General features: G+C 72.2%; 55 protein-coding genes (2 of these 55 running past the window's edge). 35 read left to right on the top strand and 20 right to left on the bottom strand.

The window, feature by feature from the left end; genetic code table 11:
• Together V6V47_RS13465 and V6V47_RS13460 are read left to right on the top strand one after the other, a co-directional pair.
• A protein-coding gene (locus V6V47_RS13465) for an HAD family hydrolase (protein ID WP_334628516.1) crosses the window boundary here: on the top strand, nt 1-277 show its final stretch. Its footprint begins 347 nt before the window's first position; 277 of the gene's 624 nt are visible here — the last part of the coding sequence; its start codon lies off the left edge, out of view; its stop codon occupies nt 275-277.
• 28 nt (nt 278-305) lie between these two features.
• A complete protein-coding gene (locus V6V47_RS13460) occupies nt 306-692 on the top strand; it encodes a cold-shock protein (RefSeq protein ID WP_334628515.1) in 387 nt (128 codons plus the stop codon).
• On the opposite strand, the gene V6V47_RS13455 is transcribed toward V6V47_RS13460, so the two are convergent.
• From V6V47_RS13455 to V6V47_RS13440, 4 genes are all read right to left on the bottom strand, one after another.
• Entirely contained in the window at nt 653-1,483 is an 831-nt protein-coding gene (locus tag V6V47_RS13455) for a 1,4-dihydroxy-6-naphthoate synthase (protein WP_334628514.1), read from the bottom strand. The two genes, V6V47_RS13460 and V6V47_RS13455, sit on opposite strands and share 40 nt — an antisense overlap.
• A gap of 81 nt (nt 1,484-1,564) precedes the next feature.
• Nucleotides 1,565-2,176, bottom strand: coding sequence for a hypothetical protein (locus V6V47_RS13450; RefSeq protein WP_334628513.1), 612 nt, complete (start codon nt 2,174-2,176; stop codon nt 1,565-1,567).
• Between the two features lie 221 nt (nt 2,177-2,397).
• A complete protein-coding gene (locus tag V6V47_RS13445; RefSeq protein ID WP_334628512.1) occupies nt 2,398-3,063 on the bottom strand; it encodes a futalosine hydrolase in 666 nt (221 codons plus the stop codon).
• Complete coding sequence (locus V6V47_RS13440; RefSeq protein ID WP_334628511.1) at nt 3,060-4,682, bottom strand: MFS transporter; 1,623 nt, start codon at nt 4,680-4,682, stop codon at nt 3,060-3,062. Before V6V47_RS13440 ends, V6V47_RS13445 begins: the two co-directional genes overlap by 4 nt.
• Nucleotides 4,683-4,770: 88 nt before the next feature.
• Here V6V47_RS13440 and V6V47_RS13435 point away from each other — a divergent pair, with 88 nt between their 5' ends.
• On the top strand, nt 4,771-5,610 hold the full coding sequence (locus tag V6V47_RS13435) for a DUF3027 domain-containing protein (RefSeq protein ID WP_334628510.1): 840 nt from the start codon (nt 4,771-4,773) through the stop codon (nt 5,608-5,610).
• A gap of 36 nt (nt 5,611-5,646) precedes the next feature.
• On the opposite strand, the gene V6V47_RS13430 is transcribed toward V6V47_RS13435, so the two are convergent.
• Nucleotides 5,647-5,892, bottom strand: a complete 246-nt coding sequence (locus V6V47_RS13430) for a DUF2530 domain-containing protein (RefSeq protein WP_334628509.1) — start codon at nt 5,890-5,892, stop codon at nt 5,647-5,649.
• A gap of 92 nt (nt 5,893-5,984) precedes the next feature.
• Between V6V47_RS13430 and V6V47_RS13425 the strand changes: the two genes are divergently transcribed.
• The 5 genes from V6V47_RS13425 (at nt 5,985) to thpR (ending at nt 10,568) form a co-directional block, all read left to right on the top strand.
• A complete protein-coding gene (locus V6V47_RS13425; RefSeq protein ID WP_334628508.1) occupies nt 5,985-7,463 on the top strand; it encodes an NCS2 family permease in 1,479 nt (492 codons plus the stop codon).
• Nucleotides 7,464-7,526: 63 nt separating this feature from the next.
• Complete coding sequence (locus V6V47_RS13420) at nt 7,527-7,976, top strand: MarR family winged helix-turn-helix transcriptional regulator (RefSeq protein WP_334628507.1); 450 nt, start codon at nt 7,527-7,529, stop codon at nt 7,974-7,976.
• A gap of 72 nt (nt 7,977-8,048) precedes the next feature.
• A complete protein-coding gene (locus tag V6V47_RS13415; protein WP_334628506.1) occupies nt 8,049-9,332 on the top strand; it encodes an MFS transporter in 1,284 nt (427 codons plus the stop codon).
• A 135-nt stretch (nt 9,333-9,467) separates the two neighbouring features.
• Nucleotides 9,468-9,977: a hypothetical protein gene (locus V6V47_RS13410; protein WP_334628505.1), complete on the top strand. Its 510-nt coding sequence runs from the start codon at nt 9,468-9,470 to the stop codon at nt 9,975-9,977.
• 12 nt (nt 9,978-9,989) lie between these two features.
• The gene (thpR, locus tag V6V47_RS13405; protein WP_334628504.1) at nt 9,990-10,568 is read left to right on the top strand and encodes an RNA 2',3'-cyclic phosphodiesterase; all 579 of its coding nucleotides are present in this window, start codon (nt 9,990-9,992) and stop codon (nt 10,566-10,568) included.
• Between the two features lie 138 nt (nt 10,569-10,706).
• Here the strand turns inward: thpR and sepH are convergent, their stop codons facing one another.
• The 3 genes from sepH to V6V47_RS13390 all read right to left on the bottom strand — a co-directional run bounded on the left by sepH (nt 10,707) and on the right by V6V47_RS13390 (nt 14,442).
• Entirely contained in the window at nt 10,707-11,789 is a 1,083-nt protein-coding gene (gene sepH, locus V6V47_RS13400; RefSeq protein WP_334628503.1) for a septation protein SepH, read from the bottom strand.
• A 185-nt stretch (nt 11,790-11,974) separates the two neighbouring features.
• The gene (serC, locus tag V6V47_RS13395; RefSeq protein ID WP_334628502.1) at nt 11,975-13,102 is read right to left on the bottom strand and encodes a phosphoserine transaminase; all 1,128 of its coding nucleotides are present in this window, start codon (nt 13,100-13,102) and stop codon (nt 11,975-11,977) included.
• A 233-nt stretch (nt 13,103-13,335) separates the two neighbouring features.
• A complete protein-coding gene (locus V6V47_RS13390) occupies nt 13,336-14,442 on the bottom strand; it encodes a citrate synthase 2 (protein ID WP_334628501.1) in 1,107 nt (368 codons plus the stop codon).
• Between the two features lie 281 nt (nt 14,443-14,723).
• Here V6V47_RS13390 and pdxH point away from each other — a divergent pair, with 281 nt between their 5' ends.
• From pdxH to V6V47_RS13355, 7 genes are all read left to right on the top strand, one after another.
• On the top strand, nt 14,724-15,389 hold the full coding sequence (gene pdxH / locus V6V47_RS13385) for a pyridoxamine 5'-phosphate oxidase (RefSeq protein ID WP_334628539.1): 666 nt from the start codon (nt 14,724-14,726) through the stop codon (nt 15,387-15,389).
• Complete coding sequence (locus V6V47_RS13380) at nt 15,386-16,684, top strand: MFS transporter (RefSeq protein WP_334628500.1); 1,299 nt, start codon at nt 15,386-15,388, stop codon at nt 16,682-16,684. Before pdxH ends, V6V47_RS13380 begins: the two co-directional genes overlap by 4 nt.
• Nucleotides 16,685-16,702: 18 nt before the next feature.
• The gene (locus V6V47_RS13375; RefSeq protein ID WP_334628499.1) at nt 16,703-17,632 is read left to right on the top strand and encodes an aldose 1-epimerase family protein; all 930 of its coding nucleotides are present in this window, start codon (nt 16,703-16,705) and stop codon (nt 17,630-17,632) included.
• Nucleotides 17,632-18,234, top strand: coding sequence for a nitroreductase family protein (locus V6V47_RS13370; protein WP_334628498.1), 603 nt, complete (start codon nt 17,632-17,634; stop codon nt 18,232-18,234). Before V6V47_RS13375 ends, V6V47_RS13370 begins: the two co-directional genes overlap by 1 nt.
• Nucleotides 18,235-18,422: 188 nt before the next feature.
• Nucleotides 18,423-18,728 carry a type II toxin-antitoxin system VapB family antitoxin gene (locus tag V6V47_RS13365; protein ID WP_334628497.1) on the top strand — a complete coding sequence of 102 codons (306 nt, stop codon included), beginning with the start codon at nt 18,423-18,425 and terminating at the stop codon, nt 18,726-18,728.
• Between the two features lie 44 nt (nt 18,729-18,772).
• Complete coding sequence (locus V6V47_RS13360) at nt 18,773-19,936, top strand: acyl-CoA dehydrogenase family protein (protein ID WP_334628496.1); 1,164 nt, start codon at nt 18,773-18,775, stop codon at nt 19,934-19,936.
• Between the two features lie 100 nt (nt 19,937-20,036).
• Nucleotides 20,037-20,825 carry a DUF4230 domain-containing protein gene (locus V6V47_RS13355; protein ID WP_334628495.1) on the top strand — a complete coding sequence of 263 codons (789 nt, stop codon included), beginning with the start codon at nt 20,037-20,039 and terminating at the stop codon, nt 20,823-20,825.
• Between the two features lie 372 nt (nt 20,826-21,197).
• Here V6V47_RS13355 and V6V47_RS13350 read toward each other — a convergent pair whose 3' ends face one another.
• Nucleotides 21,198-21,407: a PspC domain-containing protein gene (locus V6V47_RS13350; protein ID WP_334628494.1), complete on the bottom strand. Its 210-nt coding sequence runs from the start codon at nt 21,405-21,407 to the stop codon at nt 21,198-21,200.
• A gap of 543 nt (nt 21,408-21,950) precedes the next feature.
• On the opposite strand from V6V47_RS13350, the gene V6V47_RS13345 reads away from it, so the two are divergent.
• The 10 genes from V6V47_RS13345 to V6V47_RS13300 all read left to right on the top strand — a co-directional run bounded on the left by V6V47_RS13345 (nt 21,951) and on the right by V6V47_RS13300 (nt 35,540).
• Nucleotides 21,951-23,321, top strand: a complete 1,371-nt coding sequence (locus tag V6V47_RS13345) for an L-serine ammonia-lyase (protein WP_334628493.1) — start codon at nt 21,951-21,953, stop codon at nt 23,319-23,321.
• 71 nt (nt 23,322-23,392) lie between these two features.
• Nucleotides 23,393-24,220 (top strand): ABC transporter permease, encoded by an 828-nt coding sequence (locus V6V47_RS13340; protein ID WP_334628492.1) that lies wholly within the window; start codon nt 23,393-23,395, stop codon nt 24,218-24,220.
• A gap of 1 nt (nt 24,221) precedes the next feature.
• Nucleotides 24,222-24,968, top strand: a complete 747-nt coding sequence (locus V6V47_RS13335; protein WP_334628491.1) for an ABC transporter ATP-binding protein — start codon at nt 24,222-24,224, stop codon at nt 24,966-24,968.
• Nucleotides 24,965-27,025 carry a DUF5941 domain-containing protein gene (locus V6V47_RS13330; RefSeq protein WP_442934227.1) on the top strand — a complete coding sequence of 687 codons (2,061 nt, stop codon included), beginning with the start codon at nt 24,965-24,967 and terminating at the stop codon, nt 27,023-27,025. The genes V6V47_RS13335 and V6V47_RS13330 overlap by 4 nt, the downstream gene beginning before the upstream one ends.
• Before the next feature lie 15 nt (nt 27,026-27,040).
• A complete protein-coding gene (locus tag V6V47_RS13325; protein WP_334628490.1) occupies nt 27,041-29,251 on the top strand; it encodes a bifunctional glycosyltransferase/CDP-glycerol:glycerophosphate glycerophosphotransferase in 2,211 nt (736 codons plus the stop codon).
• 138 nt (nt 29,252-29,389) lie between these two features.
• A complete protein-coding gene (locus V6V47_RS13320) occupies nt 29,390-30,688 on the top strand; it encodes an ABC transporter ATP-binding protein (protein WP_334628489.1) in 1,299 nt (432 codons plus the stop codon).
• Nucleotides 30,689-30,785: 97 nt separating this feature from the next.
• Nucleotides 30,786-31,787, top strand: coding sequence for a hypothetical protein (locus V6V47_RS13315; RefSeq protein WP_334628488.1), 1,002 nt, complete (start codon nt 30,786-30,788; stop codon nt 31,785-31,787).
• Between the two features lie 64 nt (nt 31,788-31,851).
• Complete coding sequence (locus tag V6V47_RS13310) at nt 31,852-32,316, top strand: DUF4442 domain-containing protein (protein ID WP_334628487.1); 465 nt, start codon at nt 31,852-31,854, stop codon at nt 32,314-32,316.
• A 60-nt stretch (nt 32,317-32,376) separates the two neighbouring features.
• Complete coding sequence (locus V6V47_RS13305) at nt 32,377-33,171, top strand: HAD family hydrolase (RefSeq protein ID WP_334628486.1); 795 nt, start codon at nt 32,377-32,379, stop codon at nt 33,169-33,171.
• Nucleotides 33,168-35,540, top strand: a complete 2,373-nt coding sequence (locus V6V47_RS13300; protein ID WP_334628485.1) for a glycoside hydrolase family 65 protein — start codon at nt 33,168-33,170, stop codon at nt 35,538-35,540. Before V6V47_RS13305 ends, V6V47_RS13300 begins: the two co-directional genes overlap by 4 nt.
• A 44-nt stretch (nt 35,541-35,584) precedes the next feature.
• Here V6V47_RS13300 and V6V47_RS13295 read toward each other — a convergent pair whose 3' ends face one another.
• Nucleotides 35,585-35,764 (bottom strand): hypothetical protein, encoded by a 180-nt coding sequence (locus V6V47_RS13295; RefSeq protein ID WP_334628484.1) that lies wholly within the window; start codon nt 35,762-35,764, stop codon nt 35,585-35,587.
• A gap of 197 nt (nt 35,765-35,961) precedes the next feature.
• On the opposite strand from V6V47_RS13295, the gene V6V47_RS13290 reads away from it, so the two are divergent.
• A complete protein-coding gene (locus tag V6V47_RS13290; protein WP_334628537.1) occupies nt 35,962-36,615 on the top strand; it encodes a dienelactone hydrolase family protein in 654 nt (217 codons plus the stop codon).
• Here the strand turns inward: V6V47_RS13290 and V6V47_RS13285 are convergent.
• Nucleotides 36,605-37,717, bottom strand: coding sequence for an AI-2E family transporter (locus V6V47_RS13285; RefSeq protein ID WP_334628483.1), 1,113 nt, complete (start codon nt 37,715-37,717; stop codon nt 36,605-36,607). The genes V6V47_RS13290 and V6V47_RS13285 overlap by 11 nt on opposite strands.
• Nucleotides 37,718-37,882: 165 nt before the next feature.
• On the opposite strand from V6V47_RS13285, the gene V6V47_RS13280 reads away from it, so the two are divergent.
• Nucleotides 37,883-38,065: an antitoxin gene (locus V6V47_RS13280; RefSeq protein WP_334628482.1), complete on the top strand. Its 183-nt coding sequence runs from the start codon at nt 37,883-37,885 to the stop codon at nt 38,063-38,065.
• A gap of 136 nt (nt 38,066-38,201) precedes the next feature.
• A complete protein-coding gene (locus V6V47_RS13275; RefSeq protein WP_334628481.1) occupies nt 38,202-39,527 on the top strand; it encodes an FUSC family protein in 1,326 nt (441 codons plus the stop codon).
• A 10-nt stretch (nt 39,528-39,537) separates the two neighbouring features.
• Here the strand turns inward: V6V47_RS13275 and V6V47_RS13270 are convergent, their stop codons facing one another.
• From V6V47_RS13270 to eccB, 8 genes are all read right to left on the bottom strand, one after another.
• A complete protein-coding gene (locus tag V6V47_RS13270) occupies nt 39,538-40,182 on the bottom strand; it encodes a C39 family peptidase (RefSeq protein ID WP_334628480.1) in 645 nt (214 codons plus the stop codon).
• 282 nt (nt 40,183-40,464) lie between these two features.
• Nucleotides 40,465-40,872: a pyridoxamine 5'-phosphate oxidase family protein gene (locus V6V47_RS13265; RefSeq protein ID WP_334628479.1), complete on the bottom strand. Its 408-nt coding sequence runs from the start codon at nt 40,870-40,872 to the stop codon at nt 40,465-40,467.
• Between the two features lie 31 nt (nt 40,873-40,903).
• Nucleotides 40,904-41,245 (bottom strand): YkvA family protein, encoded by a 342-nt coding sequence (locus V6V47_RS13260; RefSeq protein WP_334628478.1) that lies wholly within the window; start codon nt 41,243-41,245, stop codon nt 40,904-40,906.
• Nucleotides 41,246-41,347: 102 nt separating this feature from the next.
• Entirely contained in the window at nt 41,348-42,145 is a 798-nt protein-coding gene (locus tag V6V47_RS13255; protein WP_334628477.1) for a hypothetical protein, read from the bottom strand.
• A gap of 265 nt (nt 42,146-42,410) precedes the next feature.
• A complete protein-coding gene (locus V6V47_RS13250; RefSeq protein WP_334628476.1) occupies nt 42,411-42,767 on the bottom strand; it encodes a hypothetical protein in 357 nt (118 codons plus the stop codon).
• Between the two features lie 191 nt (nt 42,768-42,958).
• Nucleotides 42,959-44,254 (bottom strand): WXG100 family type VII secretion target, encoded by a 1,296-nt coding sequence (locus V6V47_RS13245; protein ID WP_334628475.1) that lies wholly within the window; start codon nt 44,252-44,254, stop codon nt 42,959-42,961.
• Nucleotides 44,247-44,615 (bottom strand): hypothetical protein, encoded by a 369-nt coding sequence (locus V6V47_RS13240; RefSeq protein ID WP_334628474.1) that lies wholly within the window; start codon nt 44,613-44,615, stop codon nt 44,247-44,249. The genes V6V47_RS13245 and V6V47_RS13240 overlap by 8 nt, the downstream gene beginning before the upstream one ends.
• An 87-nt stretch (nt 44,616-44,702) precedes the next feature.
• Nucleotides 44,703-46,220 (bottom strand): type VII secretion protein EccB, encoded by a 1,518-nt coding sequence (eccB, locus tag V6V47_RS13235; protein ID WP_334628473.1) that lies wholly within the window; start codon nt 46,218-46,220, stop codon nt 44,703-44,705.
• Nucleotides 46,221-46,381: 161 nt separating this feature from the next.
• Here eccB and V6V47_RS13230 point away from each other — a divergent pair, with 161 nt between their 5' ends.
• Nucleotides 46,382-47,569 carry a type VII secretion protein EccE gene (locus tag V6V47_RS13230; RefSeq protein WP_334628472.1) on the top strand — a complete coding sequence of 396 codons (1,188 nt, stop codon included), beginning with the start codon at nt 46,382-46,384 and terminating at the stop codon, nt 47,567-47,569.
• A gap of 33 nt (nt 47,570-47,602) precedes the next feature.
• Here V6V47_RS13230 and eccD read toward each other — a convergent pair whose 3' ends face one another.
• Entirely contained in the window at nt 47,603-48,997 is a 1,395-nt protein-coding gene (gene eccD / locus V6V47_RS13225) for a type VII secretion integral membrane protein EccD (RefSeq protein ID WP_334628471.1), read from the bottom strand.
• Nucleotides 48,998-49,165: 168 nt separating this feature from the next.
• Here eccD and eccCa point away from each other — a divergent pair, with 168 nt between their 5' ends.
• The 6 genes from eccCa to V6V47_RS13195 form a co-directional block, all read left to right on the top strand.
• The gene (eccCa, locus tag V6V47_RS13220) at nt 49,166-53,128 is read left to right on the top strand and encodes a type VII secretion protein EccCa (protein ID WP_334628470.1); all 3,963 of its coding nucleotides are present in this window, start codon (nt 49,166-49,168) and stop codon (nt 53,126-53,128) included.
• A gap of 178 nt (nt 53,129-53,306) precedes the next feature.
• Nucleotides 53,307-53,615, top strand: a complete 309-nt coding sequence (locus tag V6V47_RS13215) for a WXG100 family type VII secretion target (protein ID WP_074316322.1) — start codon at nt 53,307-53,309, stop codon at nt 53,613-53,615.
• A 25-nt stretch (nt 53,616-53,640) separates the two neighbouring features.
• Nucleotides 53,641-53,919: a WXG100 family type VII secretion target gene (locus tag V6V47_RS13210; protein ID WP_334628469.1), complete on the top strand. Its 279-nt coding sequence runs from the start codon at nt 53,641-53,643 to the stop codon at nt 53,917-53,919.
• A gap of 83 nt (nt 53,920-54,002) precedes the next feature.
• On the top strand, nt 54,003-55,577 hold the full coding sequence (locus V6V47_RS13205) for a S8 family serine peptidase (RefSeq protein WP_334628468.1): 1,575 nt from the start codon (nt 54,003-54,005) through the stop codon (nt 55,575-55,577).
• Nucleotides 55,578-55,614: 37 nt separating this feature from the next.
• Nucleotides 55,615-56,178 carry a hypothetical protein gene (locus V6V47_RS13200; RefSeq protein WP_334628467.1) on the top strand — a complete coding sequence of 188 codons (564 nt, stop codon included), beginning with the start codon at nt 55,615-55,617 and terminating at the stop codon, nt 56,176-56,178.
• Nucleotides 56,179-56,195: 17 nt separating this feature from the next.
• On the top strand, nt 56,196-57,185 hold the 5' portion of the coding sequence (locus V6V47_RS13195) for a WXG100 family type VII secretion target (protein WP_334628466.1). Its footprint extends 354 nt past the window's final position; only the first 990 of its 1,344 coding nucleotides appear in the window; it begins with the start codon at nt 56,196-56,198; its stop codon lies beyond the right edge, outside the window.

Genomic DNA, 57,185 nt, shown 5'->3' with positions numbered 1-57,185 from the left:
GGAGCACCTCGGCCTCGCGGTCGACGAGCTGGCCGGTGACCTGTTCGCCGAGGGCAAGGCCGTCGCCCTGCGACAGTACGACGCCACGCACTACGTCGGGGATCACGTCGCCGACATGCTGGCGGCCGGGGCGGCCGGGGTCCCCGGAATCGCCGTCGCCACCGGGCCGTGCTCCCCGGAGGAGCTGCGCGCGGCGGGGGCGGAGGTGGTGTTGAACGATCTCACCGAATTCCCAGCGGCGCTCGACGGCATGATCCAGCTAGCCTTGGAGCAGTAGACGGTTCAAGTGAAGCAGGGGTTCTCAGGTGCCTACGGGTCGAGTGAAGTGGTACGACACGGCCAAGGGTTATGGCTTCGTCACCAGTGACGAGGGTGGCGACGTGTTTCTGCCCAAGGGCGCGCTACCGGCCGGGGTCACCGAGCTCAAGGGTGGTCAGCGGGTCGATTTCAGCGTGGTGGACAGCCGCCGGGGCGCGCAGGCCATGGGGGTCAAGCTGCTGGACGCGCCGCCGTCGGTGGCGGAGCTGCGCCGCCGGCCAGCCGAGGAGTTGCACGGCCTCGTCGAGGACATGATCAAGGTGCTGGAGGCGAAGGTCCAGCCCGACCTGCGTCGGGGCCGGTACCCGGACCGGAAGGCCGCCCAGAAGATCGCTCAGCTGGTCCACGCGGTCGCGCGCGAGCTGGAGGTCTGAGGCGTCAGCCCGGCGTCGGCGGCCCGGTCGAGCAGCGCCGCCACGGCGGCGAAGCCGGCCTCGCCCAGGTCTGCGGTGAACTCGTTGACGTAGAGGTCGATGTGCCGGTCCACCACGTCGAGTTCCATCTCCTGGGCGTGCGCCAGCACGTACTCCCGGCTGGCCGTCGGGTCGGCCCAGGCCTGGCGGACCGACTCGCGGACCCAGCCGGCGGCGGCCTCCGGGTCCACCGCGCCACGCCGGGCCAGGATCGCGCCGAGGGGGATGGGCAGGCCGGTGTCGGCCTCCCACCACTCGCCGAGGTCGACCAGCGAGGTCAGGCCGTGCCGGTGGTAGGTGAACCGAGCCTCGTGGATGACCAGCCCAGCGTCGTAGCGGCCGGCCGCGACGCCGGGCATGATCTCGTTGAACGGGACGACCTCGATCCGGGCCGGCGGACGCCCCGCCGACCAGAGCCGGAACAGCAGGTACGCGGTGGTCCGGTCACCCGGCACGGCGACCGTGGCGCCGGTCAGGTCGGTGCGGTCACCCTTGGTGAGCACCAGTGGCCCGCATCCGCGACCGAGCGCGCCACCGCAGGGCAGCAGGTGGTAGTCGTCGAGCAGCCAGGGCAGCGCCGCGAAGCTCACCTTCACCAGGTCGAACGCCCCCCGCTCGGCGGCCGTGTTGGTGACGTCCACGTCGGCGTACGTCACCTCGACCGGCGGAGCGCCATCCACCCGCCCGTGCACCAGGGCGTGGAAGACGAAGGTGTCGTTGGGGCAGGGAGAGATCGCCAGGGAGAGCGCCACGCCCCCACGGTAGCCCCGCCCGCGCGGCGCCCTCCGCGCCCACCCCGCCCACTGTGACGCGCAACCGGCGGGGCAATTACCTCACTGCACCATCTTCAGCAGGGCGTGCGCCGCGGTCAGCGTGTACGGCTTGCGTTTTCCGCTGGTCGCCGGCAGCTCCACCACCACGGTCAGATCGCTGACGTGGGCCATCGGCACCGTCTGCGACTCGACGAAGCGGGCCGTCCCCCCGACCGGGATCGGGGTGTCCCCGTCCACGCTCAAGGCCTTCTGTGTCCGCTCCGCCGGGTCCGCGTACTTCGGACCGGTCACGGCGGCGGCCTCGATCATCTTCTCCCCGTAGCGGAGGATCAGTTGTCGTGACGACGGGGGCACCGGCAGCGCCACTGTGCCGCCGTTGTGGACCTCCAGCGTCATCCGCACGATCGCCCGCGTCTTGGGCACGTCGACACCCCACGAGCTCGGGACCCGTTCGAGGGCCACCAACTTCGCGGTCAGCCCGTCGGGCCAGACGGCGATGTCGGTGGCCGGCCCCGCCGTCGCTCCCGGCGATGCGCTCGGCTCTCCGGCGACACCGGACGCGGTCGACGTCACGACCGGCGTCGGCGCGGCCGCCGGCTTGTCGTCGCCGGAGCAGCCCGCTCCGAACACGGCCAAAACAGCAACAACCGCGACACTTCTCAGAACACGCATCAACCCAGGATCAACCACACGGTGTGCGCTGGTAGTCACCGACACACCTCATCGGGCCCCTTACCTGCGGAAACGGTCTGCTGCCCGCTTCAGCGAAGCCGCAGAGGCGTCCGTCCACCGACCCGAGGGGTTGTCCACAGGGTTATCCACAGCTCCCGCCTGAGTGTTGATAACTCGAGGATGGCCCGGAAGCATCGGTCCATACAGCTGAGCGGCCTGGGTCAGCGCAGGGCCGGGGCAGCCGTGGTCAGGGCGGCGAGCGCCTCGCGTAGCCGCCAGGCGTCCCGGTCCCGAGGGCCGATCGGGTTGGAGATGGTCCGCAGTTCGGCGAAGGGCACCCCGGCCTGCGCCGCGGCGACCGCCACTCCATAGCCCTCCATGGCCTCGGCGACCGCCTCCGGGTGCCGCCGGCGCAGCTCCTCGGTGCTGGCGGCGGTGCCGGTGACCGTGCTGACCGTGAGCACCGGGCCGGCCGTGGCGGCCGGCAGGGCGGCCCGCAGCGCCGCGAGCAGTCGCGGGTCGGCCGGCACCACGCTGCCGCCGCCGAGCAACGCGGGTGGCATTCCCAGCTCGTCGACGGGGATGAACCCATCCGGGGACTCGGCGCCCAGGTCGGCGGCGATGCTGGCGGTGCCGAGGACGGTGTCGCCGACCGCGACGCGCCCGGCGAAGCCGCCGGCGACGCCGGCGCTGACCACCGCGCGGTACGGGCTGCCGGCCGCTTCGGCCAGCGCCAGCAGTCGGGCGGTGGCGGCACCGGCCACGGCCGGGCCAACCCCGACCGGGGCCACGGTCACGGCGGTGTCGCTCCCGGTGGCGGCTGTCAAACCGGCCCGGATCGCGTCCGCCTCGGCCGGCACCGCGGTCACCACCAGCAGGCCGGTCACGAGAGGGGCCCGGGGGATTCCCGGCGGGTCTCGTCGTCCACGCCACCGCCCTTGCCACCGACGGCCGAGGACGAGGGGCGGTAGATGTGGAAGCCCGGCGGGGCGAGCCCCGGGTCGTCGTAGCTCCTCGAGCTGGTGGGGCTCGGCGCCGGTGAGGTCGGCGTCGGATCTTCGGCCCGGTCGCCCGTCGGCCCGTCGTCCGCCGGCTCGTCGACGGTCAGCTCGTCGTCACCCAGCGGCCGGCCGGCCAGCTTCTCCGCGCGCAGCCGGCCCGCCACCAGCACGCCACGGGCGGCGGCCAGGACGCCCACCCCGGCGGCGACCGCGATGCCGGTCCGGCCGTCGAACGGGACCAGCCCGAGCCCTCCGCCGGCGACGAAGGCGAGCATCAGCGCCGTCTCCGAGTGAGCGAAGGAACTGGCCCGCAGCCGCTCCGGGATGCGCTCCTGGATCGAGGCGTCCACCGCCAGCTTGGCCACCCCGCTGGCCAGCGCGGCGACCAGGCAGAGCAGGGCGACCAGGGGCAGGGAGAACTGGATGACGGCGAGGACGGCCACCCCGGCCACGATGACCATGCTGCTGGACTGGATGGCGGTCGGCCGGTGGATGCGCAGCCGGGTGCCGACCGCGGTGGCCAGGAAGGTGCCGACCGCGAGCGCGCCACCGACCAGGCCCAGCGCCCACTCGGCACCCAGATCGCGCCCGAACACGACGGTGGTCAGGTCGCCCTTTTTGATCGCGAAGGCGAGGAACAGCAGCAGGAAGCCGTAGACCGCGCGCAGGGTCGCGGCGCCGATCAGGGTGGCGATCACCAGCCGACCCGACGGTCGACCCCGACCCAGCGGCCGCTCGCCCCGGTTGCGGCCGAGCGCGCGCAGTGGCCGGGGGACCCGCTCCGGTGGCTCGGAGTCCGCCTTCGGCGGCAGCCGCAGGGAGATCACCATGCTGACCAGGAAGATCACCGATGCGACCCGGAGCGGCCACTGCGGGCCGAACCAGAACGCGGCCAGCCCGATCGGCGCCACCAGCGCGCCCGCCACCGTGCCGTAGACGCTGGCCCGGGCACCCACCTGGGACAGGCCGAGCCCTTCGGGCAACAGCCGGGGCACCGCCGCCGACCGGGCCACGCCGTACGCCCGGGACAGGGCGAGCACCCCGAAGGCGGCCGGATAGAGCCCGAACCCGTGGATGTAGTCGCTGATCAACCAGGCCAGAAACGCTCGGCCGAGCATGGTGGCGGCCAGGGCGTACCGCCGGCCGTGCCGGAAGTGGTCCAGCAGCGGGCCCACCACGGGAGCGAGCATCGCGAACGGCACCATGGTGACGAGCAGGTAGAGCGCGACCTTGCTGCGCGCCTCGCCCAGCGGCACGTTGAAGAAGATCGTCCCGGCCAGGCCGATGGCGATCAGCGTGTCACCAGCGCAGGAGAGGGCGTGCAGGTCGAAGAGGCGGACCATGCCGACCTCGCCGCCGGCGCCCCGCGCTCGGGCCCGGCCGGCCCGGCGGGTCACCCAGCGGCCGCTGCCCACCGAACCACGCAGGAGCAGGCGGATGGCGCGGATGCCGGTGCCGACGGTCCGCCCGAGGACGGATCGCCCAGAGCGGGAGTACGACGGCATGTTCACCATCCTCGCCCATCTGATCCAGGTACGCCGCACCAGTGCGGGGAAAGGTTCCCCGGGAGTCCCTGTCACGCCTACCGGGCGCATGGGGAACAATGGTGAAGTGACCAGGCCCGCATCCACCCGCGCCGCCCGCCTCGACCAGGTCTGCGCAGCCGCCATCGACGTGGCTCGCGCCGGCATCACCGAGGTGGACGCCGATGACGTCGGCGACCACCTGCAGGTCGTGGCCGAGGGCGAACGGCTGGTCACCCACTACTTCGAGTGCCTGCTCGCCGGCTACCGCGGCTGGCGTTGGGCGGTCACCGTCACCCGGGTGGCGCGCAGCCGTACGGTGACCATCTGCGAGACGGTGCTGCTCCCCAGCCCGGACGCGCTGCTCGCACCGGGGTGGCTGCCCTGGCAGGAGCGGCTCAAGCCCGGTGACCTCGGCCCAGGTGACCTGCTGCCGACCTCCCCGGACGACGAGCGACTCGCCCCCGGTTACCTGCTCTCCGACGACCCGGCGGTCGAGGAGACGGCCTGGGAGCTGGGCCTCGGTCGGGCCCGAGTGCTCTCCCGGGAGGGCCGCGCCGACGCTGCGCAGCGCTGGTACGACGGTGACCACGGTCCCACCGCGGCCATCTCCGCCGCGGCTCCGGCCGCCGCCCGGTGCGGCACCTGCGGCTTCTACCTGCCGCTGGCCGGTGCGCTGCGGCAGGGCTTCGGCGCGTGCGGCAACTTCTACGCCCCCGACGACGGCCGGGTGGTGACCGCCGACCACGGCTGCGGCGCCCACTCCGAGACGCTGATCGAGGCGGGCGAGACCGCAGTCGAGGAGCTGCCCACGGTGTACGACGACAGCGCCGTGGAGGCCATGTCGGTCAGCCGTGCACCGGGGTCGGTGGAGACCGCCGAGCCGGCGGAGCCGTACGGGCACTCCTGACCGGCCGCGCCGGTTGTTCCGGCGCACCCGCTCGGGTCAGTTGGCGCGGCGGCGGCGTCGGTTGGCGTCGTGCCGCATCATCGTGGCGAGACCAGGGAAGCCCCACAGAAAACCGGCCAGGCAGGTCCAGAGCCAATTCTGGTGATGGTGGTCGGTCAGCCAACCCCGGAAGAAAATCAACAGGATGAGCCCGGCCACCGCCCACGCGATCAGCCCAGCGACGGCGAAGGGCACCATCGGGGGGTCCAGCGGCTCGGGCCGCGGCGGCTGGTCGTTCGGCACCCAGCAAGCGTACGCGATCTCCTTCTTCCCCTGCCGACCAGCGATCTGGGACGATGCGCCCGACAACCGGAAGATCACCCTGCGAGGACCCGATGGCAGTAGCGCCGCCCGAGACCGGCCCACGACCCGACCCTGCTCGCCCGCGTAACGGCTTCGACCGGTTCTTCGAGATCTCCGCCCGCGGGTCGACGGTGAGCCGCGAGGTACGCGGCGGCCTGGCCACCTTCTTCACGATGGCGTACATCGTGGTGCTCAATCCGTTGATCCTGGGTGGCGCCGTCGACGGTGACGGCAAGACGCTGCCGATCCCGGCGCTGGCTGCGGCGACCGCGCTGGTCGCCGGCCTGATGACCATCCTGATGGGAGTGGTCGGCCGGTTCCCGCTGGCGCTCGCCGCCGGTCTGGGCGTCAACGCCCTGGTGGCGTACGAAATCGCTCCGGAGATGACCTGGGCCGACGCGATGGGCCTGGTGGTGATCGAGGGTGTGATCATCGCGGTGCTGGTGCTGACCGGTCTGCGGACCGCGGTGTTCCGCTCGGTGCCGACCCAGATGAAGACGGCGATCGGGGTGGGCATCGGCCTCTTCCTGACGATCATCGGTCTGGTGGACGCCGGCTTCGTCCGGCGCATCCCGGACGCGGCCAACACCACCGTCCCGGTCGGCCTGGGCATCGGCGGCAAGTTGGTGAGCTGGCCGACGCTGGTCTTCGTGGTGGGTCTGCTGGTCACGCTGGTGCTGGTGGTGCGGCGGGTGAGGGGTGCGATTCTGATCGGCATCCTCGCCTCGACCGTCCTCGCGTTGATCGTGGAGGCGGTCGGCAACATCGGCCCGTCCTTCGTCGACGGGAAGCCCAACCCGAAGGGCTGGTCGCTGAACGTCCCGGAGCTGCCGAAGACGATCGTGGACCTGCCGGACCTGTCGTTGCTCGGCAAGTTCAACGTGCTCGACTCGTGGGGTCGGGCAGGCTGGCTGGTCGTGCTGATGTTCGTCTTCACCCTGCTGATCACGGACTTCTTCGACACGATGGGCACGATGGTCGCGGTCGGCCAGGAGGGCGGCCTGCTCGACGAGAGCGGCACCCCGCCGAGGGCCAAGGAGATCCTGCTCGTCGACTCGATCGCCGCTGCTGCCGGCGGCGCGGCCAGCACCTCCAGCAACACGTCGTACATCGAGAGTGCCGCCGGTGTCGCGGAGGGCGCCCGGACCGGGGCGGCCAACCTGGTCACCGGCGCGCTCTTCCTGCTCGCGATGTTCCTGGCGCCGCTGGTCGTGGTCGTGCCGTTCGAGGCGGCGTCGACGGCCCTGGTGGTGGTCGGTTTCCTGATGATGACGGCGGTGCGGACGATCGACTGGTCCGACTACGAGATCGCCATTCCGGCGTTCCTCACCATCGTGCTGATGCCGTTCACCTACTCGATCTCCAACGGGATCGGCGCCGGCCTGATCACCTTCGTGGTGGTCAAGCTGGCCAAGGGAAAGGCCCGGGAGGTCCACCCTCTGCTGTACGGGGTGGCGGCGCTCTTCGTGCTGTACTTCCTGCGCGGGCCCATCGAGTCCCTGGTGCTCTGACCCCCTCGTGAGTCTGGTCATATCGGATGTCGTTAGCCAGGCTCATTAGTTAGGCTAACTATCGTGACGGAGCGGACGGTGACGGCGAAACGCGTGCCACCGGCGCAGCTGGCCCCCCAGCTGCGTGATGCGATCACCCGACTCAACCGGCGGGTCCGGCAGGCCCGGCCGGTCGGCGACCTCACGGTCACCCAGGTCTCGGCACTCACCAGCCTTCGGCTGGCGGGTGCCTTGACGCCCCGGGAACTGGCCGATGTCGAACGGGTGCAGCCGCCGACGATGACCAAGATCGTCGGGAAGTTGGAGGACCGCGGCCTCGTGCAGCGGACCCCCCATCCGACCGACGGCCGGCAGGTCATCCTCGCGGCGACCGAAGGGGGAGAGGCCGTGCTCGACCAGTTCGAGCGGGCCCGCGATGAGTGGCTGGCCCATCGGCTGGCCGATCTCACCGAGGACGAACGGGAGACCCTGCACAGGGCCGCCGGGATTCTTCAGCAGCTCGCTCGCGCCTGAGCCGCGCCCGCGCCACCGGGCCCGTGCCGTCACGTGTCGATGACGCGTACGTCCGGAGGAGGCGCACCAAGAGTGCAGGCCAAGCTGAGCACGATGTTCCAGTCCCTAACGGTCCGCAACTACCGGCTCTTCGCATCCGGGCAACTGATCAAACTGATCGGCGTCTGGATGATGTTCATCGCCCAGGACTGGCTCGTCCTCGAGCTCTCCAACAACTCGGCCACCGCGCTCGGCGTGGTCACCGCCTGTCAGTTCACCCCGGTGCTGCTGCTCACGCTGCTCTCCGGGCGGCTCGCCGACCGGTACGACAAGCGGGTGCTGCTCTTCGCCGCCAACACGTTCTGGAGCCTGCTGGCGCTCGGCATGTCCCTGCTGGTCCTCACCGACCTGGTGCAGCTCTGGCACGTCTTCGCCTTCGCCGCTCTGCTCGGTACGGCCAACGCGGTGGAGACCCCGGTCCGGCAGGCGTTCGTCTCCGAACTGGTCGGCACGCCGCTGCTGCCGAACGCGCTGTCGCTGAACGCCGCCGTGTTCAACTCCGCCCGGATCGTCGGCCCGGCCGTGGCCGGCCTGGCCATCGCCGCGTTCGACGTGGGCCCGGTCTTCCTCTTCACCGCTGTCAGCTCCATCGCGCCCCTGGTCAACGTGGTCCGGATGCGTACAGCCGAGCTGCACCGCGACGCCCTGCTGCCGCGCGACGAGCGGGCGTCCGCCCGGGTCGTCGACGGTCTGCGGTACGTGTGGCGTCGCCCCGACCTGCTGCTGCCGATGGCGATCATGTCGGTGATCGGCATGTCGCTGTTCAACTTCCAGCTCACCCTGGCCGCGCTGGCGAAAACGGTCTTCCACACCGGTGCGGCCTCCTTCGGCCTGTTCAGCACGGCGCTGGCCGTCGGCGCGCTCGGTGGCGCGCTCAGCGGCACCGGTCGGCGTAGCCGCCCGTCGGTGTGGCTGGTGCTCGGAGCGGCGATCGCCTGCGCCAGCTTCGGCACCCTGGTCGGCCTCTCCTCGGCGTACTGGCTGGTCGTGGCGCTGCTGGTGCCGACCGGCTTCTGCATGGTCTTCTTCGCCCAGGCCGCCAACCAGCGGATCCAGATGGGCGTCGACGCGGCCTTCCGGGGACGGGTGATGGCCCTGTGGGTGCTGGTGTTCCTGGGCACCAACCCGGTCGGCGCGCCGCTGATCGGCTGGGTCGCGGAGCACTACGGTGCCGGTGCCAGCATCTGGATGGGTGGGCTCATCTCGCTGGCCGCCGCGGTGATCGCCCTCACCTGGCAGCTCCGCCATTCCGGTGCCCGGCTGCGCTTCCGGGTGCTGCCGATGCCCCGCTTCTACGTCACCTCCGCCGACTGCTGAAAGCCCTGGACCGGCCCCTCGCCCTGTCGGCGGGGGGCCGCCCGGTCCCCCTACCCGGCCGCGTCTCGTTGAGCGGATGGCGCGGATGCGGCGAAAGTGGTGGCGAGCCGGCACGATGGGGCTTAGCGTCGATATGTGGGAGTCGGACGCGCGCTGATGCTGGCCCTGGCGTTCCTCGCCGTGGCCAGCCTCCCGGCGGCCTTCGCCCTGCTCTTCTGCGCCGACGAAATCCTGGACCGGGTGGTCTGCGGCTGGTCCGAGTGGCGGGAACGTCGGCGCGAACGTCGTACGATCGCCCGTCTCGACCGCGCCATCGAAGCCGACGCGCTGACCCGGGACATCGACCTCAGCGAGTTCGACCGCACCGATCGGCGACCTCTGGAACAGCTCGCCGCCGACCTGCGCCGCCTCGGCGGCCAGCGGCTGGGCGGCACCGGCCGGTCGATGGTCTGGCACGGCGCGGTCCTCCAGGCGTACGACGACCGGCTCCGGCTGGCCTGCCGCGCCCTCGGCATCACCGAGCACCTCGGCGAGCTGGACGGCGTCGACCAGGAGATCGAGCGGGTCCGGGTGGAGGGCGTCCTGCACGCCGCCGGGCTTGCCCTCCCGGCGGCCCGGGCCGGGCACCGGCAGCGGCACCGCTGAAAGGCCCGGCGCTTGCGGCTCTTCGTGGCGGTCTACCCTCCCGCCGAGGCGGTCGCCCACCTCGTTGCACCCCTCGCCCGGCTGCGACTCAGCGCGGCGGCGGCCACCGGCACCAACGTCCGCCTCGCCGACCCCACCCACCTGCACCTCACCCTGGCCTTCCTCGGTGCGGTCGAGGCGGTCCGGCTGGTCGAGGTGGAGAGCGCACTCGGCCTGGCCGCCGAGGAGTTCCGCGACAGCCGGCACGCCTTGCCGCGGCTGAGTCTCGGTGGCGGCGGCCTGTTCGGCCAGGGCCGGCCCAGCGTGCTCTGGGTGGACCTGCGCGGTGACGTCGAGGAGCTGCACGTGCTGGCAGGGCTGATCCGGGCCCGGCTCCGGCGCGCCCGCCTGCCGTACGACGACAGGCCCCTCCGGCCGCACCTCACCGTCGCCCGGCCCGGCGACCGGGTCGACGCGGCGGACGTCGAGGCCGACCGGGCCACCCTGGACGACTACCAGGGGCCAGAGTGGCCGGCGACCGAGCTGCTCTTGGTGCGCAGCCACCTCGGCCCCGAACCGCGCTACGAGCGCGTCGCGGCCTGGCCGCTCTGACTCTCGTGGCGGGGGTGATCGAGGCGAGGTCGGCGAGGTGGGCGTATCGGCGGCGGGGAATGCCCCCGTATCGCCGGCACGGAGTCGATCAACCGCATGCGCCAGCCCGTCGCTGCCAGCCTTGCGGATCCTGCAGCGTCAGGAGGACTCGCGCGCTGCCGGGCCGCTGCCGAAGAGGACGTCGTCCCAGCTCGGCAGCCGCTTACGGGGCTTGCCGTTGGCGTCGGTGGACTCGCCGCCGGCGGCAGCCGCCGCCGCACCCGTCCGGCGGGGCCGGAGCACCGCCAGCGACGGCACGGCCGGCACCTCCTTGGGCACGTCCGCGTCGTCGTCGAAGGCCGACCCCTGGCCGCCGCCGAGCAGCGCCGCAGCGCCACCGCCGACCGGCCGCTGCCGGGGCGCGTCCGAACCGGCCAGGGCAGCCGGGGTACGCGGCTCCAGGCCGCGACCCGACGAGGCGCCGAGCGGGCGGTCCAGTGAGGCGAGCAGGGCGTCCCGACCGGCCCGGATCGGATCCCGGCCCGGGCGCGGGTGCTCGGACGCCGCCGGCAGCCCGTGCCCACCACGACTCGGCTCGCCGCGTGACGGACCGGGCAGGGCGTGACCGCCCCGCTCCGGTGCCGGCTCCTGGCCGAGGATCGGTGTCGGACGCTCGGCGCACAGGTACTGCGCCATGTCGTCGTGCGGCGCGACCGCCTGCCGCGTCTTGTCCATGTCCCAGATGGCCTGGGCGGTGGCCTTGCCGGACGGCCAGGTGGCGACGATCCGCCAGGTGCCGTCATCGCGCCGGAACGCATCCCAGGAGATCTTCTCCGTGTCGATGCCGTGCTGGCTCAGCCGGCCGTTGACGACCTCGGCGAGCGGGGTGGCCTTTTCCGCGCCCTTGAGCCGGGTGCGTCGAGCGTGCTGGGCGAGCATCGCCCGCTCCTGGAGCACCGGGCCGGCGTAGCGCAGCACCCGGTCGACCGGCACCCCGGCGATCCGCGCGACATCCTCGGCGGACTCACCGGAGCGGATGCGGGCCTGGATGTCCCGGGGCGAGAGGGAGGGGATCGGGTCGACGGTGCTCGGAGCCACCGCGAGCGGCGGGGCACCCGGTTCGGGGTGCATCACGCCGGCGATCCGCTCGTCGATCGGCAGGGCGAGCAGGCGCCCAACCTCGTCGGCGAGCACCAGAGCCTGGCCGTCCTCGGAGAGGGCGACGAAGCGTACTGGGCGCATAGCGTTGCCTCCGTCCCGCTTCGCTGGCCGCACGCCACGAGTCGGCCACCCAGGCGTCTCGCACCACCGTACGCGCATCTGCCACGGGGTGGGGGAAGCGACACCCGGCATGTCGTGACTGAGCTGCAAGGATGATCACGTTCGGTGTCCACCGGGGCCCCGACGGACACCGAACGTGACGATCCTCAGAGGCGGTCGACCACGTAGTCGATGGACGCGGTCAGCGCCTCGACGTCAGCCGGCTCGATGGCCGGGAACAGCGCGACCCGCAGTTGGTTGCGGCCGAGCTTGCGGTACGGCTCAGTGTCCACGATGCCGTTGGCACGCAGCGCCCTGGCGATCGCGGTGGCGTCCACCCCGTCGGCGAAGTCGATGGTGGCGACCACGTTGGACCGCAGTGCCGGGTCGGTGACGAACGGAGTGGCCACCGTGGACTGCTCGGCCCAGCCGTACACCGTCGCGGCGCTCTCCGCGGTGCGCTTGGCCGCCCAGGACAGGCCGCCCTGCGCGTTCATCCAGTCGGTCTGCTCGGCGGCCAGGAAGATGGTGGCCAGCGCCGGGGTGTTGTACGTCTGCTCCAACCGCGAGTTGTCGATCGCGGTGACCAGGTCGAGGAAGGCCGGGATGTACCGGCCGGACGCCTTGATCTCGGCGGCCCGGTCCAGCGCGGCCGGCGACATCAGGGCCAGCCAGAGACCACCGTCGGAGCCGAAGCACTTCTGCGGTGCGAAGTAGTAGACGTCGGTCTCGCCGACGTTGACGTCGAGGCCACCGGCGCCGGAGGTGGCGTCGACCAGCAGCAGCGCGCCCTCGTCGACCCCGGGCACCCGGCTGATCGGCACGGCCACACCGGTCGAGGTCTCGTTGTGCGGCGTCGCGTAGACGTCCACGCCGGCCTCGGCGACCAGGGTCGGCGCGCTGCCCGCGTCGGCCTTGCGGACGGTCGGCTCGCCCAGGAACGGGGCGTCCTTGACCGACTTGGCGAACTTGGCGCCGAACTCGCCGAAGCTGGCGAACTGCGCCCGGTCCCGGATCAGACCGAAGGTGGCGACCTCCCAGAACGCGGTGGTGCCGCCGTTGCCGATCACCACCTCGTAACCCTCGGGCAGGGAGAAGAACTCGGCGAGGCCGGCGCGCAGCCGGGCCACCTGGTCGCGGACCGTCTTCTGCCGGTGCGAGGTGCCCAGGAAGCTCGTGGCCACCTCGGCGAGAGCGGACACCGCCGCTGGACGGACCTTGGACGGGCCGCAGCCGAAGCGTCCGTCGGCGGGCTTGATCTCATCGGGGATCCGGATGATCGGTGCGTCAGCCACGGTGTTGAAGATCCTTCCGCATGGGCGAGGGCGGGGCCCGGTCAGAGGGCTCGGGGGATCCACGGCGGGCCGGGATCCGTACCGGCGATCCGGCGACACTGCCGGCCCTCATCCTCGCACCCGACCCGGACGCCCCGATCGCTGGTCCCACGACCACCCGTGAGGCGTACGCCACAGCGGCCGGACGCGACGGAGCCCCGGCCGGATGGCCGGGGCTCCGTCGGAGGTACGCGTCAGACGCCGTGCGGGATGGCCGCCCAACCCTCGACCTCGGACGGCTTGCGGGTCTCCGGGCCGACGTAGCGGGCGGACGGGCGGACCAGCCGCTGGAGCCGCTTCTGCTCCAGGATGTGCGCGCTCCAGCCGCCCATCCGGGCGCAGGTGAACATCGAGGTGAACATGTGCGCCGGCACCTCGGCGAAGTCGAGCACCACGGCCGACCAAAACTCGACGTTGGTGGCCAGCACCCGGTCCGGGCGGCGGGCCTGGAGCTCGGCCAGGGCGGCCTTCTCCAGCGCCTCGGCGATCTCGAAGCGCGGCGCGCCCAACTCCTTGGCGGTGCGTCGGAGCACGCGGGCGCGCGGGTCCTCCGCCCGGTAGACCCGGTGGCCGAAGCCCATCAGCCGCTCGCCGCGGTCCAGGACGCCCTTGACGTAGCCCTCCGCGTCACCGCTGCGCTCCACGGCCTCCAGCATGCTGAGCACCCGGGACGGGGCGCCGCCGTGCAGCGGGCCGGAGAGGGCGCCGATGCCCGACGAGATGCAGGCCGCCGCGTCCGCCCCGGTGGAGGCGACGATGCGGGCGGTGAAGGTGGACGCGTTCAGGCCGTGCTCGGCGGCCGAGATGAAGTACGCGTCGACGGCCTTGACGTGCCGCGGGTCGGGCTCACCGCGCCAGCGCTTCATGAACCGCTCGACGATGGTCTGCGCCTTGTCGATCTCCTTCTGCGGCACCGCCGGCAGGCCGAGGCCCCGGGCGGACTGGGCGACGAAGGAGAGCGCGGTCACCGAGACCCGGGCCAGGTCCTCGCGGGCCTGCTCGTCGGAGATGTCCAGCAGTTGGCTGAGCCCCCAGTACGGGGCCAGCATGGCGACCGCGGACTGCACGTCGACCCGGATGTCACCGGAGTGCACCGGCACCGGGAACGGCTCCGCCGGCGGCAGGCCCGGCCCGAAGCGGCCGTCGACCAGCAGCGCCCACACGTTGCCGAACGAGACCTGGCCGATCAGGTCTTCGATGTCGACCCCGCGATAACGAAGTGCGCCACCCTCACGGTCGGGTTCGGCGATCTCGGTCTCGAAGGCGACGACGCCCTCCAGTCCGGGTTTGAAATCGGCCATGTCGCTCTCCTGGATCTGGTCGGTGCGCCCGGTCAGGCTCATCCGGCCCGATCGGCCGAGCGCCTTAGGCGACCCTCAGGGGTGTGTTCGGAACATCTTGCCTGCTGAGTAACCGGATACGCGACCCACCGCGACTGTGCTGCATACAACATCCCCGGACGCGCATTCTCTCCGCCGCTCGGTGAGACTGGGCGGTGCGGGCTGGCCAGCGCGGGAGGGCGTCGGCGGGGCCGTTGAGGAGGAATAGGAACGTGACGGGCGACACACCTGCCCCGGCCGCGATGCGTAACGAGTACGCGGCGGACCTGGGCCTGACCGAAGCTGACCTGGCCGCCGACTGGCACGCCCAGTTCGAGCGCTGGTTCGCCGACGCGGTGGCCTTCGGGCTGACCGAACCCAACGCGATGGTGGTGGGCACCGCCGACGCCGCCGGCCGGCCGAGCGGGCGGACGGTGCTGCTGAAGGGGTACGACCCGGACGGCTTCGTCTTCTTCACCAACCACCTGTCCCGCAAGGGTGTCGAAGCGGCTGGCAACCCGTACGCCAGCCTGGTCTTCCCGTGGTTCCCGATGCAGCGTCAGGTGGTGGTCACCGGGCGTATCGAGCCGGTCGACCGGGCGACCACCGAGGAGTACTTCGCCAGCCGCCCCCGCGGCTCCCAGCTCGGTGCCTGGGCCAGCCCGCAGTCGCAGGTCGTGCCGGACCGGGCCGCGTTGGAGGACAACTACCGGGTGGCGGCCGAGCGGTTCGCCGACGCGAGCGCCATCCCCGCCCCGCCGCAGTGGGGCGGCCTGCGGGTGCGGCCCGACTCGGTGGAGTTCTGGCAGGGCCGGGCCGGTCGGCTGCACGACCGGCTCCGTTTCCGCCGGGCGGACGAGGGCGACCCCAGCGACGACGGCGACCGTGCCGGCGTCGCTGGCTGGATCGTCGAGCGGCTGGCGCCGTGACGGGCGTACAGGAGACCCGACCGCGCGGAGCGCGCCGCTGGGCGATCGACGTGCGGCCGCTCGGCGTACCGGCGTACCGGCGCCTCTGGCTCGGCAACACCGTGGCGATGTTCGGCTTCCAGTTCACGGCCGTCGCGGTGCCGGTGGAGATGTACGCGCTGACCCGGGACTCGTTCTGGGTCGGCCTGCTGGGCGTGGCTGCCTTCGTACCCCTGCTGGTCTTCGGGCTCTGGGGCGGCGCGGTGGCCGACGCCCGCGACCGCCGTTCGGTGCTGCTCGGCGGGTCGGTGCTGCTCTGGGCGTCCACCCTCGGGCTGCTGGTCCAGGCGCTGTTGAACGTGGGCAGCCCGGTGCTGCTGCTGGCGCTGATGGCGGTGCAGTCGGTGGCGTTCGCCATCAGCTCGCCGGCCCGCAGCGCCATGCTGCCCCGGCTGGTGCCGGACGACCTGGTGCCGGCCGCCAGCACCCTGAACTACACGACCTTCACCGCCGCCTCGGTGGCCGGCCCGCTTGCCGCCGGCCTGATCCTCGCCGCCTCGCCGCGCACCGAGGTGGTCCTGCCGATCGCGTACGGCGTGGACGCCGTGCTGTTCACCGCGATGCTCTGGGCCGCGCTGCGCCTGCCCCCGCTGCCACCGGAGCCGACCGCCGACGGTCAGGCCCGCCGTGCCGGCCTGGCCAGCGTGCTCGACGGTTTCCGCTACCTGGCCACCACGCCGGTGCTGCTGCTCTCCTTCGGGGTGGACCTGATCGCCATGATCCTGGCCATGCCACGGGCGCTGTTCCCGGAGATCGCCAGCGAGCGGTTCGGTGGCGGCGGCGCGGTCGGCTGGCTCTACAGCGCCATCGCGATCGGGTCGATGATCGGCGGATTGACCTCCGGCTGGATCGGTCGACTCCGCCGGCAGGGGCTCGGCCTGGTGGTCGCGGTGGTCGCCTGGGGCATCGCCATCGCCGCGGCCGGGCTGGCCCACCAGCTCTGGCTGATGGTCCTGCTGCTCGCCGTGGCCGGTGCCGCCGACCTGGTCAGCGCGGTCCTGCGCCAGTCCATGATGCTGGTGTACGCGCCGGACCGGATGCGTGGCCGGCTCCAGGGCGTCAACACGGTGGTGGTCGCCGGCGGCCCGCGCCTGGGCGACCTGCGGGCCGGCACCATGGCCGCCGGGTTCGGTGGCGGGGTGGCCTGGGTGGCCGGCGGTCTCGCGTCGGCGGTGCTCGTGGTGGTGCTCGCGGTCGCCTTCCCGGCGCTGCTGCGCTACCGGGCCGCGACGTCGTCGAGCGGCGACCGAACGTGACCAGTTAGGGTCGCCGGCATGGAAAGCCCCGACCAGCGCCCGCCCTCCGGCGCCCAGTGGACCATCTCCGCCGCCGGCCACGAGGCCGTCATCGTGGAGGTGGGCGGCGGGGTACGGACCTACCGGCACGACGGTGTCGACCTGCTCGACGGGTACCAGGAGGACGAGGTCTGCCCCGGCTGCGCCGGGCAGGTGCTGGCGCCGTGGCCGAACCGGATCAGGGACGGCCGCTACGCGTTCGGGGACCGGACGCACCAGCTCCCGCTCACCGAGCCGGAGCGGCACGTGGCCATCCACGGGCTGGTCAACTGGGTGCCGTGGCGGTTGCTGGAGCAGTCGGCGGACGCGGTGACGGTCGGCTACGACCTGCCGCCGCAGCCCGGCTATCCGTGGCCGCTGCGGCTGCGCAGCCGGTGGAGCGTGGGCCCGGACGGGCTGCGCGCCGAGCACGAGGTGACCAACACCGGCGGTGAGCCGGCGCCGTTCGGCTTCTCCGTACACCCGTACCTGCAGTTGCCGGGCGTCGCGGTGGATGACCTGACCATGCGGCTGCCGACCCGGCTCCGGCTGCTGGTGGACGGGCGTCTGCTGCCGGTCGGTGCGACCCCGGTGGCCGGCACCGAGTACGACTGGACCAGCCCACGCCGGATCGGCGGCGCCCAGCTCGACCTCTGCTTCGGCGGCGTGATCGCCGACGCGGACGGCGGCTCGTCGGTGAGCCTCACCGCGCCGGACGGTTCGGCCGGCGTCAGCCTCTGGGCCGACCGGGAGTTCGGTTGGTGGCAGGTGTTCACCGGGGACGCGCTCACTGGCGAGCGGCACCGCCGCTCGGTGGCGATCGAGCCGATGACCTGCCCGCCGGACGCGTTCCGCTCGGGCAAGGACCTGCTCACGCTCAAGCCCGGTGCGACCTGGCGGGGCGCCTGGGGCGTCCGGCCCGGGGCCTGATGGAGTTCGCCGAGGTCGTCCGGCGCCGCCGGATGGTGCGCAACTACGACCCGGACCGCCCGGTCCCGCCCGATGTTGTGGACCGGCTGCTCGACCACGCGGTGCGTGCGCCGTCGGCCGGGTTCGCCCAGGGCTGGGGTTTCCTGGTGCTGGAGGAGGCGGCCGACCGAGAGCGGTTCTGGGCCGCCACCACACCGGACGGTGGTGGGCGGGACCGCTGGCTGGCCGGGATGCGCCGGGCACCGCTGATCGTGGTGCCGCACGCCAACGAGTCGGCCTATCTCGACCGGTACGCGGAGCCGGACAAGGGCTGGGCGGACCGGTCGACGGACCGCTGGCCGGTGCCCTACTGGCACGTGGACACCGGTTTCGCCGCGCTGCTGATGTTGCTCACCGCGGTGGACGAGGGGCTCGGGGCGTGTTTCTTCGGCATCCCACCGCAGCGGTTGGCCGCCTACCGGGACGCGTTCGGCGTGCCGGCGGAGTACCAGCCCATCGGTGCCGTCACAATCGGTTACCGGGCAGCCGACCATCGGTCACCGTCGCTGCGCAGAGGGCGCCGTCCCGTGGACGAAGTGGTCCGTCGCGGTCGGTGGAGCTGAGCATGATGCCCCGTTCGTCCGGTTGAGGATCGGACGAGCGGTAGCGAAACTGACATCAGGGAGCAGAACGCAGTGTGCGCAGGGCGGCTAGGCTGGCACGGTCATTGGTGCCGCGCCGCGCGGCGCCCGCCGCGACTCGGCTTGGATGCCGTCGGTCGGCCGGGCCACGGGGAGGGGAGCGTGCCGTCGTGATCTTCAGAGCGGTCCGGGACGGGCGTCCCTATCCGGAGCACAACCTGACGCTCAAGCAGTGGGCGGAGATCCCGCCGAGGCCACTGCGGCTGGACCAGATGATCACCACCAAGCGTGAGCTGGCACTGGACAAGCTGCTCGCCGAGGACTCCACCTTCTATGGCGATCTCTTTCCGCACGTGGTGCAGTGGAACGGTGGTCTCTATCTGGAGGACGGGCTGCACCGGGCTTTGCGGGCCGCTCTGCAGCAGCGCAACCAGATCCACGCCCGGGTGCTGGTGCTCGCCGAGCCGGTCGAGTGAAGCGACCACGCCCAGCGGCCTGAGTCTTCGTTAAGGTGGCGTTCATGACCGCTCCGCTCGACCTGCTCGACCTGGACCCGTCGCTCACCGAGGAGGAGCGGCAGATCCGGGACGTCGTCCGCCAGCTCCTCGACGACCGGGTCCGTCCCGACGTCGCCGACTGGTACGAGGAGGGCCGGGTGCCCGCCCGGGAGCTGGCCCGCGAGTTCGGCAAGCTCGGGCTGCTCGGCATGCACCTGAGCGGTTACGGCTGCGCCGGTGCCTCGGCGGTCGCGTACGGCTTGGCCTGCCAGGAGTTGGAGGCCGCCGACTCCGGCGTCCGCTCACTGGTCTCGGTGCAGGGTTCGCTGGCCATGTACGCGATCTGGCGCTACGGCAGCGAGGAGCAGAAGCAGCGCTGGCTGCCGTCGATGGCGACCGGCGAGGCGATCGGCTGCTTCGGCCTGACCGAACCGGACCACGGCTCCGACCCGGCGTCGATGGCCACCCGGGCCCGCCGCGACGGCGACGACTGGGTGCTCACCGGCGGGAAGATGTGGATCACCAATGCGCCGATCGCCGACGTCGGCGTGATCTGGGCGCGCACCGACGCCGGCGTGCGGGGTTTCGCCGTACCGATGGACACCCCCGGTGTCACGGCCCGCGAGATCCGTCGCAAGATGTCGCTGCGGGCGTCGGTGACCGGCGAGATCGTGCTGGACGACGTCCGGCTCCCGGCGGACGCCCAACTGCCCGAGGCGGTCGGGCTCAAGGCCCCGCTGAGCTGCCTCACCGAGGCCCGGTTCGGCATCGTCTGGGGTGCCGTCGGCGCCGCCCGGGACTGCCTGGAGACCACCCTGGCGTACGCCACCACCCGCACGCAGTTCGGCCGCCCGTTGGCCGGCTTCCAGCTCACCCAGGCCAAGCTCGCCGACATGGCCGTCGAGCTGGTGAAGGCGCAGCTGCTCGCGTTGCACCTGGGCCGGCTCGCCGACGCCGGTCGACTGCGGCCCGACCAGGTCAGCGTGGGCAAGCTCAACAACGTACGGGAGGCCCTCTCCATCGCCCGGCAGTGCCGCACCATCCTCGGCGCCAACGGCGTCTCCGGGGAGTACCCGGTGATGCGGCACGCCAACAACCTGGAGAGCGTGCTGACGTACGAGGGCACCTCGGAGATCCACCAGCTGGTCGTCGGGCAGCGGCTCACCGGCGTTTCCGCCTTCGCCTGACCTGCACGTTTGCGCATTCCGGGCGCTCAGCGCGCGACTGTCGTACGAGGGCCGTACCGTCATTGTTTAGACGACGTGTCTGACGAGGACGGTGAACGTGATGGCCCGCGATGCTGGCGTCAACGAGCCCACGAGGGAGTTCCCCGGTTACCCGACCGGCGAAGACCTCAAGGAGCGGTCGGCCGCGACACCCGAGCCGACCACGGACACACCGGGTGGCTCCGACGGCCCGAGGCCGAGCGGCCCCGGTGGCCCGACCCGCAGCCTGCTCTGGCTGCTCGGCGCCGCCGCGCTGGCCGTGGTGGTGCTGCTCGGTGTGCAGGCGACCGGCTTCCTGCCGGATTTCCGAAACCCGTTCGCCAAGGAGCAGACCGATCGCAGTCAGCCGCCGCTGCTGAAGTCGATCCAGGACCTCAGCCGCTACGTGGCCGCCGAGGGCAACTTCCAGGTCGTGGTCGACACCCAGAACGACCGGCGCAACGTTCCGGATTTCCTGCTCAACGAACGCACCCTGTTCGTCGGGGCGGGCAGCGTCGAGGCGTACGTCGACTTCGCCAAGATCGGTGACGGTGCCATCGTCCAGTCCGCGGACGGCAAGTCGGTCGAGATCAAGCTGCCCGCGCCGCAGTTCGGCGAGACCAACCTCGACCTGGAGAAGAGCTACGTCTTCGCCGAGCAGCGCGGCCTGCTCAACCGGCTGGGCGACCTGGTCGGCAACGATCCCAACCGGCAGCAGCAGGTCTACCAGCTCGCCGAGGAACGGATCACCGCCGCCGCCCGGGACAGCGGGCTCGCCGCCCGCGCGGAGGAAAACACCCGCAAGATGCTGGAGGGGCTGCTGCGCTCCCTCGGCTACCAGCAGATCACGGTCACCTACACCGCCCCCTGACCCACGGCCCGTCCCGGGCCGCCCGACACGACGAAGCGCCCGCCCCGACAGTGTCGGGACGGGCGCTTCGCGCTGCGCCGCCGGGTTGCGCTGCGCCGCCGGGCTGCGCTGCGCCGCCGGGCTGCCCCCGGGCCCAGCGTCGGACTGTCCCGCCCCGCCCTGCGCTGTTCCCCCGCCGCGGTGGCCCGCAAGATCTGCTCAACATCAGGGATGTTGCTGTCTCCGGCGGTCGTGAGGCAGCAGTATCCCTGAAGTTGCGGCCTGGATCTCGGGTGTCCCGGAGGTGGCGGGGCGGGGCATTGTGGGGCGGGGCGTTGCGGGCCCGGGGCCGACGTCGGCGGGGCCGACGTCGGCGGGTCAGTGGCCGGTCAGTCAGTGGCCGGTGGAGGCCAGGTAGCGGTCCTCGTTCGGCATGAGGATCCAGAGGATCAGGTAGACGATCACCTGGGTGCCGGGCAGCAGCAGCGACAGCAGGAACAGCAGCCGGACCATCCCGGCGGACATGCCGAACCGTCGACCGAGGCCGGCGCAGACACCGGCGAGCATGCGCCCCTCACGGGGCCGGACCAGTTTGCGACTCATCGTCGTACTCCCACTCTGCGGCGGTGCGCCGCGTCTGTAATCCACGGTAGGCAGGGGCGGCCACCTCTCCCTCGGTCCCGAGGAGGATCGGCGACCCGTGGACCCGTAGGTGCTTACCCGTGCGGCGGCCCGCCGACGCACACCGAACCCGCCGCGTCGCGCAATCCGGCCTCCGGCCGAGCCGTCGCCTCCGGCTCGGCTCGGCTCGGGGGGATCGCGCTCGATCCTTGATGTAGTGGCATCGCAAGCGGGAGGAGACCACTACATCCTGGATCGAGTGCGAATCGTGCGGCGGCGGGCGCGGGCCGGAGCGGCGGGCTGGTGGCGCGGAGGCGGCGTGGGCGCGGCGGGCGCACGGCGGTTGGGTGTCTGCCCTGCCTGGGACGGTTCGGCGTTGAGCTGGGCGGGTAGCCTTGCCGGTTGGGCACCCACACCCCGGGTGGCCGGCGGCCGCCCGACCGGACGGCCACAACGGGGCCGCCTGACCGGCGGCCACGACCGGGCCGGATCCCAACGGCGGGACGACGGCGAGGAAGCGCAGCCATGATCAGTGTTTTCGACCTCTTCAGCGTCGGCATCGGGCCGTCCAGCTCGCACACGGTGGGGCCGATGCGGGCGGCTCGTACCTTCGTGGCCGGGCTCAAGGCCGACGGGCTGCTCGCCGACACCGCGCGGGTGCAGGCCGAGTTGTTCGGGTCGCTGGGCGCCACCGGCCACGGCCACGGCAGTGACCGTGCGGTGTTGCTCGGGCTATCCGGCGAGGCCCCGGAGACGGTCGACACGGACACCGTCGGCCCTCGGGTCGAGCGGATCCGGGCCGAGCGGCGGATCAACCTGCTGGGCGCGCACGAGATCGACTTCGACGCGGACCGGGACCTGACTCTGCACCGCCGCCGGTCGTTGCCGTACCACCCGAACGGGATGACCTTCGTGGCGTACGACCGGGCCGGTGTTGAGCTGCGCGGCCGTACGTACTACTCGGTCGGTGGCGGCTTCGTGGTGGACGAGGCGGCGGCCGGCGCGGATCGGATCAAGCCGGACAGCACGCGGGTGCGGTACCCCTTCCTGACCGGGGCGCAGTTGCTGGAGGTGACCGCCACCACCGGCCTGTCGATCAGCGAGGTGATGCTGGCCAATGAGCGTTCCTGGCGCAGCGAGGCGGAGATCCGGGCCGGTCTGCTGGAGATCTGGCGGGTCATGCGGGAGTGCGTGGCCGCGGGTTGCGAGCGCGGCGGCGTACTCCCTGGGGGTTTGAAGGTCCGGCGGCGCGCGGCGGAGCTGCGGCGCAGCCTGGAGGCGGACACCGGGACCAGCGACCCGTTGCGCGCGATGGACTGGGTGACACTGTTCGCCCTCGCGGTCAACGAGGAAAATGCCGCCGGCGGCCGGGTGGTCACCGCGCCGACCAACGGCGCGGCCGGGATCATTCCGGCGGTGCTGCACTATTACAGCCGCTTCATCGAGAACGCCGATGACGATGGCGTGGTGCGGTTCCTGCTGGCGGCCGGCGCGATCGGCGTGCTGTTCAAGGAAAATGCCTCGATCTCGGGCGCGGAGGTGGGCTGCCAGGGTGAGGTCGGTTCGGCCTGCTCGATGGCCGCCGCTGGGCTCGCCGAGGCGCTCGGTGGCAGCCCGGAGCAGGTGGAGAACGCCGCGGAGATCGGGATGGAGCACAACCTCGGGTTGACCTGTGACCCGGTGGGTGGCCTGGTGCAGATCCCCTGCATCGAGCGGAACGCGGTGGCTAGCATCAAGGCGATCACGGCCGCCCGGCTGGCGCTGCGCGGCGACGGGGTGCACAAGGTGTCGCTGGACAAGGTCATCAAGACCATGCGGGAGACGGGCGCCGACATGAAGGTCAAGTACAAGGAGACGGCGCGCGGCGGTCTGGCCGTCAACGTGATCGAGTGCTGAGTCTGGCTGATTCGGGGCAATCGTTCACCGACTGCTAACCTGTCGTCCGTTTCAGGAGGCGGGAGGCGGCGGTGACCTCTGGCGTCACGGCGTTGTGGTCGCACCGCAACTCGCTGCGCATCCTGGTGCGACGGGACCTGGCGGTCAAATACCAGCAGTCGGTGCTCGGCTACTTCTGGTCGCTGATCGAGCCGCTCGGCATGGGCGCGATCTACTGGTTCGTCTTCGGGGTGCTCTACTCCCAGGACACCGGGCGGCACCTCGGCGAGGCGGCCGAGTCGTACCCGCTCTTCCTGATCACCGGGATCTTCGCCTGGATGTGGACCAGTTCGGCGCTGAGTGAGGCGACGAACGCGTTGACCGGTCAGTCCCGGCTGATCACCACGATGAACGTGCCGCGCCAGATCTTTCCGATCGGCCGGGTCACCGGCCGGTTCGCCGAGTACGCGGCCGGCCTCCCGATCCTCGTCGCGATCGCGGTGATCTACGCGGTGCACGGCCGGATCCACCCCGGCTGGTCGCTGCTCGCCCTGCCGCTCGCGGTGACCGTTCAGGGTGTCCTGTTGATCGGGCTGGCCCTGCTGCTGTCCGCGTGGAACGTGCTGATGCGCGACGTGGAGCGGTTCATGCGGCTGATCATCCGGGTGCTGTTCTACGCCACGCCGATCATCTATCCGCTCAGCCTGGTCCGGGAATCCGGCCTGCCCGGCTGGCTGAAGGTGGTGTACGAGCTGAACCCGCTGGTCGGGATCTTCCAGCTGCACCACGCGATCTGGTACCCGGACGAGTTCCCGGACGCCCGACTGCTCGCCACCACGATCGCCGGTAGCTTGCTGGTGCTGGCCGCGGGCTGGTGGTCGTTCCGCCGGTTGGAGCCTGCCGTGCTCAAGGAGCTCTGACATGGCGACGCCGATCATCGAGGCGGACGGTCTGGGCATCCGGTTCGTCCGCAACCGCCGCCGGCAGCTCCGGCTGCGGGAGTTGTTCATCCACCGGGGCGGGCGGGGCGCGCTGCCCGGCCAGTTCTGGCCGCTGCGCGACGTGTCGTTCACCGTCGAGCCGGGCGAGACCGTCGGGGTGATCGGCCGGAACGGCACCGGTAAGAGCACCCTGCTGCGGCTGATCGCCGGGGTGCTCATCCCGGACGAGGGCAGCATCCGGGTGCACGGTGACGTGGCCCCGCTGCTGGAGCTCTCGGCCGGTTTCTCCAACGAACTGACCGGCCGGGAGAACCTGCACCTGGTCGGTGGCCTGCACGGACTGTCGACGGGCTATCTGCGGCGGCACTTCGACGAGATCGTCTCGTTCGCCGGTGAGCAGGTGGAACGGGCCATCGACACGTCGGTGCGGCACTACTCGTCGGGCATGAAGGTGCGGCTCGGGTTCGCGATCATCTCGCACCTGCCGCACCCGATCCTGCTGATGGATGAGGTGACCGCGGTCGGGGACGCGGAGTTCCGCAAGAAGTGTTACGCGACGATTGATCGTCTGCTCGGGGAGGGGCGCACCTTGGTGCTGGTGTCACACAACGAAAAGGATCTGACCCGGTTCTGCCGTCGGGGGCTCTACCTCGACGCGGGCCACTTGACGCTCGACGGCACCATCGCCGAGGCGCTCGACGCGTACCACGCCGCGGTTCCGCGGTGACGCTCGCGATCGTGCTCGCCGCCGGGACGCCCGCGGCGGGCCTCACCACCGCGACCGGCGAGCCACTGGCCGACCGGCTCGCCGCCCAACTGCGCGGGGCCGGGGCGAGCGAGGTGCGGTTCGCCGCCAACCTCGACGAGCTGGCCGCGCTGGCCGACACGGCCACCGGCCCGCTGCTGATCACCGGCACTGACCTGGTGGCGCACACCGCCGTACTGCGGCATCTGGCCACCAGCCCGGTGGGGCCGACGGTGGCGCTGGTGCTCGGTGATCCGCCGGTGCCCGGCCGGACCGCCGTGCGTGAGGAGCGCGGCCAGGTGGTCGACGCCGGCGCGGTGGACGCCCTCGACGGCGACGCGACCGGCGTGTTCGGCGGCGCGCTGCGCGTCGGCGTGGACGATCTGCCCACCCTGGCCGCCGCCGCCCGGGCCGCCGCGGCCGGCATGCTGTCGATCACCACACCGCTCGGCCCGGCCGGCGACGTGTCGCCGCTGCCACCCGCGGGCGGGTCCGGCCCCGCCGGGTCGGTAGCGGCCGGCGGCCCCGGGTCCGCCGTGGACCGGCTGGTCGCTGGTCTCGCCGCGCTCGGCAGCCTGATCTTCGCTCAGCGGGTACGCCTGCTCGTCGCGCACCGGGTCGACGACGCGGCCGGGCTGGCCGCCGCCGAGGCGGCGGTGACCGCCGTCGACGAGGACAGGGCCGAGCTGCGGCTGTCGGTGAAGGAGAAGGACGACTTCTTCACCACGTACTTCGTCAGCACCTGGTCGCCGTACGTGGTCCGGCTGTCGGCGCGCCTGAGGCTCACCCCGACCGGGGTGACGGTGATCTCGGTGCTGTTCGCAGTGGCCGCCGCCGTGCTGTTCGGTGTCGGTGGAAGGCTCGCGCTGGTCGCCGGTGCGGTGCTGCTCTACCTCGGCTTCGTGCTGGACTGCGTGGACGGCCAGCTCGCCCGCTACACCCGGCACTTCAGTGCCTGGGGCGGTTGGCTGGACACGATGGCCGACCGGGCCAAGGAGTACCTGGTCTACGCCGGGCTCGGTTTCGGTGTGAGCCACGCCGGGTTGGGCAACGGGTGGGCCCTGGCCATCGCCGCGATGACGATGCAGACCGTCCGGCACATGACCGACACCTGGTACGGCGCGCTGCACGACGAGGCGGCTCGCCGCCCGAGGTCGGCGACGGGTGCCAGTGGCGGGATCGGTGACCGGCTGAACGCCGCGTCGACCCGGGTGCAGGCGGACACCGGCTCGCTGTCGTACTGGCTGAAGCGGACGGTGGTCTTTCCGATCGGCGAGCGGTGGGCGCTGATCGCGGTGACCGTGGCGCTGTTCAACCCGCTGGTCAGCCTGATCGCGGTGCTGGTGTGGGGCGCGCTGGCGTTCGCGTACACCGGGGCGCTGCGTACGCTGCGGGCCCGCTGGATGTGGGTGCCGGTGCTGGACACGGTCGATGCGACCCTGCACCGTGACGACGGCCCGTTGGCCCGCCAGCTGCCGGTGGTCCGCCCGATGGGGCCCCTCACCCTGGCGGTGGTCGCGGCGCTCGGCCCGGCGGCGCTGCTGGTCGCGGCCCTCTGGGGCGATTCTCCAGGCGGGCTGCGCTGGGCGGTGCCGGTGGCGCTGCTGGTGCTGCTGGTCGGCGGTCTGGGCGCCGGTGCCGCGCACAACGGTCCGCTGGACTGGTTGGTGCCCGCCGCGCTGCGGGCCGCCGAGTACCTGTTCGCGATCGCGGTCGGGGTGGTCGGCGGCGCACCGGGCTGGCTGATCTTCGGCTACGTCTTCGTGCTCGCCGTGCACCACTACGACCTGACCGCCCGTCTCGAGAAGCGGCAGGCGGCGCCGCCGTTGCACCCGGCCACGCTGGGCTGGGACGGCCGCTCGGTGCTGCTGGCCCTCGCGGCGATTGCCGGAATAGCGAGTATCGGCATGGCTACACTCGGTGCATACCTTCTCGTGGTTTTCGTGGCGAGCGTCGTCCTGGCCTGGTTCGTCCGACCGGCCCGTAGCGCGCGGGTGTCGGCCGCGCCGGTGGGCGCGGGAGGTGGCGTGCCGCGCTGACGGAGGGACGGCCGGATGACCCTGATCAGTTTCGTGGTCCCGGCCTTTCGGGTGCAGGGCTACCTGCGGGAATGCCTGGACTCGATCCTCGGTCAGTCAGTGGTCGATTTCGAGGTGATCGCCGTCGATGACTGCTCGCCGGACGCCAGCGGCGAGATCATCGACGAGTACGCGGCCCGTGACCAGCGGGTCCGCTCGGTCCGGTTGCCGGAGAATGTCGGTCTCGGTCCAGCCCGCAACATCGGGCTGGACCGGGCCGTCGGCGAGTACGTCTGGTTTCTCGACGGTGACGACTGGCTGGCACCGGAGTGCCTCTCGGCGGTCGCCGAACGGCTGCACGCCACCCGGCCCGACGTGCTGCTGGTCGACCACGTACGGACGCACTGGAACGACACCGCCACGCACAGCGCGATGGCCGAGGTGTTCCCGGAGTCTCCCGGCGCGGGGACCTTCCGGCTGCGCGAGCGACCGGAGGCCATGCGGCTGCTGCACACCGCGTGGAACCGGCTCGTCCGCCGGGAGTTCCTGGTCGACCTCGGGCTGCGCTTCGCGCCCGGCTGGTACGAGGACGTCTCGTTCAGCTTTCCGGTGCTGATGGCGGCGCAGCGGATCGGCGTGCTGGACCGGGTCTGCGTCAACTACCGGCAGCGCCGGGCCGGCGCGATCACCCGGACCCGCGGCGACCGGCACTTCGAGGTGTTTCCGCAGTGGCACCGGGTGTTCCAGTTGATGGATTCCTGGAGCCCGGCGGTGGACGACCTGCGGCCGGCGGTCTTCGAGCGGATGATCTGGCACTACCTGACGGTGCTCGGCAACGGCCAGCGGATCGCCCCGGAGCTGCGGCCCGCCTTCTTCGCGCAGATCACCGCCGACTACGCGCGCTGGCTGCCGGCCGGCGGCTATCCCGTGCCGGACGGCGTGGAGGGGATCAAGCACCGGTTGGTCGCGACCGGTCGCTGGCGGACGTTCAGCGTGTTGCGGGCCGCCAGCCGGGCCCGCGACGCCGCCCGCCGGCAGGCCCGCACCGCCCGACGCCGGGTCGGCCCGGCCGCTCGGCGGGGCGCCCGGCTGACCCGGGACGGCCTGCTGCGCGAGTACTACCGGGCCGAGTTGCGCCGCCCGGTGGACCCGACCCTCGCGGTCTACTCGGCCTACTGGTTCCGGGGATACTCCGACAACCCGGCGGCGATCTACGAGGTCGCCCGCCGGCTGGCTCCCGGCGTACGCGGGGTGTGGATCGTGCGGCGGGACCGGGTGGACGCCGTACCGGCCGGGGTGGAGTACGTGGTCGCCGGCACCCCCGCGTACTACCGGGTGCTGGCCCGGGCCCGGTGGCTGGTCAACAACGTCAACTACCCGGATTTCGTCCGCAAGCGGCCGGAGCAGGTGCACGTGCAGACCCACCACGGCACGCCGGTGAAGGTGATGGGGCTGGACCAGCAGCGTTACCCGATCGGCGCGGGCCGGATGGACTTCGCCGGACTGCTGCGCCGGGTGGACCGCTGGGACTACAGCATCAGCTCGAACAGCTTCTCCACCCAGATGTGGGACCGCGCGTACCCGGCCACGTACACCACTCTGGAGGTCGGCTACCCGCGCAACGACCGGCTGGTCACCGCCGGTCCGGACGAGGTGCGCAGGCTCCGCGCGGAGTTCGGCCTCGACCCCGACGAGCAGGTCGTCCTGTACGCCCCGACGCACCGCGAGCACCTGCCCGGTTACCGGCCACCGTTCGACCCGGACCGGTTCGTCGACGCGTTGGGTGACTCCGGTCGGCTACTGATGCGCAGCCACTACTTCCACGACCGGGACCGTCGCCCGCGGCGCCCGGTGGACCGGGAGCGGGTCCGCGACGTGAGCGGCCACCAGCGGGTGGAGGACCTCTATCTGGTCGCCGACGTGCTGGTCACCGACTATTCCTCGGCGATGTTCGACTATGCCGTGCTGGACCGGCCGATCGTGCTCTACGCCCCGGACTGGGAGGCGTACCGGCTGGCTCGGGGGGTCTACTTCGACGTCACGGCGGAGCCGCCGGGTGCGGTGGCCACCACCTTCGCCGACCTGCTCGACCTGTTCCGCACCGACGAGGTGCGCTCGGGGGCGGCCACCAGGGCCCGCGAGCGTTTCCGCGGACGGTTCTGCACGTTGGACGACGGCCGTGCGGCCGAGCGGGTGGTACGCCGGGTGTTCCTCGGTGAGCCGGACGAACGGCCGCGGACCTGCTGATCACGCCACTCGTCGGCACCGGCTGTCGCGTAATGGCGGCGTCATCGGTGGAACATGAGACGTTCACCCGATGTGCGAATCCCATGATCCTGGTCACAGTCATTCGGGGTTTCGGCCGACGAGCTGGGGGAGGAGACGGTGACCACCGTCGCGCTCAAGGATGTCACCAAGATCTTCAAGGACGGCACGCTTGCCGTCGACAGCATCAATCTGGACGTGAACGACGGCGAGTTCATGGTGCTGCTCGGCCCCTCCGGGTGTGGCAAGTCCACGGTGCTGCGGATGATCGCCGGCCTGGAGGATCCGACCCAGGGCGCGGTGCTGCTCGACGGGGAACTCGCGAACGACCTGTCGCCACGGGAGCGGAAGATCGCCATGGTCTTCCAGGACTTCGCCCTTTATCCGCACATGACGGTCGGTGACAACATCGCCTTTCCGCTGCGGCTGGCCGGGGTGGAACCGACCCCCCGGGTCGAGCGGGTCTCCGACGTGGCCAGCGCGCTGGGCATCGGCGACGTGCTGACCCGCAAGCCTGGTCAGCTCTCCGGCGGGCAACGGCAGCGGGTCGCCATGGGCCGCGCGATCGTCCGTCGGCCGGGGCTGTTCCTCATGGACGAACCCCTCTCCAACCTGGACAGCGGGCTGCGTGCCGAGCTGCGTGCGGAGATCTCCGGGCTGACCCGAGAGTTGGGCGTCACGACCGTGTACGTCACCCACGACCAGGCCGAGGCGCTCACCATGGCCGACCGGGTCGCCATCATGCGCCGGGGCGTCCTCCAGGACGTGGGCACTCCCACCCAGGTGTACGGCCGGCCGGCGACGCTCTACGTGGCCGCCTTCCTGGGCAGTCCGCGGATGAACCTGCTGGAGGCGTCGGTCTACGTCCACCTCGACCGGTACGTCACCCTCAACCTCGGCGAGCAGTCCCTCTACCTGCCCTGGGACGACATCCGCAGCCGGGCGGTGGCGCACTACCACGGCGAGCGGATCGTGGTCGGCCTGCGGGCCGAGGCGCTCACCCCGGTCGCCCCGGACAGCCCCGGCGACGTGCTGCGCGGCCGGATCCGCTATCTGGAGCACCACGGGCACGAGTCGTTGGCTTTCCTCGACATCGGTGCGACCGCGATCGTGGTCGACGAGATGGGCGCGCCGCTGGAGTCACCGCCGGCGGGCCAGCGTGGCCTGCGTCGGTTCGGCTCGGTGATGCAGCGACTCACCGGCAGGCCGGTCGAGCCGGCCGGTGAGCAGGGTGCCGGCACCCGGACCAGCGTGCTACCCGACCCGGGTCGCCACCATCGCCGCCCGGCGGAGCTGGCGGTGCGGCTGGCGCCGTACCCGGCGGTCACCGCAGGTCACCCGCTCGCCGTCTCGGTCCGGATGGACGCGCTGCACTTCTTCGACGAGCGTGGCGCCCGGATCGATGTCGGGTGGCGCTGAACGACCCGCCGGAGCGGGGTGGCGGCGGTACCACCCTGTGGCCTACCGTCTGCGGACCCAGTCCACAGTGAAATGACCCACCGAGAGGGGTGCACCCGTGTCGGGTGACCGTCCCAGCCCGCTCGTCATCGAGCGCATCCTGCGCGATCGGCAGGGCATCTGGCAGCAGATCGTGGCCGACCGCGACCTCAACGCGTTGACCGGGCGGATGCTGGCCAGCTCGGCCATCGCGCTCGCCTGCTACGGGGCGGTGCTGGGCGCGTTCCACAGCGTGCTGATGGCGCTGACCTCGGCGGTGAAGCTGCCGCTGCTGTTCCTGGTCACCCTGGCCATCTGCCTCCCCACGCTCTACCTGTTCAACCTGGTCTTCGGTGCCCGGCTCTCGGTGCGCCAGTCACTGGCGCTGGTGATGGTGGCGATCACGGTCACCTCGATGCTCGCGGTGGCGTTCGCGCCGATCAGCCTGTTCTTCCTGATCACGGCACCCGACTACGGCTTCTTCAAGCTGCTCAACGTGGCGATCCTGACCATGTCGGCGCTGGTCGGGCTGCGCTTCCTGACCGGTGGCATGCAGGTGCTCAACGACCACGGCCTGCTCGCCCCCGAAGCGGCGCAGCCGCAAGCCTCGGCGGTGCCGGCCGCCGCGCAGCCCGTGCCGGCCCTGGTCGCCGAGCCGGCGGCCGACACGGTCGCCGAGCCGGTCGCGGTGCCGGCCGGAGCCGCGGTGGCCGGGTCGGCCGACCAGGCGTCCAACGGTGCTGCCGCCGCGCAGCCGGCCGCGCAGGCCCCGGCGCAGGTGCCGGCCCAGTGGAGCGGGCAGCCGGTCGGCGCCTCGTTCCCGCCCGGCATGCTGCCGCCCGGCCACACGGTGCAGCAGCGCCCGTGGGACGGCCGGTCGGTACGGCGGAACGAGCCGACGCAGCGGCCGGCCAGCATGACGCTGCTCTACATCTGGATCCTGCTGTTCGGCTTCGTCGGCACCCAGCTGGCGTGGACCCTGCGCCCGTTCTTCGGCGACCCGGGCCAGGATTTCGCGTTCTTCCGTAGCATCGACGGCAACTTCTACGCGGAGATCCTGCGGACCATCGCCAACCTCTGAGCACCGGCCAAAACCTGAGAAGTCGCTGGTTGCCGGGCTAATTACCGGCGAGTAACGTCAGACCATGACCATCGACTCCCGCCAGGTGGCGGCCGGCATGCTCGAAGCGGTTCCGTTCGCCCGTACGCTCGGCTTCGAATTCGTCGAGGTGGCGCCCGAAGCGGAGGGCGGCGTGCGGGCGGTCGTCCGCCTGCCCGACTCGCCGGCCACCCACAACCACGTCGGCGGGCCGCACGCCGGGGCCATCTTCACCCTCGGTGAGACGGCCTCCGGCGCGGTGGTGCTGGCCGCCTTCGGGCAGTTGCTCGACCGCGTCGTGCCGCTCGCCGTCCGCGCCGAGATCGGCTACCGGAAGCTGGCTCGGGGGCCGGTGCTGGCCACCGCACGGCTCGGTCGGCCGGCTCTCGACGTGATCGCCGAGCTGGAGTCCGGCCAGCGGCCGGAGTTCCCGGTCGAGGTCGAGATCTCGACCGAGGACGGCACACCCACCTCGGTGATGACCGTGCTCTGGACGCTCCGACCGAACTGAGCCGCGCCGACGGCGGCGGAAACGCGTTTGTCGGCCCGGCCGGGTGGTTAGATTCGTAGCGTGCTGGGCCTACCTGCTCATGTGACCGCCTGTCTCTTCGATCTGGACGGTGTGCTGACGCAGACCGCCCGGGTGCACAACGCCGCGTGGACGCAGACGTTCGACGAGTTCCTGCGGCAGCGCGCCGAGGCCACCGGCGAGCCGTACGAGCCGTTCGACCCGGGCCCGGACTACAACCGCTACGTCGACGGCCGGCCCCGCGCCGACGGCGTCCGGTCGTTCCTCGCGTCCCGGGGGATCGTGCTGCCCGAGGGCGACCCGGACGACCCACCGGCCGCCGACACGGTCAACGGCGTCGGCAACCGCAAGAACGTCCTGCTCCTTGATCGACTGCGTACCGCCGGGGTCGAGGTCTACCCGGGATCGGTGCGCTACCTGGAGGCCGCGGTCGCCGCCGGCCTGCGCCGGGTCGTGGTGACCGCGAGCGCCAACGGCGGCGAGGTCGTCGCCGCCGCCGGGCTGGAGCCGCTGATCGAGGGACGGGTCGACGGCCTGGTCGCCCGGGAGCACGGGTTGCGCGGAAAGCCCCACCCGGACACCTTCCTGGCCGGGGCCCGGCTGCTCGGCGTCGAGCCGGCTCAGGCGGCCGTCTTCGAGGACGCGCTCTCCGGAGTGGCCGCCGGTCGAGCCGGCGGTTTCGGTTACGTGATCGGTGTCGACCGGGTCGGGCAGGCCGACGAGCTGCGCGCGCACGGCGCGGACATCGTGGTCGACGACCTCGCCGACCTGCTCACCCTGGGCGACGCCGACCCTCCCGCGGCCCGTCATTCTGCCGGAGAGCGGGGTCGCGCATGATCCGGGAACGGGCCTATCCCGTCGAGCCCTGGCACGTCCGGGAGACCCGACTGGACATGGACGTTCTGGCCCAGTCGGAGTCGGTTTTCGCGCTCTCGAACGGGCACGTCGGGCTGCGCGGCAACCTCGACGAGGGTGAGCCGTTCGGCCTGCCCGGCACCTACCTCAACTCGTTCTACGAGCTGCGTCCGCTGCCGTACGCGGAAGCCGGCTACGGCTTCCCCGAGTCCGGCCAGACCATCGTCAACGTCACCAACGGCAAACTGATCCGGTTGCTGGTCGACGACGAACCGCTCGACGTGCGGTACGGCGAGTTGCTCGCCCACGAGCGGATCCTCGACCTGCGGGCCGGCACGCTGCACCGGGAGCTGCACTGGCGGTCGCCCGCCGGCCGGGAGGTCAAGGTCCGCAGCACCCGGCTGGTGTCGTTCACCCAGCGGTCGGTCGCCGCGATCAACTACGAGGTCGAGGCGGTCGACGGGCCGCTGCGGCTGATCGTGCAGTCCGAGCTGGTTGCCAACGAGACGCTGCCCGCACAGAGCAAGGACCCTCGGGTCGCGGCGGTGCTGGAGTCACCTCTGGTGGCGGAGGAGGAGCTGACCACCCCGGACGGCGGCCAGCTCATCCACCGCACCAAGGTCTCCGGGCTGCGGGTGGCCGCCGCCATGGAGCACGAGGTGCACGGCCCGGACCGCACGACCATCGAATCCGAGGGGTACGAGGACTGGGTCCGTACCACCATCGGCTGCGTGCTCAAGCCCGGCGAGAAGCTGCGGGTGACCAAGTACCTGACGTACGGCTGGTCGAGTCGCCGCTCACTGCCGGCGTTGCGCGACCAGGTCGGCGCGGCGTTGGCCGCGGCCAAGCTGGACGGCTGGGAGGGGCTCTGCCGGGAGCAGCGTGGCTACCTCGACGAGTTCTGGGACGCGGCCGACGTACGGGTCGAGGGCGACCCGGAGGTGCAGCAGGCCGTCCGGTTCGGCCTCTTTCACGTTCTGCAGGCCGGTGCCCGCGCGGAGCGTCGACCGATCTCGGCGAAGGGGCTGACCGGCCCCGGTTACGACGGGCACGCCTTCTGGGACACGGAGATGTTCGTCCTCCCGGTGCTCACGTACACCCAGCCGAGCGCCGTGCGGAACGCGCTGCACTGGCGGCACAGCACGCTGGAGCAGGCCCGGGAGCGGGCCGAGACGCTCAACCTCCAGGGCGCCGCCTTCCCCTGGCGGACCATCGAGGGCCCGGAGTCCTCCGGCTACTGGCCGGCCGGTACGGCGGCCTTCCACATCGCGGCCGACATCGCCGATGCGCTGCGCCGGTACGTACTGGTCACCGGGGACACCGAGCTGGAACGGGAGATCGGGCTCGAGCTGCTGGTGGAGACCGCCCGGCTGTGGCGCTCACTCGGCCACCACGACCGGCACGGGCAGTTTCACATCGACGGGGTGACCGGCCCGGACGAGTACACCGCGATCAAGAACGACAACATCTACACCAACCTCATGGCGCAGCGAAACCTGCTCACCGCCGCCGAGGTGGTCATGCGGTACCGGGACGAGGCCTTCCACCTCGGGGTCTCCGACGAGGAGGCGTCGAGCTGGCGGGACGCGGCCACCGCGATGCACGTCCCGTACGACGATGAGATCGACGTCCATCAGCAGGTGGAGGGGTTCACCCGCCTCCAGGAGTGGGACTTCCCGCACACCCCTGCGGAGAAGTACCCGCTGCTGCTGCACTACCCGTACTTCGACCTGTACCGCAAACAGGTGATCAAGCAGGCCGACCTGGTCCTGGCCATGCACTGGCGGGGGGACGCGTTCACCCCCGAGCAGAAGGTCCGCAACTTCCTCTACTACGAGCGCCGCACCGTACGCGACTCGTCGCTGTCGGCCTGCACCCAGGCGGTGCTCGCCGCCGAGGTGGGCCATCCCGAGCTGGCGCACGCCTACCTGCGCGAAGCCGCACTGATGGACCTGCACGACCTCAACGAGAACACCCGGGACGGCGTGCACATGGCCTCACTGGCCGGGGCGTGGATCGCCCTGGTCGCCGGGCTCGGCGGTTTGCGGGACCACGACGGCGAGCTGTCGTTCGCGCCCCGGCTCTCCAGTCGGCTCGATCGGCTGGAGTTCTCCCTCCAGTGGCGTGGGCTCGCGCTGCGGGTGGACGTGCGGCCGCACCAGACGACGTACTCACTGCGCCACGGAGGCCCGGACGACGTGGTGCGACTGCGCCACCACGACCAGATGATCCAGGTCACTTGCGACGAGCCGGTCACCGTACCGGTGCCGCCGGCCGATCCGTCCGGGCCGCAGCCCGAGCAGCCGCCGGGCCGGGAGCCGTTGCTCCGGTTGCCCGAGCACGACCAGTGACGGCCGGGGCGGGAGTGCTCCCGCCCCGGCCGTCGACGCCCAGGTCAGATGGGTTCGCCCTGGGACGGACGCCCGATCGCGTCCCGGGGCGCCATCGCCCGTGGATCGTCGGGTAGGCGGGCCGACGCGGCCTCGTCCCCGAAGTCCCGGCGTTGCTCGGCGTCCTGTTCGCGCCGGTTCCGCTCGTCCATCCGCTGTTGTCGGGAGGTCTGCTGCTGGGCCATGGCGATCCTCGCGATCCGTCGGGGCGCGGTTGCGCCGACACGGTCTGCGGTCGTCCGTCGTGTTCCCGGCGGCCCACCCGACAAACGACGGCCGGACCGGGATTCGCGATGTCGTGGCCTCCGGAACGCTCATGGTGTGCGTGCTTGCGTCGCGGTGGGCGGGGTAACCCTGCGTGAGCGAGCGCGTGGAGGTGGGCATGGACGAGCACAGCAGCGGGGTCAGCATCCCGGTCGACGACGCCCAACTCCCCGCCGACCTGCGGTGGCCCGACCGGCCGGTCGGCGTGGTGCTCTTCGCGCACGGCAGCGGCAGCTCACGGCACAGTCCGCGCAACGTGGCGGTGGCTCAGACGCTGAACCGTGCCGGTCTCGGCACCGTGCTGGTGGACCTGCTCACCCCGGCCGAGGACGAGGTGGATGCACGCACCGCCGAACTGCGGTTCAACATCGGAATGCTGGCCAGCCGGCTGGCCGGCATCGTCGACTGGCTGGCGGCCGAGCAACCCGCTGGTGACGTACCCATCGGTCTCTTCGGGGCCAGCACGGGTGCCGCCGCCGCCCTGGTCGCGGCGTCCTCCCGTGCCGACCAGGTGGCCGCGGTGGTCTCCCGGGGTGGTCGGCCGGACCTGGCCGGCCCTGCGCTCGCTCAGGTGCGCACCCCGACGTTGTTGCTGGTCGGCGGCCTGGACGAGGAAGTGATCGCGCTCAACGAGCAGGCGTTGGCCGAGCTGGGCGAGGTCGGCCAGCTGCGGGTGATCCCTGGTGCCACGCACCTCTTCGAGGAGCCCGGCACCCTCGACGAGGTCGCCGAGCAAGCCGGCACCTGGTTCACCACGCACCTCACCCGCTGATCAGCTCGGCCTGCGCTCGGCGCTGTTGGACCGTGTCGATGATGCGCCAGAGGACGGCGGTGATGGGGACGCTGACGAAGGCCCCGGCGATGCCGGCGATCAGGGTGCCGGCGGTGACCGCCACCAGGATCACCGCCGGGTGCAAGCGGACCTGCCGCTTCATGACCAGCGGCTCCAGCAGGTTGCCCTCGATCTGCTGGACGGCGATCACCGCGGCGAGGGTGAGCAGGGCGGTGGTCGGCCCCTTGGCGGCGAGGGCCACCAGCACCGCCACGGCACCGGCGACCGTCGCCCCGATGATCGGTATGAAGCCGCCGAGGAAGGTGATCAGCGCCAGCGGCAGGGCGAGCGGCACCCGGAGCACCACCAGCGCCAGGCCGATACCGATCGCGTCGATCGCGGCGATCAGCATGGTGCCCCGGCTGTACGCGCCCAACGTCCGCCAGCCGGCCCGGCCGGCCTCGGCGGCCACGGGTTGGTTCCGGCCGCTCACCCGGGACAGCACCCAGTGCCACATCGACCGGCCGTCCTTGAGCAGGAAGAAGAGCAGCACCAGGGACAGCAGCGCGGAGCCGACCACCTCGCTGGCGGTCCGGGCGCCGGCCACCGGATCCGGTGAGCTGCCGCTCACCCCGTTCCGGGCCTGGTCGACCAGTCGGTCCAGCTGCGCGTCGGTGACCGGCAGGGTGGACGTCACGAACTCCCGGCTGCGGTCGAGCCCCTGGGTCAGCTCCTGGCTGAGCTGGTCGAACTGGTTTGCGGTCAGGTTCCACACGAGGACGCCGACACCCACCAGGATGCCGAGCAGCAGCAGCACGGTGAGCAGCGCGGCCAGCGCCGCCGGAAGACGAAGCCGGCGCAACCGGAGCAGCACCGGGTCGAGCAGCGCGGTGAGGAAGATGGTCGCGGCCAGCGCGATGGCCAGCGGTGCCAACAGGGTGGCGATTCGGCCCAGCAGATAGAGCCCGGCGACGACCACCACCAGGCAGGCGCTCCACAGCACCGCGGTCCGGACCAGCCAGGGCAGGGTCCCCCACGCCTGGCGTGGCCCGGGGCCACCCGTCGTCGCCCCGACGTCCGCCCTGGGCTCGTCTGACACCATGTCGGTCCTCCTCGATCTCAGCGAGGTCGGTACCCGGCCAGTCGTGCGCCGACACCCGTACCGCTCTCCAACGCTGCGCGACCCGCCGACGTGGCGGGGTGTCGCGTTTGTGGTGTCGGCCCGAGGGAACGCGGACGGGAGTGACCGGACTGGGGGAGGATCGCCGTGAGTGACTTCATGGACAAGGCCAAGAACGCCGCCGACAAGCACGACAAGCAGGTCGACCAGGGGCTGGAGAAGGCCGGTGACATGGCCGACAAGCGCTCCGGTGGCAAGTACGGCGACAAGATCGACAAGGGTGTGGACCAGGCGCAGGCACGCACCGGTGAGGGCGACCAGGTCCGCTGACCCGCCGAAGTTCTCCCGGGTCGCCGCCGTAGGGGCGACCCGGGATGGCTGTCGGGCAGGGGGTGCGGACGGTACCGGCGGTGATGGCGGGGCGGATGGACACGATTGCCCGGGCAGCGCCGGGGTAACCGCCGCCATGGCCGACGACCGCCCAGCATCCGACCGCGACCGGTCACCACTGGACGTGGCCGCCGAACGTGGCGGCCAGGCGGTCGACCGGGCGCGGCACCGCAGTGGGCGGGCCGGCAAGATCCGGGCTCGCCAGTGGGAGGTCACTCTGGTGATCTCCATCCAGGCCGGGCTGGCCGCGGCGCTGGCCGCCCTGATCGCCAAGAACCTGCTCGGTCCCGGAGCACACGTCTTCGCGCCTGCCGCCGCCGTCGGCACGATCGCCACGGCCATCGGTCAACGTGCCCGGCGTACCTTCGCGCTGCTGACCGGTGTGGGCCTGGGCATCGTCATCGGCGACACGCTGCGCTTCGTCCTCGGGTCGGGCCCGTGGCAGACCGGTGTGGTGGTGGCTCTGGCCATCGCCGCCGCGCTGCTGGTGGCGGGGAAGGGCGGCCCGCTGGTCGGCCAGGCCGGTGGTACCGCCGTGCTGATCGCCACCCTGGCCCCGATGGAACGGGGCTTGGAGGTGCCGCGGATCTTCGACGCGCTCGTCGGCGGGGCGGTCGGCCTGGTGGTGGTCGCCCTGCTGCTACCGATCAACCCCATGCGGGTGCTGGACCGGGCTGCGGCACCGATCACCGCGGTCCTCTGCGATCAGCTCCGCGAGCTGGCACAGGCGTTGCGGGAGCGCGACGCCGACCGGGCGAAGGGTGCCCTGGATCGCCTCCGCAGCACCGACGACGACCTGAGTCGGCTGCACGACGCGTTGAGCGGGGCGGAGGAGGTGGTGACGATCGCGCCGGCCCGGTGGCATCGGCGCGAGCAGTACCACCGGTACGCCCGCAGCGCCGAGCACCTGGAGCGCCTGCTGCTGGACAGCCGGGCAATGGCCCGGTGGTCCACCACCGCAATCCAGTACGAGGAGCCCATCCCGCCCGAGCTGCCGGACGCATTCGACCGGCTGGGTCAGGCGGTGGTGGAGATGCGCCGGGAGTGCAAGAACGGCGAGGACCCCAGAGGCACCCGCCGGATCGTCGAGCAGTGCGCCGAGCTGGCCGGACGCGCAGCGGCGACCGGGGTGAAGTCGTTCGGCGATTCGATCGTCACGGGTCTGCGTACCGCTTCCAGCGACCTGCTCCGGGCGGCTGGCTGTACACCGGACGAGGCCAACGGGTTTGTGCGTCGGGCGGCCGGCGCTGGTGAGAGGGAAGTTCACCCGCCAGCGCATCGAGAGCTGCATCGGGCCCGACCGACCCGGACAGCCCGGGCCCGCAGGCGGGCACACCTTGCCGCCCGTGCCGGCGTCGGCGACCGGGCCGGCCTCCCTGCGAACAGGAGACCGGCCCGGTGAACCGAGGGGATCAGGAGGAGTAGCCGCGTTCGGCGATCCAGTTGGCGACCTTCGGCAGGCTCACCCAGTACTCGCCCAACGTCGGGTCGGCCGGGTCGGCGATCCGGATCGTGTCGCCCCCGTCGCGGTAGCCGACCAGGGTCAGGTAGTGGCCGCCCTCGTACGAGTGCGGGTTGCCGTCGGTGTCCACGGTCGTGCCCTTGATGTTGGCCACCACGGGCCGGCCGCCGTCCACCGCGGACAGCACGTCCCGACGCAGCTGCTCGACCTGATCCGGGCGGGCCGCCGAGTCACTGATCTCGGTGGTCCGGTACTTGCCGCCCGTCAGCTCGTTGAGCACCCGGGTGGTGTCCAGGGCGGAGGGGGTGCCTGCTTCGGTGGTGCCGAGCCGCTGGGCCACCTCGTCCTGGGAGAGGGTCTTGCCCTGCGCGGACAATGCGATCCGAGTCGCGGCCGGGCCGCAGTAGTAGAAGTTCGGCTGTGCCTGGTAGTCGATGTCGAGGACCCGCTCGGAGTGCCGGTCGCTCTGGCTCGACGACGTCTGCGTGCCCTGCACCGGAGCGGCCTGCGCGGCAATCGCGGGGCCGAGCGCGCAACCTCCGGCCGTCAGCAGGCCGGCGACCGACAAACAGCTCTTCTGGATGATCGAATTCATGGTCGAGTCTCCGTTCGGGGGTTGGCGCCTCCGACTCGCGGAGGGCAGCAGCACCGGGAATGGCGCTCGGTCCATCAGGAAGGACGACCCGCGGTTGGCTCGGCGGGCGTACCGGAGGTGTAACGGCCCTGTTCCGGCGGGCATTCCGCCTCCGGCTGCCGGTGCGGGCGTCGCGATCAGGTGCAACGACCGCAGGTGAGGCGGGATTCCGGGTCAGGCGCGCCCGTCAATCGTCGAAGTCGGTCATCGGGGACTCCGGGTGCGGACGGGACATCCGTGCCGTCAGAGGCTGCCCAGCAGGCCGGTCACGGTGATCTCGATGACCACCCGCTCCGGATTCGGGCGCGGCGTCCGGTACCGCTCGGCGTAGCGGCGCTCCGCCTCAGCGACGGCGGCCCGGTCCGAGCGCAGCACCGCCCGGCCCTCGATGGTCAACCAGCGGCGGCCGTCCACGTGGCAGACGGCCACCGGCGTGCCCGCCGCGCCGGCAGCAGCCACCTGCCGCGCCTTGGCCGACGTGCCGGAGGTGATCACCCGAGCCAGACCGGCGGCCGGGTCGAGGGTGACCCCGACCGGCACCACGTGCGGGGTGCCGTCGGCGCGCAGGGTGGTCAGCGTCGCGAGGTGTCGCTCCGCGCAGAAGGCGGCGACGCGGTCGTCGCGTACGTCCAACCGGCGATCGCCCGCCATGCCCGTCCCCCGCTCGCCGATCCGGACACGATCATGGCACGCGGCGGCGTGCCCGGTCCGGCTCCGGCGGCGATTCCGGTTGCCCGGACAGCCGGCGGCCGGCCGCCCGACGCTGGTGCACCAGCCGGGTGAGGTAGATCAGCGCGCCGGCCAGGACGCCCATGTCGTCCAGGTAGATCGGGTCCGGGAGCAGATCGACCGGGAAGATCGTGTAGATCAATGCCCCGTAGAAGGCGACCTTGCCACCCGCGCCCAACCCGGTCAGCAGCCGCCGGGTACGCACCACGCGCACCGCCAGCACCACCGCGCCAATCAGGGTGGCGATCGCCAGGATGCCGGCGATCACCACGAGCACCCACGCCTGTCGGGACATCCCGTCACGCTAACGCACCCAAGCCCGACCGGCCGGATGCCGGCGGTCGGCACACCAGCGCGTCCGCGCCGGGCGGTCCGGCGTGTGCGGTCCGCGCGGTGCTCAGAACGCGGGTACGGCCGCCCGACCGCGGGCCACCACCGGGTTCTCCCGGGTCTGCTCGACCTGAGGCCGGACGACCTCACTCAGCGGCAGCACCGAGGCCGAGTCCGCGACCCGCCGCCCGGTCGCCGCGTACGCCTCCTCGCGGAGGCTCCGGGCTGCCGCCACGGCCAGCTCGGCGGCCCGCCAGGCAGCCTGCTCCCGCTCGACGGCGGCAACGTGCCGGAGCGCCAGATTGTCGCGAATGGCCCGCCACAGCACCAGCTCCTGCTCGACCGGGTGCAGCCGCGGGTCCCAGCCGTCACGGTGCGCGAACACGTCGCTGAGCTGCTCCACTGACAGATCCCGGCGCCAGTACGCGTCCAGGGCGGCCCGGTGCAGGTAGCGCTCACGGTCGACGTACTCGGCCGGGGTTTGTTCGGTGTGCGGCAGCGGCATCGCGGCTGCGGTGCCGAGCCGTCGGACGGCGGCTTCGGACGCCTCGTACGCCTGCCAGGCGGTCTCGACCGCCTCCTGCGCGGCCACCCACTCGGCCCGGCGGCGCTGCGCGGTGGTGGTGGCCCGCTCGGCTGCCACGCCGACCTCCTGCGCGTAGCGCCTCTGCTCCCGCTCCTCCCGGAGCTCTTCGAACTGGCTCGGCATGGCCGCGCTGCGGATGCGTGCGCCGGGATCGAGGCGGAGCCGACCGGGCCGCAGCAGGAGGGCGGCGACAGCGACTCCGACCACCGCGAGCAGGCTCAACCAGATGGCGGCGGCCCGGGGCACGTCGGGCAGGAAAGCGGAGAGGACGGTCTGCATGTTCAGCACCTCGCGGTCGAACGATGGGTATCGACGGGTGGTGGCGCGCGGGCGATGAGCGGCCCGCTGCCGGCCGGGCGGCGCCTCGGGGCGGTCACGGCGATGCGGTCGCCCATGGTGCGGCGGTCCATCGCGGCAGGGCGCCGTTCGTCGACCACCGGACGGCGCGGCGGCGGGATCACGCCGACGGCGACGACGGGGGTGTCCGCACGGGAGACCCGGGGACCGGGCCGGATGGATCACCGGACCGATGTGCCAGCCGAGGTCAGCGGGTGGGCGGGCCGCGCCGGGAGGGGGTGCCTCGGCCGAGGTCGACGGCCGGCGCTTGCTGCGGGCTTGCGGTGACCGGACCGGCCGCCTTGTCGGGGGCCGTGTAGACCGGCCGGGATGCGACCGGCTCGCCCGCCTGCTCGATGGCCGGGGCGGCATCGGGTCGGAGGGCGGCCACCCGGCTGCTCACGGCGCTGGGCCGCAGCTGCGTCGGGGCGGCCGGCGAAGTCGCGGCAAGAGCGCCGCCAAGGCCCACCGCGAGCACGAGCGCGGTGACCGCCAGTCGGGTCAGCTCCCGCAGTGACCGCAGCACAGCCCACCGGGCTGGGCGGGCGGACGCTGCGGTGGACACCCGACCAACCTAGCGCCAGACCCGGCTCGGCGCAGCACGGCGATGGCCGGGTTGGACGTGACCGGCACCACGAGATGCACAGTGGACGAACAATCTGACCTGGGAAACGCCGCGGCCCCGACCGGACTGATCCGGTCGGGGCCAAATGCGGAGAAGCGTTCGACCGCCCCTGGTGCCGAAGCGGCGCCGGGTCAGTCGGCGCTGCCGAGCACCGGTGGCGCCGCGTCCCCGCGGTCGCGCCACACCATCTCGTCCTCGGTCAGCCAGGTCAGCCGCTCGTCGGACTCGTCGTCCTCAGGTCGACCGTGCCCGCCGAGCACCCCCGGCCGGTTGGCGGCGCCACCGGCACCCGGCCGTGCGTTGCCTGCGGCTGCCCGGTTGGCGGTCTCGCCGCGTCGGCCGTCGATGCCGCGCCCGACCCCGCTGGCGGCACGACTCTCGGCCGGTGCCGGGCTGGCGGCGGGTCGGGCGGCGGTGGGCGTGCCGCCCGGCGAGGCGGCGAGCGTGGAGGTGCGCAACACCCCGCCGGCCGGCGCCCCACCGGACGCGCCGAAGAGCAGACCTGGGCCGGCGCTGGCGGTCGCGGTGGTCGCCCCGGACAGGCCGATCAACCCCGCCGATCCGCCGGCCACCAGGGCGCCGCCGACCAGCGGATCCGCGCCAGCGAGCGACGTGCCGCCCTCGGTGCCGGTGCCGGTGCCGGTGCCGGTGCCGCCGACGATCTCCACCGCCGGCGTGCCCGCGCCGCCCTGGCCGGAGCCGGAGCCGGACCCGTCGCCGGTCGTCGGCGGTGGGTTGACGTGCTCGGGCGTCGAGATGGTCGCGCCGCCGGTGTGCGCGGTGCTGCGGGTCGCGTTGGGTGCGTCGTGCGTCGCGGCGGTGGTCGGAACGCTGCGCGGCGTCGTCGGGTCGGTGCGGGCCGTGCTCGGCGTGTCCGGATCCGGCGGGGGCGGGTTGACCACCCGGTCGTAGGCGGAGAGGTCGTAACCGGAGGCCAGCTCGGCCACCACGTTGACCATCCGCTGGTGGGCCTTCTCCTGCTCAGCCTTGTCCTGCTGGTGACCCAGCAGGCCCCCGACGATGGCGCCGGGCACACCGAAGGTCGCGCCGCCCTTGAGCGCGCCGGAGATCGCGGCGTCGTTGTCGTCGGTCTTTTCCGGGCTCTCGGCCTGCTTGTGGGCGGTGCGCAGTTGGCCCGCCATCATGGTCAGGCCCTGCTTGATGCCGGCCATCCCGTCGCCCAGAGCCCCGGCGTGGTCGACGATCAGCGTCAGCCGCCGCTGGAACTCCTGACCGGCCGAACCCGTCCAGGTGTTGCCGAGCTTCTCGAGGTCACCGCTCAGCTCCCGGCCGAGACCGTCCAGGATGCCCTTGAGCGAGGCCCACTGGGCAGCCACGCCGTCGATCTGCTCCGGCTTGCCGGCCATAACCGCGTCGTACAGCTCCTGGTGGCTGTGGCCCTGGTAACGCTGGGTGTACTCAGACACGCCCGTCTCCCTTCGGCTGCAACGCCCGGTCGACGCCGGTCAGAGCGGCGGCGATGTCAGAGGAGTTGGCCGCGTTACGCGCCTCGGCGGTGCGGTAATTGGTCAGGATCGTGTTGGTCGCCTGCTGTGCCGCCTGCACGGCCTGCCGGAGGCGCTCAGCCTGATCCACGTAGGACTGGTGAACCTTGCTGTAGCGGCGTGCGTTGTCAGTGGCGTCGGTGAACGTGCCCAACGCCGGAGGAGCGCACTGCATCTCGGTGTTGAGCTTGCGCAGCACCGCCTCGGCCTGACTCAGCCGCGCCGCGAGGTGCTGGTGGAAATCCTCAAGGGACAGCAGGTCGACTTCGGTACGCCCGGTCATGGCAACATCCCCGTCGTTCTGGTTGACAACCGTCAGCGACCTTCAGGTTAGTCCACCAGTGCGATCCAGGGCGACCCGTGCGGCGGCTCAGTCGTCGGTGGCCGTCGATACCCCGCCGCCCGCTCCACCGGTCGCCGGCGCGCTGCTGGACGGAACGGACGGCGTGGACTCCGGCGCAGGGGTCGCCGGCGATGATCCACCCGGCGTGAAGTAGCCCCGGGCGCCCTCCTGCGACAGGGTGGGCCCGGTCGGGATCAGCGAGAGCAGCGAGCCGGGCACGGCCAGCGGGGTGACCCCGCTGTAGCCGAGCACGGCCATCGTCTCGGCCGATCCGAGCGGGTACCGGATGCCCTGGGGTGTGATCAGGTAGATGGTCGATCCGGCAGCACCGGACCCGCTGGTCCCGGCACCGGAGGCGGCCTGCGCGAGCACACCCTTGCCGCCCGGCAGCAGCACCGCGTCGGCCGTACGCACCCCGTCGCGGGCGGTCTGCCGGACCGGCACCGAGCCCGGCTCGGTCGTGGTCAGCTCGGTCGGCACCCGGTCGAGGACCTCCAGCGTGGTGGTCGGCGGCGCACCGCCGGCGCCCGCCCGGTACGTGGCGCAGAGCAGGGTCTGCCCGGAGCGGGCCGGGTACAGGGTGGGCAACTTCTTCGGCAGACCCTCCTCCTCCACCCGCCGATCGACGAACAGCCGGCCGACATCGTTGGGGGTGATGTCGGTGATCTGACCGCCGCCGCTGATCATCAGTCGCGCGGTGATCTCACTGACTGAGACGAGACCGTCGCGCGCCAGCACGTAGTGCTGACCCGCCGCCCGGTACACCTGACCGATGGTGGCCGACCCGCCGGGTACGGCCAGCGTGCTGCGGTCGCCCTCACCGGGCAGCGAGAGCTTGCGCAGCGGCGGCCCGGCCGGCACGGCGTTGAGCAGTTGCTGCCCGACCGGCAGCGCGACGGTGCCGGAGATGCCGAGTGCCGCGTTGGTCTGTTCGCCGCCGAGCACCTGGTGCCGGGCGTTGCCGGTGAGCAGGTACCGCTGACCGTCCACGCTGGCGAGCACCGCGCCGTCGCCCAGGGCAGTGGCGCCGGGCAGGGCGCGGTCGATCACCACGCGGGTGCTGGTGCCGCCCAGGCCGGCCGTGTCGGGCACGTCGCAGACCGACCAGGGCAGACCGGTCAGCGACTTGCGGTCCGGCAGGGCGTCCGGCGCCCCGACGATGCCGACCGTGCGGCCGCGGGGCCGGTCCCGGAGTGCGGCCTGGGACATCGTCCGGACCGTCGCGTCGGCCTCGTTCAGGATCAGCCGTGCCGAGGTGTAGTTCAGCGTCGGGTACAACTGCCCGTCGACGAACACGTACGTCGCACCGGTCTCCCGCTCGATCACCAGCGTCTTGTCGTCCAGCGGAGCGGTGTTTCCGGTCAGCTGCCCGTACGCGCCCACCCCGCCCAGCACCACGGCCGCGGCGATCACGCTGCCGAAGACCGCCATGCCGAGGCGGCGCATCGGCAGGTTGGTGGTCTCCGGATCACCCGACAGCAACGCGGAGACGATCCGGCGGGTGACGAAGCGGTACGCCTGCACCTGATCGCGGCGGGTCCGCATGACTTACCTCCGGCGGGGTGTTTCCGCGACGATCAGGTCGGAGCGCCGTCGCGGGCTTCCCTACGATAAGGGGCCGACGGCGGTTCTTCGGGACCACCGTCCGTGGCCGGCGTCCGGCCGACCCGGCGCAGAGCCGTACCGTGCAGAAGGGACAGTCACCGATGACGCAGGTTCAGGCACGACCCGCCCGAGCGGCCACGAACCCGTCCGACGTCCCGGCGCGGGCCACGCCGCCGACCGACCGGCCGGGTCGGGGTCGGCTCGGCCCGGTGCTGGTCGGGCAACTCGTCGTGTTGGAGTTGTGCGTGGTCGCCGTCTGGGCGGCCGTGGCCGGTCCGGTCTGGCTGCTCGCCGCGGTGGGCCTGGTGGCGGCACTGGTCGTCCTGGCCGCCTTCGCGCGTCGGGGTGGCCGCTGGTGGTTCGAGGACGTGCTGCTGCGCGGGCGGCTGCGCCGCCGTCGCGAGCGCGCCGAGGCGGCGCTCAGCGGCGGTGCCACCGCCGACCCCCGGCTGGCCGCGCTCGCCCCGGAGCTGAGCGTCATCGAGTTGACCGACCGGGGCACGCGGCTCGGCATCGGGCAGGACGACCAGGGCTGGTTCGCGGCCGTCGCGCTGCAGTCTGCCTCCGGTGCGGCGGTCGGCTCGGTGGAGGCGTCGACGGTGGACCGGGCGCTCCGGGTGCTCGCCGACTTCAGCGCGCCGGTCTCCCGCGCCCAGGTCGTCGCGCACACCCTGGTCTGGTACCCGGCGCCGGGTGCGCCACCGGCAGCGCACCGGACCGTCTGGGTGGCGCTGCGGCTCACCGTCCGCGACGCCCGGGTGGAGGCGGTCAGCCGGGGCGGCGGGCTGCCCGGCGTACACCGGACGCTGGCCGCCGGCATCGGACGGCTCGGCAAGGCACTGACCGCAGCCGAGTTGGCCCACCGGCCGTTGGGGCGCGACGAGCTGCGCGCGGCCGTGGTCTCGGCCGCGGGCCTGGACCTGGTGTCGGAGCCGCCGGCCGAGACGTGGCGAGGGCTGCGTGGCGGCGGCTGGACGCACCGCTGCCTGGCTCTGCGGGGCCGACCGGACGTACCCCTCGGCCCCCTCGTGGACGCGATCACCGCGACCTCCGCGCCGTCGCACACGGTGGCCGCCGCGGTGGCACCGGACGGTCGTGTGGCGGCGCCGCTGTTGCGGGTCGCGGCGATGGACAACCACGTCGAGGCGCTCGTCAAGGTTGTCCGGGACGTGGCGCGCCGGGCCGGCACGCCAGCCCGGCCGGTGGACGGGCAGCACGGCCCCGGCGTCTACGCCAGCGCGCCGGTGGCGTCCGCTCTGGGCGGCGTAGCCCGCCCACAACCCCGCTGACCGGCGCCGCTGACCGGCCGGGCGACCGGCCGGTCAGGGTCGCAGGTTGACGATCCAGCCGTAGAGGCCGCACACCCAGACGGCGAGCGGCACCAGCGAGATGATCAGCATGATCTCGACGATGTCGAGCAGCCGGCCCCAGACCGGGGAGATGCGCTTGCCGGCGACGGTCAGGCCGTAGATCAAGCTGACCACGGCCAGCAGCAGCCCGCCGAGGATCAGGCCGAGTCGGACGGGCTGCGACCCGTTGGCGAAGGTGGCCGCGGCGGCCAGGCCCAGCCCGACCGTGCCGGCGAGCAGCACCGGGGTGCGCTGGGCCCGGCCCAGCAGCGGGCGGGCCCGCAGCAGGGAGAGCAGGGCCAGCACCAGGCAGAGGAGTACGGCGGCCAGCCGCCCGTCCACGGCGAGCACCAGTTGCGCGCCGAGGACCAGCAGCGACACGGTCCACAGCAGGCCGGTGAGGAACTGGTCGGCACGCTCACTGAGCTGGAGCACGTGCCGCCCGTCCACCGACTCGCTGTCGGTCTTCAGGTCCTCCGGGCCGGTGGGGATCGACGGCACCGGCAGCCGGGCCAGTCGGTAGGCCACCATCGGCAGCGCCGGCACCGCGCCGAACGCCACCGCCGCCACCACCGCGGCGGCGGCCGGCGCGTCGATCCCGAAGGCCAGGCAGAGCAGCGCGCCCACGCCGATCGCGGCGCCGACCCCGATCGCGCCGAAGAACAGCGGGTACCGGTCGCCCACCGCCAGCGCGGCCACCGCCCCACCGACCACCACGGCCGTGCCCGCGAGCAGGACGTGTGGGCTGGCCAGATCGGTCAGCGGCCGGTCACCGGCGAGCAGCAGCAGACCGGCGGTGCCGGAGTACCCCAGGCCGACCATGGCCAGCACCGCGCCGGTCCGGCTGTCGCCGGCGGCCCGGGACAGCACCGCCGCGCCGACCAGCAGCGCCACCGCGACCAGCAGGGCGGCCAATGCGCCGGGCAGATGCGGCGGCCCGGCGAAGAGCGCCGCCAGCGCGCCGACACCGAGCGCCACCGCGGCGAACAGGACCGCGAAGGAACGGGTCGCCCCGACCTGCCACGCGCCGGGGCGCTGGTTGGTCGCGGTGGCGACGGCGTCCACCACGTCGTCGAAGACGATCTCCGGTGCGGCCGCGGACCGGGGGTTGAAGTAGAGCACCTCACCGTCACGGACGCCGAGCTGACCGGCGGTACGGCCGCCGTCCAGCGGCGCACCGCCCAACCTGGACAGTGCCCAGCCGCCGTGCCGCACGCCGTCGTCGGCGAGGTCCTCGCCGGCGTAGCGCAGCAGAGTGGGCAGCAGGTCGGCCATCGGCACGTCCGACGGCAGCGCCAGATCCATTCGGGTACGGGGTGCCACGATGGTGATCCGGCTCAGACCACCGGTCGCCGTTTTCGTCGCCACTGTGGCCTCCTGGTGTCCTTCTGCGATCAGCGGGCCGCCGTGCCGCGCGGAGCGGGTGCACCGCGCCCACGGGAGATTACCTACGATGACGGGCACGTACGATGCCCACCCGAGGACTCCGGTCCGCGGCGGCACGTCAAAAGGGCCGCTTCTGGGGAGGAGACAGCCGTGAGCACGGTGGTGTTCCGCCGACTCCCGCGTCAGCCGGGGCCGGCCTTGCCGCGCGGCGAGGTGCTGCTGGAGTCACCGCCTGAGCTGCCCGAGCAGACGCCCCGAGGCATGGGGCAGCTACTCATGATCCTGCCGATGGTCTGCGGCGTGGGCGCGATGGCCTTCCTCTACGCCGGCCGGGGCGGCGGCATGATGACGTACGTCGCCGGCGGTCTGTTCGGCGTGTCGATGCTCGGCATGGCGATCGGCTCGCTGAGCAACGGCGGGAACGACAAGGCCGAGTTGAACGCCGACCGCCGCGACTACATGCGTTACCTGGCGCAGATGCGCAAGCGCACCCGGCGCGCGGCGGGGCAGCAGCGGGCGGCGATGGCCTGGCGGCACCCCGAGCCCGACGCGCTCTGGTCGATCGCGGCCTCCCGGCGGCTCTGGGAGCGACGGATCACCGAGGACGACTTCGGTGAGACCCGGATCGCGCTCGGGCCGCAGCGGCTCGCGGTCGAGATCGTTCCGCCGGAGACGAAGCCGGTCGAGGACCTTGAGCCGATGAGCGCCATCGCGCTGCGCCGGTTCGTCCGCGCGCACTCCACCGTCCCGGACCTGCCGACCGCGCTGTCGGTGCGGGCGTTCAGCCGGGTGGTGCTGCGCGGTGACCGCGAGCCGGTGCTCGATCTGACCCGGGCCGCGCTGGGTCAGCTGGCCACCTTCCACGCCCCGGACGACCTGGTGTTCGCGGTGGTTGCCGCGCCCGACCGGCAGTCCGCGTGGGACTGGGTGAAGTGGCTGCCACACGCGCACCACAGTGGCCGTACGGACGCCGCCGGTGCCCGCCGGCTCGTCTTCGCCAGCCTGGCCGAGGCCGAGGAGTCCCTCGCCGGCGAGCTGGCTGGGCGGCCCCGGTTCGCCGCCGAGGCCAAGCCGTTGACCACCGCTCCGCACCTGGTCGTGGTGCTCGACGGCGGTGAGATCGCGCCGACGTGCCAGCTGGTGGGCCAGGGTCTGCTCGGCACCACCCTGATCGACCTCTCCGGGACGGTGCCGCGCGACGCCGGCCGCTGGCTGCTCTGCCTCGACGTGGGCGACGGCACCAACCTCGACCTGGTCCGGGGCAGCTCGTCGTCCCGGCTGGGTCAGCCGGACCGGCTGACCGCCGAGGCCGCCGAGGGGCTGGCCCGGCAGATCGCACCCTTCCGGCTCTCCCAGCAGCAGGCCAGCAGCGAGGAGCCGCTGGCCCGCAGCACCGAGCTACCCGACCTGCTCGGCGTGGGCGACGCCGCCGCGGTGGACGTGCACCAGACCTGGCGCCCGCGGGGCCACCGCGACCGATTGCGGATCCCACTCGGTGTCGGTCCGGACGGCAACATCGTCGACCTGGACTTCAAGGAGTCGGCACACGAGGGCATGGGCCCGCACGGCCTGGTCATCGGCGCGACCGGGTCCGGCAAGAGCGAACTTCTCCGTACGGTGGTGGCCGCGCTGGCGGTGACCCACTCGTCGGAGGAGCTGAACTTCGTCCTGGTCGACTTCAAGGGTGGCGCGACGTTCGCCTCGCTGGAGGCGCTGCCGCACACCAGCGCGGTGATCACCAACCTGGCCGACGAGCTGCCGCTGGTCGACCGTATGCGGGACGCGCTCGCTGGCGAGATGGTGCGCCGACAGGAGCTGCTCCGCGCGGCCGGCAACTATGTCTCCCGCTTCGAGTACGAGAAGGCCCGGGCGGCCGGCGAGCCGCTGGCGCCGATGCCCAGCCTGCTGATCATCTGTGACGAGTTCAGCGAACTGCTCGCCGCCAAGCCCGACTTCATCGACCTGTTCGTGATGATCGGCCGACTGGGCCGGTCGCTGGGTGTGCACCTGCTGCTGGCCAGTCAGCGGCTGGAGGAGGGCAAGCTCCGCGGCCTGGACACCCACCTGTCGTACCGGATCGGCCTGCGTACCTTCTCGGCGGTGGAGAGCCGGATCGTGCTCGGCGTGCCGGACGCGTACGAGCTGCCGAACGCGCCGGGGCACGGCTACCTGAAGACGGACACCAGCACGATGCTGCGGTTCCGCGCCGCGTACGTCTCGGGGCCGTACCGGGCGCCGGGGCAGCAGGCGTCCGCGTCGCAGGCCCTGGTGCAGCGCCGGATCGTGCCGTACGGCCTCGACTTCATGCCCGAGCAGGCCCCACTGCTGCCGGTGCAGACCACCCCCGAGCCGGAGCAGCCGGGCGACGGCAAGGCCGTGGCGATGCTCGACGTGCTGATCGACCAGCTCAAGGGCCGGGGCCGGCCCGCGCACCAGGTGTGGCTGCCGCCGCTGGCCGATCCGCCGGGCCTGGGCGAGCTGCTCGGCCCACTGGCTGTCGATCCGACCTACGGGCTGTGCACCGCGTCCTGGCCGGGCCGGGGGCGCCTCACGGTGCCGGTCGGCGTGGTGGACCGCCCCTACGAGCAGCGCCGCGACCCGATGATGGTCGAGCTGGCCGGGGCCGGCGGCAACGTGGTGATCGTCGGCCGTTCGCTCAGCGGCAAGAGCACCATGCTGCGCTCACTGCTCGCCTCGCTGGCACTCACCCACACGCCCCGTGAGGTGCAGTTCTTCTGCCTGGACTTCGGCGGTGGCGCGCTGCGCAGCCTGGAGCGGCTGCCGCACATGGCCGGGGTGGCCGGCCGGCGGGACGTCGAGGCGGTGCGCCGCACGGTGGCCGAGGTGGTGGCCGTCCTGGACGACCGGGAGACCCGCTTCGCCCAGCACGGCATCGACTCGGTGGCCAGCTACCGCCGGCGGCGGGCCGCCGGCGAGTTCGCCGACGACCCGTTCGGCGACGTGTTCCTGGTGGTGGATGGCTGGAACACCGTGCGCCAGGATTACGAGGAGCTGGAGCAGACCATCACCACGCTGGCCAACCGGGGCCTCGGCTTCGGTGTGCACGTGGTGCTCACGGCGGTGCGCTGGGCGGAGGTCCGGATCAACATGCGGGACCTGCTCGGCACCAAGCTCGAGCTGCGCCTGGGTGACCCGTCCGAATCCGAGATCGACCGCCGCTCCGCGACGAACGTCCCGGAGAAGTCGCCTGGTCGAGGTCTGACCCGGGACAAGCTGCACTTCCTCACCGCCATCTCGCGGATCGACGGCCGTCGGGACATCGAGGACCTGAGCGAGGCGTCGATCGCCCTGGCTGGTCACGTCGCGAGCAACTGGCCGGGCCGGCCGGCACCGAAGGTACGGCTGCTGCCGCGTCGACTGCCGGTGGCCGAGCTGTCCCGGATCATCGACCGGTCGGCGCCCGGCCTGCCGGTCGGCGTCAATGAGTCGGCGCTCGCGCCGGTCTACCTGGACCTGGCCAACGAGCCGCACCTGACGGTCTTCGGCGACGCCGAGTGCGGCAAGACCAACCTGCTGCGGCTGATCGCCCGAGGCATCACCGAGCGGTACACGCCGGCCCAGGCCCGGCTGGTGATCGCCGACTACCGGCGTGGACTGCTGGGCGCGGTGGAAGGCGACCACCTGCTGGACTACGCCCCGTCCAACCAGGCGTTCGCCCAGGGGCTCGGCTCGATCCGCAGTGCTCTGAACAACCGGCTGCCCGGACCGGACGTGACCACCGCCCAGCTGCGCGACCGCAGCTGGTGGAAAGGCCCGGACCTGTACATCCTGGTGGACGACTACGACCTGGTCGCCTCCGGCGGCAGCAACCCGCTCAGCGCCCTGCACGAGCTGTTGCCGCAGGCCCGCGACATCGGGCTGCACCTGATCATCACCCGCCGGGTCGGCGGCATCTCCCGGGCGCTCTACGAGCCGGTGCTGCAGCGGCTCCGTGAGCTGGATTCGCCAGGTCTGCTGATGTCCGGCAACCGGGAGGAGGGTGCGGTCTTCGGCACGCTGCGGCCGAGCCCGCAGCCGCCCGGCCGGGGCACTCTCGTCCGCCGCCGTGACGGCCAGCAGCTGATCCAGACCGCGTGGTCCGAGCCCTCCTGACGGAGTCGGACTCACCCGATTCACCACTATCCATGAACACTCCGGGTCAGGGCTGCGGGAGCTGGACTGGTTCGGTTACCGTCTTCACTGGAGTGTCCGTCGGTGGGGTGTTGCTGCCTTGCCGCGGGGGAGGGGTGCGGCGAAGCCGCCACCACAACATGACGGAAGGGTGTGAAGCATGGCGTTCGAGGTCGAAGCTGCGACTCTGCATACCGCCGCGAGTGACGTGCGGTCCACGCGTAGCGAGGTCGACGGCGAGCTCAAGAAGCTGTGGAACGTGGTCGACGACCTGGCCATGGCGTGGAAGGGCCAGGCGTCCACGGGCTTCCAGTCGCTGATGCAGCGCTGGAACGAGGACACTGTCAACCTGCTGACGGCGATGGACAGCATTGCTGACCTGCTCGACAAGTCGGGTACGACGCACCAGGTCAACGACGAAGAGCAGCAGCAGATGCTGGACAAGTTCCACTCTGCTCTCAACCCGTGATCCGTAGCCAGCAGAGGAGGAAGTCGTGACGATCAAGGTTGACTACGCGGTCCTCGAGAGCAGCAACCAGCAGATGCAGGCCATCTCGAAGACCATCGACGAGAAGCTCGACACGCTGCGGTCGATGCTGTCCAAGCTCCAGTGGGACGGCGAGGACCGGGCGGCCTACGAGCAGCACCAGGCCAAGTGGGACACGTCGGTCCGGGACATCAACCGCGTCCTGAACGAGATCGGTGGTGCCGTCGGCATCGCCAAGGAGAACTACGTCTCCACCGAGATGAGCAACTCCAAGGTGTGGGGCTGAGACAATCACCGGTGCGGCTCCGGTCCGGTTCGACCGGACCGGAGCCGCATTGCGTTGGCGTCGGCACAGGTAGTGGGAGAGCGATGCGTACGGGGAAGCCATTCCGATCGGCTCGGGTCACCGCTGCGGCTGCGTTCGCGCTGTGCGCGGCGCTGACCAGCGCGGTGGTGCCGGCACCGGCCCACGCGGCGGACACGGTCCGTAGCCTGCAGTGGTATCTCGATTCGCTCAAGATCCCCCAGGCGCACAAGACCACTCAGGGCAAGGGCGTCGTCGTCGCGATCATCGACGGCGGCGTGGACGCCAACCATCCCGACCTGAAAGGCCAGGTGCTGGCCGGGCACGGGGTGAACGCCGCGTCCGCCCCGGACGGCCGGCGTGACGACGACCTGGAAAAGGGGCACGGCACGTCGATGGCCGGCGTGGTCGCTGGCCGTGGTGGTGGCGCGCAGCGGGAACTGGGCATCGCGCCGGCCGCGAAGATCCTTCCGGTCTCGATGGGAGCCCGCTTCAACGGCGACGACCTGGTCCTGGCGATCCGATGGGCCGCGGACAACGGCGCCGATGTCATCAACCTCTCGCTGGGCAGCGAAGACGGGGGGCCGGCCGCCCCCGGCCTGGTGGACGCCATCCAGTACGCGTTCAGCAAGGATGCCGTGGTGGTGGCCTCCGCGGGCAACGTCGAGCAGGGTGACCGGCAGGTGATTCCGCCCGCCAACATTCCCGGCGTCATCGCCGTCTCCGGGCTCAGTAAGCGGGGCAGCTTCTTCACCGGGTCGGCGCAGGGTCCCGAGACGGTGCTGGCCGCACCGATGGAAAACATCATCGCTCCGTCTCCCAAGGCGGTCTCGCCCAACGGCTACACGGTGTCCAGCGGCACCAGCAGGTCGGCCGCCATCGTCTCCGGGGTCGTGGCGCTGGTTCGCGCGAAATATCCGCAGCTCGACGCTGCCAATGTCGTCAACCGGCTCATCAAGACCGCCCGCGATGCCGGGCCGAACGGTCGGGACCCGCAGTACGGCTTCGGCGTCATCGACCCGCTCGCCGCGCTGAGCCGCTCGGTGCCGGCGGTGACGGCGAACCCGCTGCTGGAAGGGGCAGCGGCGAGCCCGACCCGGCCCGGCGCTGCCCGGCCCGGCGACGACGACGGGCCGGCGGTCGAGTTCGGCGTGACCAACAAGGCCGGTGCCATCGTCCAGGTGGGCCTCTGCCTGGCCGTTCCGATCATCGCGCTGATCATCCTGCTGGTGGTGCTGCGCCGTCGCAAGCGGCGCGCAGCCGTCGCCGGCCCCACGGGCACGCCGCCGCCGGGCTGGCCCGCCGCTCCGGCAGGTTGGCCGACACCGGCGGGGCCCGTTCCGCCAGGCCAGTCCGTCTCCGGCTACGGGCCGCCGCCGGGCCAGCCCGTTCCCGGGTACGGCCCGCCGCCGGGCCAGCCCGTTCCCGGGTACGGGCCGCCGCCGGGCCAGCCCGCACCCGGGTACCCGCCGCCGGGGCAGCCCACGCCGGGGTACCCACCGCCGGGCTATCCGCCGTCGGCGGGTCAGCCCACGCCGGGTTACCCGCCGGCTCAACCCGCGCCGCCGCCGGCCGGGTCCGCTTGGCCAGGTGGTGGCACGGGGCAGATCCCGCCGCCGCCCGGCCCGCAGCAGCAGTAAGCGCAGACCACCAGTCAGGGTTTCGGGGAGGGGACCGATGACGGACGACAGGACCACGCAGCCGGAACGGTACGTGAACGACAATCTCTACATCCCGATCCCCGCAGGGGCGGTTCCGACGCCGGGGCTGGCCGTGACCGGCTTCGAGGTCGACAACGTCAACCACGCCGCGACGCCGGACGGCCTGGTAACCGCTCCGGGCGAAGCCGGCGTCAAGACCGAATGGGACGCGTCCAGCCTGGATTCGGCCATCACCTGGCTGGAGACCCACGCGGCGTACCTGAACAAGCTCTCGTACGACATGGTCGACATCCAGGACCTGATGGGCGGCGCGGCGGCCGGCGGTGCGGGCGCGGTTGCCGGCCAGCCGAGCCCGCTCGGCGGGTTCGACTGGGCCACCCGGTTGGCCGCCAAGCACCAGGGGCTCTACCAGACCACCGAGGCCGGCGTGCGGCGGTTGTCCGAGAGCCTGTACGACGCGGCCGAGGCATTGCGCCAGGTCAAGCAGAACTACGAAACGGCGGAAGAGCAGAACAGGATGTCCGCCGCCGACATGCAGCGGGTCTTTGGCGACGTGGCCGGCAACGGCGACGGCCGTTAGAACGGGGAGGACGGCAGATGGGCCTGAGCTGGGAAGAGATGTGCCAGAAGGTCGTCATCGACGGTCGGCCGGGCGATGTGACGAGCGCGGCGCTCGGCTGGGAACAGCTGATCAAGAACCTCAACAACGTCAAGCAGAGTCTCGACACCAACATCAAGGATCTGGGCACGGTCTGGAAGGGCCCGGCGTACGAGGCGTTCAAGGGCCACGTCGAGCAGATCGCCAAGGACACCGGGAAGATCGTCGCGGACACCGAGGAAGGCAGCGGCATCGTCCAGTCACTCAAGGGCGCCGCCGACAAACTGACCGCCGCTCAGCAGGACTTCCCGATCCCGGCGACCTGCGTCAACGACGTGCTGGAGGCGCGCAACGCCAAGTTGACCCTCGGCGTCGGCTTCTTCGAGGCGAAGGTGGGACCGGACTTCCTCGGCTGGCTCGACCCGGTGACCGCGATCGCGGACTGGATCAATGACCGGTCCGAGGAGGCAGCCGGCGTCTTCCAGCGGGTCAACGGCGACTACCAGAACATCGCCCCGGGCACGCCGGGTGAAGCAAGCCCGTACGGCGTCAAGGACCCGACGCAGCAGATTCCGAATCTGGACAAGGGCGGCGGCGGTGGTGGTGGCGGGGGCGGCAAGGTGCCGGACATCGGCGGGAACCCCTCCGTCGGTGAGCTGGGTGCGAAGCCCTCCATCGGCTCGACCGGCGTCCCGGACACCGGCGGCCTGTCCGGCGGCTCCGGCGCGCATCCGGACCTCTCGGGCGGGTACGACTCCGGCAGCGGTAGCTACCCGGGCACGACCGGCGGCGGTCTGGACGACGAATACAGCAGCGGCCTGGCGGGTGCCGGGGGTGGCAGCACGCCCGGTCTCGGCTCCGGCGGCCTGGGCTCCTCCGGCCTGGGTGGCGCCGGCGGTCTCGGCAGCGGTGGCGGCCTGGGCAGCGCCGGCGGTGGCGGCGGCGGCGCCGGGATGCTCGCAGGCGGCGGCGCACTCGGCCGGCCGGTC

The sequence above is a fragment of the Micromonospora sp. CPCC 205539 genome (genome assembly GCF_036906815.1).
Classification (GTDB): Bacteria; Actinomycetota; Actinomycetes; order Mycobacteriales; family Micromonosporaceae; genus Micromonospora.
Note: the sequence above shows the minus strand (reverse complement) of the source record. Positions and strands in the feature narration are given on the sequence as shown.

Coding starts and splice junctions, on each gene's coding strand:
- V6V47_RS13370 (WP_334628498.1), top strand. CDS start 17,632: ATGGAGTTCGCCGAGGTCGTCCGGCGCCGCCGGATGGTGCGCAACTAC.
- V6V47_RS13215 (WP_074316322.1), top strand. CDS start 53,307: ATGGCGTTCGAGGTCGAAGCTGCGACTCTGCATACCGCCGCGAGTGAC.
- V6V47_RS13390 (WP_334628501.1), bottom strand. CDS start 14,442: ATGGCCGATTTCAAACCCGGACTGGAGGGCGTCGTCGCCTTCGAGACC.
- V6V47_RS13440 (WP_334628511.1), bottom strand. CDS start 4,682: ATGCCGTCGTACTCCCGCTCTGGGCGATCCGTCCTCGGGCGGACCGTC.
- V6V47_RS13375 (WP_334628499.1), top strand. CDS start 16,703: ATGGAAAGCCCCGACCAGCGCCCGCCCTCCGGCGCCCAGTGGACCATC.
- V6V47_RS13205 (WP_334628468.1), top strand. CDS start 54,003: ATGCGTACGGGGAAGCCATTCCGATCGGCTCGGGTCACCGCTGCGGCT.
- V6V47_RS13350 (WP_334628494.1), bottom strand. CDS start 21,407: ATGAGTCGCAAACTGGTCCGGCCCCGTGAGGGGCGCATGCTCGCCGGT.
- V6V47_RS13300 (WP_334628485.1), top strand. CDS start 33,168: ATGATCCGGGAACGGGCCTATCCCGTCGAGCCCTGGCACGTCCGGGAG.
- V6V47_RS13450 (WP_334628513.1), bottom strand. CDS start 2,176: ATGCGTGTTCTGAGAAGTGTCGCGGTTGTTGCTGTTTTGGCCGTGTTC.
- V6V47_RS13335 (WP_334628491.1), top strand. CDS start 24,222: ATGGCGACGCCGATCATCGAGGCGGACGGTCTGGGCATCCGGTTCGTC.
- V6V47_RS13435 (WP_334628510.1), top strand. CDS start 4,771: ATGGGGAACAATGGTGAAGTGACCAGGCCCGCATCCACCCGCGCCGCC.
- V6V47_RS13325 (WP_334628490.1), top strand. CDS start 27,041: ATGACCCTGATCAGTTTCGTGGTCCCGGCCTTTCGGGTGCAGGGCTAC.
- V6V47_RS13425 (WP_334628508.1), top strand. CDS start 5,985: ATGGCAGTAGCGCCGCCCGAGACCGGCCCACGACCCGACCCTGCTCGC.
- V6V47_RS13275 (WP_334628481.1), top strand. CDS start 38,202: ATGGCCGACGACCGCCCAGCATCCGACCGCGACCGGTCACCACTGGAC.
- V6V47_RS13295 (WP_334628484.1), bottom strand. CDS start 35,764: ATGGCCCAGCAGCAGACCTCCCGACAACAGCGGATGGACGAGCGGAAC.
- V6V47_RS13285 (WP_334628483.1), bottom strand. CDS start 37,717: ATGGTGTCAGACGAGCCCAGGGCGGACGTCGGGGCGACGACGGGTGGC.
- pdxH (WP_334628539.1), top strand. CDS start 14,724: ATGCGTAACGAGTACGCGGCGGACCTGGGCCTGACCGAAGCTGACCTG.
- sepH (WP_334628503.1), bottom strand. CDS start 11,789: ATGCGCCCAGTACGCTTCGTCGCCCTCTCCGAGGACGGCCAGGCTCTG.
- V6V47_RS13360 (WP_334628496.1), top strand. CDS start 18,773: ATGACCGCTCCGCTCGACCTGCTCGACCTGGACCCGTCGCTCACCGAG.
- V6V47_RS13345 (WP_334628493.1), top strand. CDS start 21,951: ATGATCAGTGTTTTCGACCTCTTCAGCGTCGGCATCGGGCCGTCCAGC.
- V6V47_RS13290 (WP_334628537.1), top strand. CDS start 35,962: ATGGACGAGCACAGCAGCGGGGTCAGCATCCCGGTCGACGACGCCCAA.
- V6V47_RS13255 (WP_334628477.1), bottom strand. CDS start 42,145: ATGCAGACCGTCCTCTCCGCTTTCCTGCCCGACGTGCCCCGGGCCGCC.
- V6V47_RS13355 (WP_334628495.1), top strand. CDS start 20,037: ATGGCCCGCGATGCTGGCGTCAACGAGCCCACGAGGGAGTTCCCCGGT.
- V6V47_RS13260 (WP_334628478.1), bottom strand. CDS start 41,245: ATGTCCCGACAGGCGTGGGTGCTCGTGGTGATCGCCGGCATCCTGGCG.
- V6V47_RS13265 (WP_334628479.1), bottom strand. CDS start 40,872: ATGGCGGGCGATCGCCGGTTGGACGTACGCGACGACCGCGTCGCCGCC.
- V6V47_RS13200 (WP_334628467.1), top strand. CDS start 55,615: ATGACGGACGACAGGACCACGCAGCCGGAACGGTACGTGAACGACAAT.
- eccB (WP_334628473.1), bottom strand. CDS start 46,220: ATGCGGACCCGCCGCGATCAGGTGCAGGCGTACCGCTTCGTCACCCGC.
- V6V47_RS13270 (WP_334628480.1), bottom strand. CDS start 40,182: ATGAATTCGATCATCCAGAAGAGCTGTTTGTCGGTCGCCGGCCTGCTG.
- V6V47_RS13310 (WP_334628487.1), top strand. CDS start 31,852: ATGACCATCGACTCCCGCCAGGTGGCGGCCGGCATGCTCGAAGCGGTT.
- V6V47_RS13230 (WP_334628472.1), top strand. CDS start 46,382: ATGACGCAGGTTCAGGCACGACCCGCCCGAGCGGCCACGAACCCGTCC.
- V6V47_RS13240 (WP_334628474.1), bottom strand. CDS start 44,615: ATGACCGGGCGTACCGAAGTCGACCTGCTGTCCCTTGAGGATTTCCAC.